Origin of the sequence: Aneurinibacillus sp. XH2, from assembly GCF_001439585.2 — a bacterium.
Lineage (GTDB): Bacteria > Bacillota > Bacilli > Aneurinibacillales > Aneurinibacillaceae > Aneurinibacillus > Aneurinibacillus thermoaerophilus.
Genome location: NZ_CP014140.1, coordinates 518529 through 576199, shown reverse-complemented (window position 1 = coordinate 576199; position 57671 = coordinate 518529). Strand labels below are relative to the sequence as shown.

Sequence of the window (57671 nt, the reverse complement as noted above, 5' to 3'; positions counted from 1 at the left end):
CGGAAAGATTTACGCACGGGGAGCTACCGATGATAAAGGTCAGGTATTTATGCACATTAAAGCAGTGGAAGCGCTGCTAAAAACGGAAGGAAAGCTACCGGTCAATGTTAAATTCTGCATTGAAGGAGAGGAAGAAGTCGGCAGCCCAAATTTGGAACCGTTTGTGGAAAAACATAAGGACATGCTTGCGGCGGATGTACTTGTCATCTCCGATACCCCTATGCTGGAGAAAGGCAAACCGGCGATTTGCTACGGATTGCGCGGCTTATGCGCCATGCAAATTGATGTAAAAGGCGCGAATGGTGACCTGCACTCCGGTATATATGGTGGCGGTATAGCCAATCCGCTTCACGCACTGTCCGAAATTCTCGCTTCGTTCCATGATAAAAACGGCAAAGTTGCTATCGAAGGATTCTATGATAAAGTAAAACCTCTAACGAAAGAAGAGAGACAGGCGTTTCGCGATTTGAAGTACGATGAGGAAGCGCTCAAAAAGGAACTGGGCGTAAACGAGCTATATGGTGAGGAGGGATTCAATTTTCTTGAGCGAACATGGGCGCGCCCAACGCTCGAGATCAACGGTATGTATGGCGGCTTTCAGGGCGAAGGTATTAAAACGGTGCTCCCGTCCGAGGCACACGCCAAAATCTCCTGCCGACTGGTGGCGGATCAAGATCCAGCAGAAATCCAAGACTTAATTGAACGGCACGTACATAAACATACGCCGCCGGGCGTGCAAGTTTCGCTCACCCGAATGGATAGCGGCCGTCCGTTCCAGATGCCATATAATCATCCTGTTATTCAGGCGGCAATGCGCGCCTATGAAAAAGCGTACAACGCCACACCCGCTCTAACCCGAATGGGCGGTTCCATCCCAATTGTTGAAGGGTTCAGCCGACTTCTCAACATTCCGGTTGTACTGATGGGCTTCGGATTGCCCGGTGAGAATTTCCATGCACCAAACGAACACTTCCATCTGGAGAATTTCGACAAGGGCATGATCACCATCTGCGAATACTGGGGCGAGCTTTCGCAAATAAAACAATAAGAAAAAAGGGGCTGGCTCATGATTTTTGAGCCAGCCTCTTTCGGTAATATGATTTAGAGGAAGTATATATCGCTTTTCCACTTTATAGCAACATATCTTTTCTGAATCTTTATGATCATTATTTTGCCCGCACGCGCGACAAGCCCATGGCTTCTTCCACCTTGTTAAGCGTCTCGTCGGCTACGCGCTTCGCTTTTTCCGCGCCTTCATCCAGCACGCGATCCAATTCCGGGGAGTCGATTAACTCCGCATAGCGGGCCTGAATCGGCCGCAGCGTTTCAACTACGACTTCGGCAAGATCCGTTTTGAATGCTCCATACCCCTTGCCTTTATATAACGCTTCGATTTCCTCCATCGTCTTGCCAGAACATGCCGAATAAATCGTCATCAAGTTGGAAATGGCCGGTTTATTGGCTTTATCAAAATGCACGCTATTATCGGAGTCGGTTTGCGCCCGTTTAATTTTCTTAACAATGGCACTTTCATCGTCCAGCATCGAAATAAATGCGTTTTGATTCGGGTCGGATTTACTCATTTTTCTGGTCGCATCCTGCAACGACATAATTCTAGCCCCAAATTCCGGAACCCGAATGTCAGGGATTTTAAATAATTCACCGTAACGCTGATTAAAACGTTCGGCCAAATCTCTGGTGAGTTCGATATGCTGTTTCTGATCCTCGCCGACAGGGACGAAATCCGTGCGATAAAGCAAAATGTCGGCAGCCATCAGCGGCGGGTACGCCAGCAATCCTCCGGGGATCGCTTCACCGCGGTCACGCGCTTTATCTTTATATTGTGTCATCCGTTCTAATTCACCCACATATGCGGTACACTGCATAATCCATCCCAGCTTCGCATGGGCAGGCACTTCCGACTGGATAAATAGCGTTACTTTCTCCGGCTCCAATCCGACGGCAAGATATAGCGCGGCAAGAGTCCGAATGTTTTTCCGTAATTGTTCAGGGTCCTGCGGCACGGTAATTGCATGCTGGTTAACGATACAAAAATAACAATTGTAGTCATGCTGAAGTTCAACGAATTGGCGCATGGCGCCAAGGTAATTTCCGAGCGTAATGACGCCGCTCGGCTGAATCCCGGAAAAGATGGTTTGCATCTTTACCACTCCTTTACAACATTTTATAAATAAAAAAGGCCCATCCGTCCGCTAAAGGGACGAATAGACCGTGGTGCCACCCTTATTATTTCGACATTTGTCGAAATCACTCATACCCGTACGACAGTTCAAGCTGTGATACGGTGTCCATTGTATCGTACGGACATACGCCAAAGCCTACTTGAGCCGTTCGTTCGGTTTGGTGCTCGGAAGTCCATTCAGCATTCGTCCGGCGCTGATTCACACCACCCATCAGCTCTCTGCAACCCTTCGATATGCCTACTCTTCTTCCTCATCGCATTTGCATATTAATTTTCTTCATTATTTTACACTTCACTGAACTATATGTAAAGACTCCGTATCCGTTTAATCCGTGCCTGTTCCAATCAATCTGTACATGCGTATATAAATAAATCATATTTGAAGTCACATTTTTGCGTGAGTGGTTTCAATTCCTCATAGGTAAGCTATAAACCCATTTTACATGAAAACATACATAGGGAAAACCCTTGCGGCATAACACTTTTTTCAGCTTTCACAACAAAGCACAAAAACACGCTATATTATATGTCATTATTTACATAATATCGCCAACCTCAATGTTTCTGCGTATTTAAACCAAAACAAAATGTCGTCGATCCCCTACCATTTTTGCAAGATTAGAGGTCGACGACATAGACGATGACAGTGATTCATTTGAACACTCTCACCACTTAAAAGCTTACGATTTTTGAAGCGGGGAATAAATCCAAAATAGGCGTTTAGTTTTGTCGTGAGCGTGAGAGAATACATTTTGTTCCACTAATTATTACGACGAATAACGGAAGAAAAAAATAAGTATAACCATTAAAAAACCAATTGTTTATAAATGGACCAAGTGGGGTAATTCTGCTAACCCTTGTATTAGGATAATACGGATTTCCTAACTCAACTCGTTTTTCCTAAACATAGCAATACTCACCAATCATTGCACAGACAAGAGCAAACAGAGAAAACAAAGTGTAAATTACGATCTTATTTTTACTATTTTTACTAAAAAATAGGAAAAAGTAGTATACAGTAGAATGGAGAAGTAAACATACAAGGGAACTGTAGGTATCATAAATAGCAAGGCAGGATTACCATTTCCACCAGTCATATGCGGTTCAAATGTAGAAATATTAATTATATAAAAGAATCCACCTATTATAATTCCCAGAATAAGTAAAATCATGATTTGTTTTTTCTTCATCAAAAACAACTCCTCCTACATCCTGTCTTCCTTCCAACGATCAAATCGATAAACTCCTCCACCTCCGCTTTGCTTAGAGGTGAGGCTTCTAAAAATTTTAAAAGTCAAACAATTCTCTCAGTAGAGCGATATATTTTTCTTATTTTTTTCGTGATAGACTAAGTTAATAAGCTCATCACTTAAAGTGCATATCGTCTGGATTTTATGTGAGGGTAGAGGGACAAAACCGATTTTACGTAAATCTTGTTGCAAAGATTCGGGCAGTTCATAAAAATAGTCTTCAAACCAATCGTTTTCGGACGTTTCTGCATATAGACAAAACGCTTCCCCATAACATTGCCATAACAAACTCATATATTCTTTTGACTCTAACAAACGGGCTGCTTTTTTTTCGTATAATAGGTCTTGAATAGGAGAGAGCCCGAACTCAAACGAAAATCCCTGTTTTCGCAAATAACTCCGAAAACGCTTTAAAATAGCGGGAATCTCTGACCATTGTCCATTCAAAGTAAAAGGACAAGCAGTTTTAAATGCCGCAAAATGGCGCTCTAATTTTTGAATAGAAGGAATGAGATCAATGAGATCATTGGTTGAAAGTGAGCCTTGCGTCAAAAATAAATATAAAAAAGCTGCTTCTGTCCATGCTCCCAGCGCGGCATGCGTAGCAGAATACATATTGCCTTGATTCATACAGTGTAGAGCCCAATTTTTTCTTTCCTCTACAATGCCCAAAACTTGTTCGCTTATTCGTTTTGTCCCTTTTGCGGAAGAAAAATACTGTATCGCCCAATTCTTAATTTTTTTAAACTCCCCATCACTATCGTAAATAATGCAAATTTCTTGTAAAAACCTGTAATCCCACGGATTGTCTATGATATTTTTTTGTTTCGGGAATTCGCTGCAATGTTCAATTTCTAATTGGATAATTTCATCTTTGTACATAACATTTTTTGCGTCGGTCAACGAAATATCATCCGTATAAATAACAAGGTCCAAATCGCTGTATTGATCCGCTTCCCCTCTGCCCGTTGAGCCGCCTACACTAGCATACACCACATTGAATGGTACTTCGCTTACAAATTCTTGCGCCAAACGAATGAGTTGCTGACTTCGGCTGGTCAATTTTATTCCTCCTCATATAAAAGATAGCTACATAAAGTCTTTTTAGTTTATGACTTATATACATCGTCTTTGATGTTTCGACATTTGGATGGTGGGAGAAGGATAGGAAGAGGAGAGAGAGGAAGCGTTGATGGGCCCTGCCCACAGTCCAGAAGAAAGGGAATGGCAAACATCTGCCCTTATTCTTTTACACAGGGGGCTTCTCCTTTCTTTTCTCTGGATGTTCTTTCCTCTTCCTTCCAACTACACAAGGATGTCCATGTATCAAGTGTGATTTATATAGAGTAAAATTCGCAGATATGTCCCCCATCAATAACAAAAAAGTCTATCCCGCTATTATTTTAAGGGGATAGACCTACATTTTCTATTTTATTGTCCGAAAAAATTTTTTATTGAGCTTTATTTTTACGCCAGAAATGCTTTTCCCACTTGCTTTTGCATTGCGGAGTCGCAAAAGGAAGGATGTATTGCTCCACCAATTCCTTTATGGCCCTCTCTGAGATTAGGTTATAGTAGCAAAAGTAATATCGCTTATTATGGATCGTTTGAACCGCCAAATCGGGAAATATGATCCCGCCGAGCCGTCCTTGATTCCAGCCGAATGAGACTTCATTGATTTCCGATATCGGCACCTTCTTCTTACGGTCCATCAGGTATCCATCGCGGACTTCGATCAGAACCGGATTTTTTCTCCTTATAATCATCAGAATCCTCAAAAGTATACCGCCAAAGAGAAGAAAGGCCATAATCCCGATAATGAGCCCGATCAGTCCTTTAATAATGCCAAGCTCAGGAAGAAAATAAAAGATAAGGAGACTTACAGCAACCATAATTCCCGGCAAGACGGTCATGCAACCGGCATCCATATTGGTGTACACAACCTGAACCCCATGGTCTGTCTTCTTTAAATATTTCATAATAGAAAACTCCTCTGCTACGTGTAAATTCCTAGATGTCACTATACCGACTTCAATGCTGCGGTAACGGCATGGCTTGTTTTTTTCATGAGGACGGCCAAACTGGACAGATTACACTTCCTGACTTCATACCGCCCTTTCTCCGGTCTGGTTATGATCCAAGTATCCCTCTCTCCGTTCACTACGAAGATAATATCCAACAATACCGGCTCTCGATTCTTGTCATACTCCAAAAACAGAATATTGTCCATCATCCCTTTATTCTTTACCATATCACTCGCAAATGCCTGGATGTTTTCAGTGTCTCCCCCCATGGTTCGGACATAATCGGCTACACGATCCGAATTTTCATCGATGAGTGTTAGCATCGATTCGAATTCCGATTGGTTTAATGGCAGCACAACCCCTTCATCCTTCCCTTGGATTGATACCCCCAAATAGCTGCCGATGGTGGCATAGGATTCTTCCGGAGAAATCGTACGAAAAACATGCACCTGTCCTTCATAGCGGAGCGAATGCTCGTACGTTCCTTCCTCAGAGAAATGTACAGACATTGTATCCTGATATCCATCATCCAAGAACTTGGAAGCTTTCAATGTAAACGATGAACCGTTTAAGCAGGAAATAATACGGGCAATTTCCTTTTTCAGGGTAAAGCGCCGCTGTTCATATATAAGGTAATCTTTGGACAGGAGAGAGCGGCAGGCAGCCTGAAAGATAAGGTTCATCTGTTCATCCGACAAATCCTGGAAATAGACTTGCTTCAGTCCCAATCCCTGTTCAAACAGTCCCTCACTGTAAAAGCAATAGATAAGTTCTTCAACGCTCAATGTTACTGTCATGTGCTATCCCTCCTTATGTGAAAGAGAATTTTTTAGAGAAGAATTCTCCCGCATTTTTCAGCAATTGGTCGGCTGTATCCTTTACTTCCTTGAATCCCGCCTTGATGCCTTCTTCCGCTTTCTTCATTCCTTTTCCGACCGCTCTCAGGCCGTCCCCGACCTTTTCAATGCCGGCATGTATCTCATCTTTTAAATGGAGCGCCGCTTCGTCTACCCAGGCCGGTGTATGCTTCGCGATTTTATCGCCGACTATACTGCCGATAAATCCGCCGGCAGCGGCGCCGACAACAGTTCCCACACCCGGTAGGATCATAGAACCAATCGCGCCTCCAATAACACCACCGACCCCTGCGGTAGCCGTTTTTACTCCCGTATTATATACGGCCCGACCCACTGCTTTTGCGTTCTCACGTTTTAATACCGCTTCGTTGTTTCCATATTCTTTGTAATTATTCAGGATGTTCATGCCCAATCCGATTGATTCCTCAACCCCTGACGCTATGAAGGCGGTCACAAAGTTGGTTTTCAAAAACCCTTTGCTTGCTTTGAGCAAATCGCCGGCATGGCTTTTCACCGCACCGAATGCACCTTTGAACGTATCGGCATTTCTGGCTGCCTCCCGTAATCTAGCCAAACCGCTATCGAACGAAGCAACATGGCCTGGGAAGAAACCCACTCCGGCCCTGTACATAACTTGTCTGAGTGGCTTATCCATATATCGCACAAGGTATTTCGGCCCAAGCAGATATCTGGCCACCGTGCGCAACTTCGAGTTATCGATAGCCCTCGTCAAGTGTGCATACCTAGAAAGATAGCGAACCCGCCATGCCCCATTTGCGAACTCAAACCTCGTCAGACCGGTTAGAGCAAAAGCAACGCCAAAGAGCGAATGCCCGGCCGCTTGTAACACCCCATTCCAATAGCCGTGCAATTCAAACAAGTTTCCAATGACATTATCCTCCTCCTCGAGGCGGTCAACGGTGGAGCGAATGTAAATCTCGTTCTCAGAGAGCTGATTTATCAGACGCTCGCCTGACCCTTTCGTAAAATCATTTGCGACTACGCCTGTTATGCAATTTATATAGCGCGGGTCCCCGTACGATATATCGGACAATAACTGTTGCATCTGTTCGTTCAATTCATTGGTGAGATTCTCCAGGACAGAAATTTCCCGGACAAAATCGTCTGCCATCGTGCGCCCTTTATTTATATCCATTGAAATCTCGTTTGCCATTGCACTGCTCCTTTCTTTTGCAAACTACAGATTATCCCTTTTGTTGCTGTTTCGCCAATTCCTTTTTGAGCTCTTCAATCCGGACTGCGGCCTTTTCCAATTCATCACTTGTGATTTGCAAGTCCCGTACATAACGCTGAAATGCCTGGATCGTCTCCTGGTAATCAGAATTAAATCGTTCCCTTCGCTTGCCTTTCCACTCCGCTCCGTTCCACTCGACTGTACCTTTTATTCTTCCTTGAATTTCCATAACCTGATTAGCGGCCTGACGATAACGATTGGCTAATGCCAATACTCGGTGAGAGTCCATTGTTATCCTCCAATCTTCATGTTTTTTGGTTGCTTTCATCTAGCATGCTTTTCGCGCGTTCCTTTATCTCAACATCGACTCCAGGTGTCTGTGCCAGTGTTCTAAAATAACGGGCGGCTTGTTTAGGATTCTCATTTCGTATCGCGTTGGCCTGCTCAAACAGCGTGCGACTTTTTTCTTTTAATAGAGGTTCTACCAATTTCTGCAAATTTGAATGTTGCCAGGCAGAACTTAAATCTTGAACAGCCTGTTCAAGATTTGACTGATTCATCGCTTTTCTATAGTCGTCGATCGCTTTTTGCAGGAAAGTCGCTTGCTGTGCATACTCATAAGGTACGCCGTTTGCGCTGGTAATACTTCTATATATCGCCAGCTGAGTATCCAGATCTTTTTCTTTTGCTTCTTTTAACATCTGTTCGACCGCCCGCTTTATCACCCTGTCGTTCAAATCACTTTTATCGTATAAACGTTTGGATTCACTAGCATAATACAGAGCTTCTGCATACTTTTCAGCGCTTAACAAACCTTCTGCTTTTTTCGCATATGCGAAGGCTTTTTTTCGATTGGTAGCGGTATGAGCAATCGTCTTATCAATACTCGCTCTTGTACTTAAAATTTCATAAGCCTGCTCTTCCGCATCTGGCTCAAATTCCTCCGCGGCTTCGAGCAATTTCTCCGCTAATCTGTGCAATTCTTCCCTCGCTTCCGGAGCATGATTACCGTTTTCAACAGCTTCAGCAGCCAGAATGACAGCCTTACTTATATCCGTTTGTGAAACTTCCTTCACCTGCAATAGCAAATCCTTTTTTTGTGTGCGTAATTCCTCGGCAACATCTGGCGCATACTGGCTTGCAATCTGATATTTGTTCAGTGCCTCCACCACGCTGCTAGAATTTCGGGCATCTTGATCAGCGGACTTCATTAAATTACGGTCAGCATTCCCATATTCACTCGGGTTCAGCGACTTATTCGCCTGTTCATTGTACTTACCAATAAAATAAACAATATGTTTGGCATCCTTAGAATGGCGTTCCTTATCAGCTGCATATGCATTGATTTCCTCATCCACATACTTCATGAACATATTTTTTTGGATTTCTTCTTGCAAGCTCTGAATTTCCGGCTGATTTATCTTTAGTGAATGAATGAGCTGTAAATTTGCCTGCCCCTGGTAAGAAAGTGAGGGACTTGCATAGGCCTCCCCTTTAAGACGATCCGCTGATTCTACAAGCCATTTCATGATGGTATTATAGCGTTTATCATCCGTTCTAACATTTTGTCCATAATAAACAACATTGTAGGAATCATTCATTATGACATAGTCATAAATGCTATTATATAAAGAGCCAGGTACTAACACAGGGCCACTATCAATAGCGTCGTCTTTACTATTATTGTCTGTCTTCTGATCGCCTACATTTTCCGACCGATTTTGCTCATTGTTTAAATCCCCGTCTGTTGTTTCTTCCTCACCTGATAGCAAGTCATCAACTGGTAAAAGGGGAATATCTTCAATGAGTAACGGCGGCTCTGGCAAAATGATATCACTCTGATCCACTGCCAGGCCTGCAATCGGAGCTCCCTTATTAGAGCTATCTACTAGATAAACCGCATCGTCATAAACTTCCCAATCCACATCATTTTTTAGGGAAAAAGCAAGCAAAGCTTCCTCCTTTTCCAACGATGAGCGAATCTTTTTCCCAGACTCTTCCGCACTGTGCTTGACAGGTACTTCTATCCGTTTGCCCCTATTTTCCTTAAACTGGTTAATAGCTGTATTCTTCACCTGATTGTCGTCAGTATTGAGACGAATCGCTTCCCCTGGCTTTTTTTCCTTACTTTTCGTGTTTGCATGTTCAGCCCGCTTGCCGCTTACAGGTGCGTCATGCTGACTCCACTGATAAGTAGCGACTCCGCCAGCAGCGACCAGCAAACTAAGTGAAACAGGCAGGACGACCTGCCGAGCTTTTGCACTATTTTTGTCTTGCTGATTTTCAGGTGCCAACTGTACTCCCCCTCACTTCATCCTACTTATATCAACTTTTTGGCTTTCATCTCTTTCATACGCTCTTTTGCAATCGCTGCTTCCGACGGATTTTGGTTCAATTGCACCACTTTTTGCAGCATAGTCAACGCTTCTTTATACTTCTTCTCCTTCAATTTAAACAGGCCATAAACGAAATAGGCATGCCCGCTATTCGGGTACTCTTTTAACACTTGCTTGTAGATACTTTCGGCCTTAACCTTTTGATTAAGCTTGTCATATAAAATGCCTATGTTGAGGAGAATCTCCTCATTCCGGATGCCCAAATCTATAATCTGGTTATAAGAGATTAACGATTGCTGAAAAAGATTGATATATCTCCGATTTCCTTTAGCCTCATAGTAAAGCCCATAATCATAATATGCCTGTCCTAATCGGTTTAAATAGTCAATGTTAGTAAAATCCTCTTTTAATAATTCATTCATTAAAGAAATAGCTTCTTCATACGTCCTTGCCTTCGTTGTGTCATCGACCTGGTTCGTTTTATTTTTTTTAATATAGAGATCGACTAGGTTTTTGATGTACCGCTCATTGCCTTTATGTAAAGCCACAGCATTCTTAAACTCTTCGATTGCTTCGCTATCTTTCCCCTGCAATTCAAAGAGCTCTCCCTTCAAATTAGCAATAAAAGCTTTAGAAACTGAATCACCAGCTTTCAGCTGATGTACCATATTGTTCGCCTTTGCATACTGATTGGTGCGGGCGTAAGAGACAACCAGATCGCGGATTACATCTTGCTCATAAATGCTTTTCTCCCCTTTTCTTGCTTTCTCAAAATATGGAATAGCATTCGAGAAGTCATTCAGCAAAAAATAGGCGCGACCTATTAAATAGTGAGCTTCTTGATTTTTTTCGGACAGCTTCTTCTCATAGAATAAATCTTCCAAATACCGGATCGCCTGTTCATGATAACCTCTGCTGATATAAATCGTTGCCATTTTGGTATATAAATCTTCGGTTGGCTTCTGATCCATCGCTTTTCGGATGAATCCTTCCGCTTCAATATAGTTCTGTCTGGTAAAAGCTTCCGTTCCCTTCTGGATCAGTTCCCGCCATTTCTTTTCTGCTGTATAGTTATAAAGCCAGATGAGCAGGCCACCAATTAGGAAGGCACAGCTAAGAGATAACAACAGCTTCCATCTTTTCACCGAGAACTGCCACACACGTTCCATAAGGAAAGGCCCTTGTTTTTTTGTTTTACCGGAAAAATTCGGAACACAGGCCGGGGCTTCTGGCTTTTTTTGTTTTTCATCAAGTATTTTTTGCAAGGCGGCTTCAGTGGTTATCACTTGCTGCCTGGCCCGGATTTTCTCTCTCAGTTCTTCTACGATAATTTCTAACTCTTCTTTTGTAGCAAAATCAATGGAAGGAAGCCGGGCTCCTCTTGCATAGAACAATAGCGCCTTCTCCCATTCTTCCAGCTTCTCCATCTGGTTGGCCGCTTCAAGATAATCCGCCAGATCCCACCTCTGTGGTTCCATGTTTACTTTTCCCTCAGAGAGCAGCAATTTAATTTCTTCCACGACCGCTTTCTTCTCAGGGAAGTGCGAAACAATATAACGATACTCTCTTTGAGCGGCAACTTTGTTGCCAAGTCCTTCAAACGTTGAAGCAATGTCTAACAGGGACTCTACGCTCAAGAGAGAGGAGGTAGGCTGTTTTTTTGCCTGAAAAAATGCCTGCTTTCGATTGATAACCACTTCTTTTATCGACCGGGGAAAAACAGAAAACCATTCAGCAAACGAAGGACATTCCTTTAAGTTTCGGCTTTCCCACGCCCGTGTAAAAAACTCCGCCGCCGCTTCTCCAAGCGTGTCTTGAACAACTCCCTTTATTTTCCGGTAACGTTCCGATTTTTTTTGCATTTCTTCAGCTGCAAAATAGCTCATATCATCGGCTTTTTCTATCCGGATGCTGTCATGATGCCACGCTATCATTTCTGCCAGCAGCACAGCGCCTGCAAAGCGGTCGGCATTCGCCGTCCACACTCCATCCCGCACATAATCCGCAGCATAACCAGGCGATCCTCCCGGCAGAACAGGCGGCTTCCTTACATCAGGTGCATATAGCTCTTCAATATCTACCAGTTCAATATCAGCAAAAGAATGATCTACTTTCTCTTTGCTCAAGTAGGGAATAAGAACGTTGCTTGATGAAAGATCACAGTGAGCAAGACCTGCTTCTTCCATCTCCTTCATGATATAAGCAAACGTGCACGCGATTTGTAAGCATTCTTCACGAGTAAGAGCCCTTTCCTCCAGTAGGATATCTGCCCAGGTTGGTCCTTCGATCCAAGGCATAAGAACAGAGTACTGCAAATCTTCATATTGACTGACGAGCTTCTCATGACTCTGCTGTTCAATAACGGAGCGCAAGCAAGCGGAAAGACCATATCCTCCTGCATATTTTTGGAATTTTTTCGCCAACTCTATCTGACGCTCACTTTTGAATCGTTCCCTAAACACTTTAAAAGCCACATAGCGGTGGAGAGTTCTCGCCTGTTCATCAACCAGTTGATAAACAGTCCCCTGTCTCCCCTCTTGCCCGTATGGGATATCAATCCCCTCTACCGCTGGATGTTTGGAGAAGGTATATTTTCTGCCAAACAAACGAATCGTTTCTCCAACTTCCGGCTGAAAATTCATACTTATGAACCCCTGTTCTAAAACTTTCACAATGTACAAAAGACCAGTCAGCTGTTATGACTAGTCTTTTTTCTACTCTTTTATACTTCATACTAAAATATGATTATTGAGCATCTGCCTGACGGAAACGCGTAGCAATAGCACGAAGTTCCTGATCAATAGAATCAAGAAGTTGAACGTAAGCTTCCATATGACGGCGAGATTGTTCGAACTGATCGAAGAAACGCTTCTTCGTTGCACCATCCCACTTGCCTTCTAAAGATTGAAGTGCTTGATAGAGCTGGTTGGTTTGCTGGCGGCTTGCATCTGATCCGTTTCTAAACTGCTGGGCAATTCCTTCTAACTCTTCCGGCGTAACAAGAATTCTCATTGACATTGGCTTACACTTCCTTTCTTTTCTTTGGACAAAGTCAATATATTACAAATTTTCCGTATCGTACAGTCCTGTAATCATTATCATTCCCAGGAACTACTATATTTGTATAATGAAAAGTTAATCGCTACTTTCTCACCATGTATTTTTATCTATTATTTACCTTTTCATAAGGCCTAGCAATTTTTACTTTCATATGTTTCCCCTTAATCACAAAGCCGTCACCGGCCGGCAGCTCTTTATCTGTTTCCGCATGAGGAAGCCTCATATTAAAAAAGTATAAATCACTGTTTAAAGTTGAACCCAGCAAAAATCCAACAAACTTCTTCTTAATGTTAATAAACCATGCTTCATGCAAATAGCTGTTCATGCTTGCCAGTAATCCAGCCATGATAAAATGAATATTTTTTTGCCGTGCTTCTTTTGTCAGCTTTTCAAGATCGTTCTTTATTTCAAAATCCATGTTCATTTGCTGCATGAAGTTTTCTACATCGTCAATAATAATGACGATCGGATTGTACATGCCCTCTTCCTCATTATTTCCCCAGCCAAAGATTGAACTTGTTTGCTTTCTTTCCTCGGTAATAGCTACTACTTCTTGCAGGAGCTTTTTCGCTTCTAGGAGGTTTGTGGCGTATCCTTTGACCTGAGGCAAATGAGCAAGGTTCATAATTCCTGTACGCTTCGGCTCTAATTCAATAAAGAAGATATCAATTTCATCAGCAGCGTATTGGTGCTCCATAGACAATATCAAAGTCTGTAAAAGGGACGTTTTACCCGATTCTACACGCCCTGTTACCAGAACATGATCGACTTCCTCCAGACGAATGGATTGCAGAGCCAGCTCTTCAGTATCAATCCCGTATGGAAGCTCCCTCGTTGCCTGCGGCGGAAATTGATCCATCAGTTGTTCTAATCTGATTTCCTTCGGTAACATCGCAATTTCTTTCGCTGGTTTCCCCTTCCATTCCTCCTGCATTTTGCTGGCCCAGTGCCGGAGGAAGGCAGTCCTTTCCCATTCATTCGATCCATCGTATGGCAGCATACACTGAAACACATACGGCGGGTTATGCCCTTTTACAAAACCGCGTCCCTCCGGAAGGTTTGACACAGTAAAGCCGGGTCTTCCTACTGCAAAGTAGTAATCGGTCTGATCCGCAAGTTCGAAGGAAACGGCCGAAGCAAAAGTATTGCGGTATCGATCATACATATCACTTGTCTGGTGGGCTGTCGCCATCACAATAATGCCGTATGCTGCCCCCTCCCGCAACAGTACCTCAAGCTGTTCATTTTCATTTATAAAATTTGTCCGAAACTGCTGGTATCCGTCAATAATCAGCATAAGGGCCGGTAAACGTTGATTAGTAACGGTACGGTAATTTTGGAGCGAGCTTACCCCTTCATTGGAAAACAACTCTTTACGCAATGCCAGTTCTTTTAGCAAAAAGCGGAAGAGCCTCCGCATCTTTTCTGTCTCTTCTTCATGCACCACTCCGCCTACATGAGGGAATCTGGCCAACTCTTTCATCTGACGGCTAAAATCAATAATATATACATGCAAATCAGCAGGTGCAAGATCGAAAAACAATGAAAGCAGCGTAGACTGAATAAACGTGGTCTTCCCGGAGCCTGGCATACCATAAGCAATAAGATGCCCTTCGCTCAAATCGAGCCGCAGAGGATACTGGGCTTGATTGCTTATATCATCAACGATTCCTACTGTCGGCTGGAGCCATTTCTCCACGCTGCTCCAGTCTGCCGGTGTCCAGTTATCAATGTCAATCATCTGCGAAATTGGCAACTGTTCAGGAAGAGGCTCCAGCCATGGTCCTGGAAGCGGATGAATCGCATGCTTTTGCGCTTCTTCTTTTATATAATCAATGAGCACTTGGATTTCCTTGCGCTTATTGTTCTCATCCGCTTTTACGGCTTTTTTCCGCACTATGGAGCCGTCTAGCTTAACCTCCGCAATTTCAATGTGCTCTGCCTCTGTTTCTTCTTTAGGACAATAATCCGCGCCGCTCCAGGCAGATTGGAAGTATTCGAGCACTTCATTGTTACCAACTTGGAAATAGGCCCGTCCAGGGACATTGATGGTAGAAGCATTTGGGATTTGAATCATTTCACGACTATCGCTGTCATCCTGAACACGCAGGCAAATGCGAAAACGGGAGTTACTCCATATTTTTTCATCCACAACTCCCGCCGGCTTTTGTGTGGCCAGCAGCAAATGAACTCCCAGCGTACGACCAATCGCCGCTATGCTGATTAATTCATCCATAAATTCGGGCTGATCCTTTTTTAATTGTGCAAATTCATCAATAATGATAAAAAGATGCGGCAGCGGCTCTTTAAAACGCCATTCCGAGCGGAAATATTCATCAATATGCTGTATGTTGCCCGCCATGTTAAATATCTTCTGCCTTCTTTCCAGCTCTGCCCGCAAAGAGACTTTGGCACGATTAATCAGATTCGGGTTCTCCAGATTAGTAATGGTCGCCACTACATGCGGTAGGCCCTGAAAAGTATTTGACATTCCTCCACCCTTATAGTCAATAAGCATAAAAACCAGTTCATGCGGATGATAGGTAACCGCCAGCGACAAAATAATAGATTGAATCACTTCACTCTTACCGGATCCAGTAGTACCAGCCATCAATCCGTGCGGCCCATGGCCGTTTCTTTCGATTTTGTCATGAATGTTTAACTCAACGACCTTTCCCCCTTCACGTACGCCTATCGGAACAGGAAGCGTAAGCGGGTAGCGGTTTTGTTCCCATCTGGAGATCACATCCAGTTCTTCTACCCGATTCACCCCATACATCTCAAGAAAGGTAAGAACCCGGGGAATGACTCCAGCAGTTGACTGCTTTACCCGCAGCGGAGCGAGAGCACGGGCCATCTCCTTCGCTTCCGGTAAAGTAAACCGATCGAGTGCAACTTTTTCCTGACCAGTAAACGATCGAGTCTGATCATCGGCTGAAAAAGTTTCATAAAGACGAGCGATACCGTCCTTTACCTCGATAATAACTTCACATTCCATCGGCAGGCTTTCTTTCCTGGATGACATAAGAAATGCGCAGGCTCCCACCGTATCGCCTTCCTTGAGAATTAAGGGCAATAGGGCATCATTCTCAAACAGGGAAAGGCTGGGCAAAAAGAATACATATTCAGGAACATCATACTCTTTGTTCTTTTCTCCCCCTTTTTTGAGTTTTCGAAAGTTTAATGTGCTATAAAGTTTTTCGGACAACGCCCGCGCCATATGTTGTCCTTCCGCTATATACCGGGATTCACGTTCGTTGTCCCATATATGCGGAAGCCATCTCATCCAGTTCCATTCCTCTTTTTCCTGCTCAGAGTAAACGCAGACAAGCTTGACTTCTTCAGGAGAATGGTGAGTAACAAGCTGCAGGGTCAGCACGCGTGCCAGTTCTAAAATATCCTTTCGCTCCCCTACCAAACCAACCACTCTTTTTTCCCGCAGCGAAATCGAAACAGGTACGTTCGTCAGCTCACTATAATCGGCGCCCAGCTTCTGCGCCTTTGCAATTAAAGGATGGATGTCATAACCATCCTGTGTCGGAAGCTGAATCGTAATGACGAAAGGACGCATGCCGAGTCCAATTCGCAAATGAAGAAAATCCTCCGAATCTGTCGCACGCTCCCACAATGAGCTTTGCCGTTCGTAAATTCTACGGACGCATTCTTCCGGATTCGGATCTTTTTCTCGTAAAAATTTAGTTTGCTGCTCACGAATTTTTTCTATCTCTTTTCTATGATTCTCTAACTGTGCGAGATATTCTTCATGAAGTTGCACTACCTCTTCGCGATGCTTTTTCTTTCTTCTAAAGTACAAAATGATAGTGGCAATGTAAGAACCTAACATCGGGATGCTCATGGCCAGCATGAAGATGGCATAGGCAGCACTGTTATACATCGTTTTAGACAGATAATACATAATCCCTACCGTGGCAATGGTTAGGAAAATAGGAATAATCATCGTTTCAAAAGAAAACCTCGGCTCCATCGGCTCCGACTTTGGCCGATGAACCATAATTTTTCCTGTCGGTAGCGCAAGCTTTACCCGCGGTGATCGTGTAAAGTATGGTGATTTCCTCATATCTTCTCCTCTTCTGTTTCCCTTCTTTACTCAATAATCTTCCATACGTAATCAAGCTGCTCTACTTCATCAGCTTCGGTAGTTGTTTCCTGATTGCTAGGATACATCTTTTCGTATGCACTCTCCGTTGGTAGGGTGGAAGCTGGCTCTTTGCTGAAACGCAAAAACGCGCCGTCCCAAATCCCGGCGCGTTCCAGCGATTGCTGTTTTTCGAGCCGGAACCAATGCTTTTGGTCAAACGAATATTCCAGATCGTGTATTCCTTGTGTCCAATCATATTCATATCCGAGCCATTCATTTAAGGCGATAACCAGCTTCTCGCTCTCCACCTGATTTGGCAGGCGTAAATCGCTCTCCTGATGATGATGAATAAAGGTAACAATAATTTCTTCCACGTTTTTCACTCCTTTTTCTACCAGGCAACATCCAAAAAGGAAATATCGTCACTTGTAGGGGAAGAAAAACTTTGGCACATCATCTCCTGAAGACGGTCAGTAGATGGAAGAACATCAAGAGAATCGAGTACAAAAAAGCCGTCAGAGTACAGCGTCAAACGATCTAATGGCCGGTTTACTTCTCTTGATGTCATGACATTCACCCCACCATGAATCAACCCGTTCTTCGTTGACCAGCGCTGCTGTGTATTCACGGAAAAGCCAGAACAATGGGTGATTTCCGTCCATCCGTCCCACAGTCGGATACGCAAATCACCCGACCAGGCCAAAAAGACATGGGCTTGATTGGACCATTCCTCCAAAATATCGACTCTGCCGCAGACAAACATCGTTTCACTTCCATTTCTCCTTTTTTCTTCCAGCACATCTCTCAGTAGCGGAGAAAGCGGACGAGGCAGCTCATGCTTTTCTACAACTTCTGTCGCTTCGTTAATTAACTGCTCCAAATATCTATCCAGCGCTGCTGTCATATCGTTTTTTTGCTGAATCTCTTCTTTTGGGATTCCACAAAGCCACTCTATTAGCTTGGTGGCTAAAAACTGTGCTGCTATATTTCCGCAAAAGGATAAGCTTACCCCGTCACAAAGCACAAAAGTAAACTTTTTGTTCTCTACACGAAAAACCAAATAATCCTGGCCCAGGTCATTAGCCTCCTGTGTCTCGCCGGCACGAGCATAACCATAACGAAACGAAAATGGCTCCTGATAAATATGGGTAATGGGTGTTTCCAGCTTTTGATCACTTGTAAATGAAAACATGTGACACCTCTCTTTATTACCGAACCGGGGTCGCAGCGGACATTTGAAAGCCCAGCGACACAAGGTCAGCATTCGTACCCGGAAGCAGCATTAATGCCCCAGGCTCAATTCTATATCCTGTTTCCATCATCATCTCCCGATAACTTTCAGGCAGCGGGCTGGAAAGCCTTTTCAGCTTCTCTCCATACTCATCATCGAGCAGGGTATCCGGCATGATTCCTGCCCACTTTTTTGAATTTTCAATAGGGGTTTTCAGGATTTCATCGGAAATGAAAATGTTTTCGACTAATACATTTCCGTCCGGGATTTTGATATCCATAATTCGCTTTACAATCGGCTCAGGGTCTTCCCCGGTAAAAGCGCCATCCGTCATGTGACAGATAAGGGGAGCCGGACAGTCCCTGAGGTTCGGCAATTCCTGATGAAGCATCTTCTCAGCTACAGCAAACGCTTTGGCTGTGTTCGTCAACCGCTGGGTCTGTACGTTTTCCAGCGGTCTCATTCGTGCCACTTCATCAATCCCTTTCACTCCTCCCAAAACGTCAAACACGTTATCACTATACGCGAGAATTGATAGCTTATAACGCGGACTAAGCCGACTCCCCTTTGTGGAACGAAAAACCATTTGTCGGATTGCAGCGTTCAACGCTGTCGTTACAACATCCATCCTCCTCTTTTTTTCTCCCCCGGCATCCATCAACAGATTCATCGATGCACTAATATCCAGCAGGTAAATAATATATGCCGGGGTTTGTTGTGTTGCTTGAATTTGATAGCTCATTCTACGCAACTCCTATTAATCTGAATCTATCGCCAAAAACGCTATACATGTTTTAGTAAATCTTGTATATTGTGCTTTCTCCATTTTAAGTAAGAACTTATAAGAAGTGTAGGGACTGGATGTCCATTCCTATACTCGTTTTGACCTATTATTAAGAATGAATTCAGCTTGATACCGTCTCAATATCATCATCATAAACCAAAATAAAAAGCCGGCCATCCTGAACATACAGGAAACCGGCTTTTCAAAACGGTTGTTAAAGTAATGCACAAATTACTTCTGCAACACAACCCGTGATCTGTCCCGTATATACCGGGTTAACTCCACTGTCATCTCATAGTAGAAAAACGGTGTAATCAGATAAATGCCTTTAAAGTACTCCATTGCGATATCTACCAGCTCACGGGCGATCGCTACCCCTTCACGGCGCGCTTCTTCCCCCGGTTCATACCGGCGCATGCGGGTGCGCGCCTCGTCTGATAGCCTAATACCCGGTACTTCGTTATGCAAAAATTCGGCATTGCGCGAACTGGTCAGCGGCATAATACCGATAAAAATCGGGATATCGAGATGCCTGGTTCCTTCATAAATCCGCTCAATGCTCTCCCGGTCATACAACGGCTGGGTCATAATAAAATCCGCGCCCGCTTCCACTTTCTTTTCCAGCCGGCGCAGCGCGGCGTCAAACTGGCGCACATGCGGATTAAATGCAGCACCGACCACGAAATTCGCCCGCTGCTTCAACGGCTTCCCTGAGAAAGAATATCCCTCGTTCAACTGTTTAATCATCCGAATTAAATCAAATGATGAAACATCGAACACGGAGCTTGCTCCCGGCAGATCGCCGAAACGGGCCGGATCTCCTGTAACAACAAGCACCTGGTTAATACCGAGCGCATGCAAACCCATTAGATGCGATTGCTGGCCGATCAGGTTGCGGTCGCGACAGGCAATGTGCAACAGTGGCTCAGCGCCGAATTTCGCCTTCATAATCGAACCAAGAGCCATATTGCTCATCCGCGTCGTCGCCAGCGAATTGTCAGCGAGCGTAATCGCGTCCGCCCCAGCGTCCTGCAATGCCGCCGTGCCCCGTAAAAACTTTTCTGTATCTAAATCGCGTGGCGGGTCTAACTCAACAATCACCGTATGCCGATGCGCCACCGTTTCCACAATTCCCTGTTTCCGGGCCGGAGGATCGATGCGAATCAGCGGCTCCGCTTCTTCTTGCGTGTCTACAACAGGATTCACGCGCGGCAACGGCTCTCGTTCCGCCAGCACCTGCGCCATTACCCGGATATGTTCCGGTGTTGTTCCACAACAGCCCCCAATCAAGCGTGCGCCCTGAGCACGGAAACGAAGCGCGTTTTCCCCGAAATATTGTGGCACAGACGCGTATGAATACTGGCCATCTGACATAGCCAACCGCCCGGCGTTCGGAAAGACGGACAGCGGCGTGTCCTCCGGAACCACTGCATTTTCAATCGAACGTAAGATTTCCGCCGGTCCAAGCCGGCAGTTTAACCCGACAACATCCGCGCCCGCTTTTTTCAACTCGGCAAACGCCCGAGTTAGCGTGTGACCATCTCGCGTCCGTCCGACCTCAATCGTGGCCAGTTGAGCCACGATCGGCACATCGGTTAACGGACGAATCACATCCAGCGCCAGCAGCAATTCATCCAGATCAAGAAATGTTTCCAGCAAAATCGCATCCACACCGCCCATTAAAAGCGCCGCTGCCTGCTCCTCAAATTGTTCGCGATAATTTTGCATACGCACATCTCGCACACGTCCTGCGTTAATAGAGCCGATACCCCCGACCACATACGCGTCATCTTTAACCGCTTCTCGCGCCACCTGCACTGCCACCCGATTGATCCGTGTCACTTTGTCCTGCAAACCATGGCGCGCCAGCGCGTCCCGGTGCGCTCCGTATGTGTTAGTTTGAATAAATCGTGCGCCCGCCTCATAATACGAGCGGTGAACCGCGCGAATAAGCTCTGGATTGGATAAATTCAATTCCTCATAACACACGCCAATCGGAATGCCCAATTGGTACAGCCAGGTCGCCATCGCGCCGTCCCCGATAAGCAAATGATCCTTAAGGTATGTTTTCAAGCTTTCTTTTGGCATGGTCATCCTCTCCCCTTTCCTTTGTTTATTCATCAGCATTAAAATAACGGGCTTCCGGGTGAGAGAACACCATGGCCGAGACGGAAGCTTCCGGTTCCATCATGCAACCGTCCGTCAATTGAACACCGATGTCTTCCGGACGTAACAAATCAAACAGCAACTTTTGATCTTCCAAATCCGGGCATGCCGGATAGCCGAAGGAAACGCGGAGCCCCTGATAACGGGCACCGAAACGCTCCTGCATCGTCATATTAGCCGGGTCCGGAAAGCCCCACACGTCGCGCAAAATATGATGCAAACGTTCCGCGAACGCTTCCGCCAGCTCCAGCGCCAGTGCCTGTAAAACATGAGAGCGGAGATAATCGCCTTTCTCTTTCCACTCTTCCGCCTTCTCGCGAATCCCTTCGCCGGCGGTGACTACAAGAAATGCCACATAATCCATGACGCCGCTCTCTGTCGGTTTAACGAAATCAGCCAAACAAAGGTACGGTGCCTTTTTCTGCCGTGGGAATCGGAATGTTTTCAGCACGTTGCTGGAATCATTCGGGTCGTAAATATGGATTTCTTCGCCTTTCGACTGCGCCGGGAAAAAACGGTATACGCCCTGCGCTTTTATGAGCCCGGTTTTTTTCGCTTCCGCCAATAATTCGTCGACAATTTGTTTTACTTCCACTGTCTTCGGGTCACCTTCCGCCAGCAGCTTCTCCACATTGCCGCGGACGCCAAGATGCTTACCAAGCAACATGCGCAAGTTTACGTACGGTTGCAGGTGCGTAAGTGGATAGTCGCGCAATACGTGGCGCTCGAAATCCGGCGGAATAAATACCGGCGCATTCACGCTGACATCCGAACGCTTGGGCGCGCTGATGTCCACCATGACTTCTTTCACTTCCGTCGTCGCAGCCACCTGCTCCTGTCCTTTCGCCTTGGCCGCTTTTTCCAGAACAGCATACTCCTTTGGATTCATGAGCTTATTGGCCAGTTCCAATCCGTTCATCGCGTCTTTAGAATACAGCACAAGACCATCGTACTCAGGCGCAATCCGAGTCTCGGTGAACTTCCGCGTCAGCGCCGCGCCACCGACAAGAATCGGAACATTGATACCGGCTGTTTTTAGGTCTTGCGCGGTTGTCACCATCTGTTGCGCTGACTTCACCAGCAGTCCGGACAGTCCGATAATATCAGGCATCTCCTGACGGCAGGCTTCAATCAGCCGTTCCGGCGGCACTTTAATTCCCAGATTGACGATTTTATAGCCATTGTTGCCGAGAATAATTTCGACCAGGTTTTTTCCAATGTCATGCACATCACCTTTTACTGTTGCGAGCAACACCGTTCCCTTGGTGGACGTCTCTGTTTTTTCCATAAACGGCTCCAAATACGCCACCGCCGCCTTCATTACTTCCGCGCTCTGCAACACTTCGGCGACAATAAGCTGGTTATCATTGAACAAGCGCCCTACTTCATCCATGCCGTTCATCAGCGGCCCATTAATAATATCCAGTGGGGCATACTTTTTCAGCGCCTCTTCCAAATCCGGAATCAATCCTTCTTTCGTTCCTTCCACTACATAACGTGCCAGTCGTTCTTCCAGCGTCAGGTTAGACTTTTCCTCGTTCTTTTCCACTTTTTTCGCGCGGTAAAAATCCGTAAACTTCGCCAGCGACTCATCTGTTGTCTCGAACAGTAACGCTTCCGCCAGCTCACGCTCTTCTTCCGGAATGGAAGCGAAGCGCTGCAATTTCTCCGTGTTGACGATAGCATAATCAAGTCCCGCTTTCGTGCAGTGATATAAATACACGGCGTTCAGTACTTCCCGACCCGCGGGCGGCAAGCCGAATGACACATTGCTTACGCCCAGAATGGTCTGGCATTCCGGATATTTTTCTTTAATCAGGCGAATACCTTCAATCGTCTCGCGCGCAGAACCGATGTATGCTTCATCGCCCGTGCCAACTGGAAACACGAGCGGATCGAAAATTAAATCCCGCGGGTTCAGGCCATATTTATTTACCAGTAGATGATACGAACGCTCGGCTACTTCCAGCTTGCGGTCACGCGACACTGCCATTCCTTTCTCATCGATCGTGCCAACGACCACCGCTCCGCCAAACTTCTTCAATAAAGGCGCTACTTCAGCGAAACGTTCTTCACCGTCTTCCAGATTGATAGAGTTAATAATTGCTTTTCCCTGGGAATACTTCAGCGCCAAAGCGACAACTTTAGGGTCTGTGGAATCGATCATGAGCGGAACCTTAACTTTACGTACAACAAATTTCAAAAAAGCCTCCATATCGGCCGCTTCATCGCGATCCGGATCGGCCAGACAGATATCAATAACATGCGCGCCCCGCTTTACCTGTGCACGAGCAATTTCTGAAGCTTCTTCATACTTCCCTTCTTTGATCAAATCGCGAAATTTCTTCGAGCCGATTACATTCGTCCGTTCTCCCACAAAAAGCGGGCGATTGTCCTGTTCCAGATATACAGGTTCAATGCCGGAAACCGCGTGCGTGCTTAGTCCCTGCGGTCTGCGCGGTTGATAATCTTTGAGCGCTTCCGCGATGGCACGAATATGATCAGGCGTCGTGCCACAACAGCCACCCGCCACGTTAATCCAACCTTGCTCGGCGAATCCGGCCAATTTGGTCGCCAACGCCTGCGGGGACTCGTGGTAATGCCCGTTCTCGTCCGGAAGGCCAGCATTTGGATAACAGCTGACCGCGCAATTCGCCATGGCGGATAACGTTCGAATATGATCACGCATAAATTCCGGGCCTGTCGCGCAATTCAATCCAATAGACACGGGTTGCAAATGCTCTAAAGAAATATAAAAAGCCTCAATATTCTGACCAGCAAGCGTAGTACCCATCGGCTCAATTGTGCCTGAAATCATAATAGGGAGCTTACGTCCCGCCGCTTCGAACGCCCGCTGTACGCCAATACCGCCCGCTTTTACATTCAACGTATCTTGAACCGTCTCCAGCAGTAGCACATCCACCCCGCCTTCAATCAAAGCCAGCGCCTGCTCATAGTATGCTTCCACCAGTTCTTCAAAGGTTACACCGCCGGTAACGGATAAGGTTTTAGTGGTCGGCCCGATCGAGCCGGCGGCATAACGAGGCCATTCCAGCGTAGAGTATTTATCTGCCGCCTCCCGTGCCAGCCGAGCTGCTGCCAGGTTAATTTCCCGGGCACAGTGCTGTAAATCGTACTCCGCAAGCACAATGGATGTGGCGCCAAATGTGTTGGTCTCAATGATGTCCGCTCCTGCTTCCAAATAAGTTTCGTGAATGTTACGAATCACGTCCGGGCGCGTTAGGTTCAGTATTTCATTGCATCCTTCATACTGCTCACCGCCAAAGTCTTCCGGCCCGAGCCCCGCCTGTTGCAGCATCGTGCCCATCGCTCCATCAATAATCAAAATTTTTTTCTGAAGTTGATTTTCAAGTGCCGGTTTCGTTTTTACTGCTGTCACTCCGCTCATCATCATCGTCCCCTTTTCTGACACAAATTCGCTCACGTACAAAATAAAAAAGACCTCCTGAAAGAAGGGAGGTCTCTGCATCTTCATCAAAACGCGAAATCCTTATCTTTCAGGAAACGAATCCTGCTGGAATTGGCACCGTGTATATAATATACCGGTTGCCGGGCGTCATTGGGCCAGTCCCTCAGCCTACTCTGGATAAGAATCGTTTTTATTTTCACTTTTCTAACTAACTTTTAACTAATTATTAATCAATATCTGAAAAGAGTCAATAGAAATTTTTATACATCTCGTGATTTCTTTCATAACGTACGTGTAATCACAATATTAGTATGGGTTTTTAGATCAATTTCATACGGAGCCTTTACTACCGTACCATCACGTTCTTGCACAATCCGAACGATTGGTCTATGCACAGCATTCGGATGAACATGAGATACGACCCCAATTTGTCCTGTATTCAATACGACGGTAGACGCTATAGGATAGGCGGCAATATGTTTTACGAACAATTTCACCAATTCTAGGTCAAACAGGGTATTTCCGGAAGCAAACAAGTATTCCAGCGCTTCATTAGGTGTATAATGCTGACGATGTGAGCGATGGGAAGTAAGCGCATCATACACATCGGCTATACCGACAATTTGCGCGTATTCATGAATTTGATCTTTCTCCAGTTTGCGCGGATAACCGGACCCGTTATACCGTTCATGATGTTGCAGCGCACAATGAGCGGAAAGAAGGGACATATCGTACTGGTAACGCAAAATATTAAATCCGTCTTCTGTATGGTTTTCAATATACGCCCGCTCTTCCTCAGTTAGCATCGTCTTCTTATTCCACAGATCCTTCGGTAACATAATCATACCTATGTCGAACAGCAACGCTCCCACGCCAAGATCCATGAGCTGCTCCCGATTGTACCCTTTGGCCAACCCAATAATTCCAGCCAGTACCGCCACATTGACCGAATGATGAAACAGGTAACCACCCAGCGAATGAAGATTTACAAGATTTACCATAATATCCTTTCTTCCGCTTAAATCTCCTAGTATGTTGCCAAAAACATTCCGGAATACCTTGCCCATATCTGGCATCGCTATCCGTCCTGTTACCTTTGGTTGATCCATAAGCCCTGTCATCATTTTGTATACAGTCTCCACCGCTTTTTTGCGCGTCGTATCACTGAGCACATCCTCCGGTACAATATCGTCCGTATGCTCATCTTCAATATATACCGTATCTATGCCTAGCGCTTTTAACCGGTCAATGTAACGTTGGCTTAATTCAAGTCCGGCGGCCAACAACACCTGTCCTGCTTCCGATAAAATTGTCTTTGCAATTTTATCCCCCGGTTTTACAGAACGAATATGCACTTTTTTCACGAACAAACCCTACTTTCTTAATTTTCATAGGTATTTATGCTTATTTTTGTTCTGATTAAATTTTATCACAGGAAAATGGTTTTAAGATAATAGATTTATGAAAACGCATAAATTTTTTTGAGCTTGATGATATTCGTTCTATACGCTCTTCCTGGAAGAAAGCAACGACGAGCAAGCCGCAAATTCTTCCTACAAACAGCTAAAAAAAGAAGGAAAAAGCATTCGTTTTTTCCTGCTTTTTCCTTCACCCGATTGTTTATCATCTTTTTCTACTTTCTCTTAATATCTCACTACATTGACTGACGCTTATGTCTATTGCTTTCATGTCAGAGTTATAACTCATAGCTATGTGGTTTTCTATTTATCCACCCTCATATTACTCTGTGATGATTGCAGTAAATCTTTAACCGCTCCTACACTTCCCATAAGGCCGGTAGCCTCATATGGAATAAACACTTTATTGTCGCTTTCAGCCAATTTTTCTAAGGCTTCAATATAGCGTAGCGCAATCACGCTATCGTCGGCCTTCACTTCTTTCAAAGCAGAGAACACTTCATAAATTTGCTTTTTCTGGGCTGCAGCAACCAATTCAATCGCTTTCGCTTCCCCTTCTGCACGGCGAATGCGGGATTCCATTTCCCCTTCTGCTTCAAGGATTTGTTTTTGCTTATTTCCTTCCGCGTTCTTGATGGCGGATTCGCGATCCCCTTCCGCTTTCAGGATTTTTGCCCGTTTCTCACGTTCTGCTGTCATTTCTTGCTTCATCGCTTCTTCAATATCGTGAGGAGGAATAATTTCTTTCATTTCTACGCGCTCGACTTTTACTCCCCAGTTATTCGTTGCTTCATCCATTTTGATTTGCAGCGCTGCATTAATTTTATCCCGGGAGTTTAGCGTCTCATCAAGGTTCATATTTCCGATCTCATTACGCAGCGCAGTCACTGCAAGGTTAGCAATTCCTTCTTTTAATCCGTTAATTTCATATGTTGCTGCTTTCGCATCAGTAATTCGGTAATAAATGAGTGTATCAATCTTCATTGTTACATTATCTTTTGTAATTACCGGTTGCGGCATGGAGTTAATGATTTGTGTTCTCATATCCCAACGGGCTACTACACGATCTAAAATCGGCACGATAAAATACAGGCCGGATCCCAATTCCCGCTGAAATTTACCAAGACGCTCAACAATACGCACTTCTGACTGACGAACAAGTTGAACGGATGAAAAAGCAAGGGAAACGACAACACCAATAATAATGATAGCAAACAATACCGGAAACAAATTCTCTACTATCATTTTTCTCCCTCTCCTTCCTTTTATTTATTGTTTATCTACAAACAAAGTAACTCCTTGAACCTCATAAATAACGACCGTTTCCCCTTCAGTAAACGTTTGGTTTCCGACGCTGGCCGCTGTCCATGATTGTCCTCCATACTTAACGATTCCTTTTTCAGTTGGAGAAATTGTCTTTGTAACGATCGCCTTATTTCCGATCATCGCATCCACATTAGTACGAATAACATCGTCATTCACTCCAAACCTGTCTATAAGAACTTCCCTTCCTAATATAATGCCAATGATAGAAGCGATGAGCATAACGGTCACTTGTATCACTAAGTTCGGGGTAAAAATGGCGACGATCCCTGCTAGACCTGCCCCTAATGCAAAGAAAAGGGCCACAAATCCTGATAAAGTAAATTCAGCAATAAGGAGTCCAAATGCAAGAAGAAACCACATCATCCATACTGATAATTGACTTACCAGCCACTCCATTTCCCACCCTCCTTCCAGCTCCGTTACTTACATGTACGTAATTTTTTTACAAAAGTTTCATTAATTCAAAAAATAAGGACCTGGAATGTTGCCGTTCGCATTTCGTACACCGATCCAGCTACCCAAAAGCAACGAAATCAAATGAATATTCAAAACCTGCGCTGTTATACCATAGCTACACGTAAGAAAAAAAACTGAATATTGACCTTTGATAATCCGCGCAATAATATTCTATTGTTCATCAAATTCAGCAAGATTGACATCATAAGCCAATGTCTTTTGCTGTGACGAATATGTAATGGTCACGGCTGTGTTTTTTACATCTGCCGAGCACAGCGTGACAAGCACTTCTCCTTTCTCTTCATTTGCCTCACGATATCGATCAAGCAGCCAGCTCAGTGCCGCTTCCGTCAGCGGTAGGCCGGCCAATTCTCCATTCGCCGTCGGTACATGCAATAACTTCTTGTTATCCACAAAACCGCGCGTCGTATCCAGCAGCACTTCCACCTGCAATGGAGTCAGGTTCAACCGATACGTCTGTTCCATGTTTGCCTCCTCGTTTCTGTTTGAGTGTGCTTTCCGTTTTCATTTTAGCATAGACCCCATTCGTTTGGCCGCCACCATAACATAGGGCAAATTTTCCATCATCCGCTCAAGCGTCAGGCGATTCGAAGGTCCTGATACAGATAGTGCCGCTACCAGTTCACCTCTTCTGTTAAACAACGGCACCGCCACCGCTGCCGCTCCTTTCTCCCGTTCCTCATAGCTTGTGGCATATCCTCTCTTCCTGATCTCCTCCAATTGCTCCATATAAGCTTTTTTATCAATCGAAGAAGGCCAGGATGGATCCGCCAGGACTTTCTGTTGAACTTCAGGGGAAGAATAGGCAACCAACACTTTGCTAGAAGCGCCGACCGAAAGTGGCAAATGTGCCCCAATAGGAGCCACCCGACGGATCGTTTCGTTGCTTTCTACCGCCTGCACGCGGATTCGTTCATTCTCGTTGCGAACATATAGGCTGATCGTCTCACCAACCTGATCACGCAACCTAATCATTTCAGGCAACAAAATCTTGGCCGGATCATCTTCCTGCGGCAAATTAGCCGACAGCTGCCAGATGCGGAATCCCAGTTGATATTTTTCCGTATCAAGGTTACGCGTCAAAAACCCTTTATTCTCCAATGAACCTAATAGGCGGTATACCGTACTTTTGTTAAGTTCGACTTTGCGGGCAATTTCCGTAAGCGTCAGTTCTTTTTCATCAATAAAACAAAGCAATATATCAAGGGCGCGGTCAGCCGCCCGCACCGTCATCTTATTTTCGGAAGCATCCATCCTGTTCACCTTCCTGCTAAAGTTTCATTTGACGAAACCGTGTTGCAATATATGACATTATACCTTATTGCCCGTTCCCTCGTAAACTATGAGCCCGTTTCAAAAAAAAATCGAAAAATATAGTGTACGTTTACGAAAAAAAGAAGTATAATGTTATCGGAAACAGAAACTCAGTTTCATTCAGTGAAACACAAGACAAATCTTATGAAGGAGGTTATTAACTTGGCAAAGAAAGATGCTTACTCTGTGCGTTCGACTTTGCAAGTAGGCAACAAGAAATACGCCTACTATTCCCTTAAAGCGTTAGAAGACCAAGGGCTTGGTCCGATTTCAAAACTTCCTTTTTCTATAAAGGTTCTTCTTGAAGCGGCTGTCCGCCAATTCGACGGCGTAGCCATTACGGAAGAACACGTAAAAAAACTGGCAACTTGGACAGAAGAGCGCGACCCAAATCAGGAAGTTCCGTTCACTCCTGCGCGTATTGTTTTGCAGGACTTCACCGGCGTACCGGCAGTGGTTGACCTCGCTGCAATGCGTCTGGCAATGAAAGAAATGGGTGGCGATCCTGAACGCATTAATCCGCTCGTTCCGGTTGATCTCGTTATCGACCACTCCGTAATGGTAGACGACTTCGGAAACCCGGAAGCGCTGGAAAACAACATGAAACTTGAATTCGAACGCAACGCTGAGCGTTACCGCTTCTTGCGCTGGGCACAAACCGCATTCAACAACTTCCGTGCGGTTCCTCCGGCAACCGGTATCGTTCACCAAGTAAACCTTGAATATCTTGCGTCTGTAGCTGCTACAAAAGAAGTGGACGGCGAAGTAGAAGTCTTCCCGGATTCTCTCGTAGGTACAGACTCCCATACAACCATGATCAATGGTCTCGGCGTAGTAGGCTGGGGCGTCGGTGGTATCGAAGCAGAAGCGGGCATGCTTGGTCAGCCGCTGTACTTCGTAACACCTGAAGTTGTCGGTTTCAAGCTGACAGGAAGCCTAGCTGAAGGCGCAACAGCTACCGACCTGGCGCTGACTATTGTTAACATTCTGCGCAAAAAAGGAGTAGTCGGCAAATTTGTTGAGTTCTACGGCCCTGGCTTAAGCAACATCAGCCTGGCAGACCGGGCAACCGTTGCGAACATGGCCCCTGAGTACGGCGCAACAATGGGCTTCTTCCCAGTGGATGAAGAAACGCTTAATTTCCTGCGTTCCACTGGCCGCAGCGAAGAGCAAGTCGCGCTGGTTGAAGCGTATTACAAAGAGCAAGGGCTTTTCCGTACGGATGACACTCCGGATCCGGTATTCTCTGAAACGCTTGAACTCGACCTCGGCTCTATCGTCCCGACCCTTGCCGGCCCGAAACGTCCACAAGACCGCATTGAACTGACAGCAATGAAAGAAGCGTTCAACAATGCGCTGCGTACACCAATTGACAAAGGCGGCTTCGGTCTGGACGACAAACAAATCGAAAAGAAAGTTACGATTACACATAAAAACGGCAAAACTTCTGAACTCAGTACAGGCGCGGTTGTGATTGCGGCTATTACAAGCTGTACGAACACATCCAACCCGAGCGTAATGCTGGGTGCAGGTCTTGTAGCAAAGAAAGCTGTTGAGAAAGGGCTTGTAAAACCTGAATACGTAAAAACAAGCTTAACACCTGGTTCCCGTGTTGTTACGAAGTATCTTGAAAAAGCAGGGCTCCTGCCATACCTTGAAAAAGTTGGTTTCTACATCGCAGGTTACGGTTGTGCAACCTGTATCGGTAACAGCGGCCCGCTGCCGGAAGAAGTTAGCAACGCCATCGCGGAAAATGACCTAACAGTAGCCGCTGTGCTTTCCGGTAACCGTAACTTCGAAGGCCGGGTGCATGCCCAAGTAAAAGCGAACTACCTCGCTTCTCCGCCGCTTGTTGTGGCATACGCGCTCGCAGGTACGGTTGACATCGATTTGTCTGCTGAACCGATCGGAACGGGCAAAGACGGTCAGCCGGTATATCTGAAGGATATTTGGCCGACAAATGACGAAATCAAGGAAGCGATTCATTCCGCTGTTCAACCGGAAATGTTTGAAGAAGAATACAGCAACGTATTTAAAGCAAATCCGCGTTGGAACGAAATCGAATATCCGGAAGGACAACTGTATGAGTGGGATGAAAACTCCACGTACATCGCGCATCCGCCGTTCTTCTCCGGCTTGAGTTCCGAAGCGGGCGAAATCAAAGAAATCGTGGGCGCACGAGCGCTTGCCTTCCTTGGCGACTCCGTAACGACGGACCATATCTCGCCTGCCGGTAACATCGCTCCAACAAGCCCGGCTGGTATCTATCTGTCTGAACGCGGCGTAGAGCGCAAAGATTTCAACTCTTACGGTTCCCGTCGCGGTAACCATGAAGTAATGATGCGCGGTACATTCGCAAACATCCGTATCCGCAACAAAATGGCACCGGGCACCGAAGGCGGCGTAACAACGTACCTGCCGACCGGTGAAGTTATGCCGATCTACGATGCCGCTATGAAATATAAGGAATCCGGCACTCCGCTGGTTGTTATCGCGGGCAAAGAGTACGGTACCGGAAGCTCCCGTGACTGGGCTGCCAAAGGAACATTCTTGCTTGGCGTAAAAGCGGTAATCGCGGAAAGCTTCGAGCGTATACACCGCAGCAACCTGGTAGGCATGGGCGTACTGCCGCTGCAATTCGCGGAAGGCACAAACGCGGAAACACTAGGTATCACAGGTACGGAAACATTCGATATTACTGATCTGAATGATAACATTAAACCGGGTCAGATCATTAAAGTAACAGCAACCCGCCAAGACGGCTCAACATTCGAGTTTGATGTACGCGTACGTCTGGACAGTGCGGTTGACATCGAATACTACCGCAACGGTGGTATCCTGCAAACCGTTCTGCGTCAAATCGCAAAAGAAGCAAAAGCTGAAGTATAATTCCGTCCATCTACAAAAGAGGAGGGTTCTTCCCCTCTTCTTTTTTTTATGGAAAACCCATCAGTTCAAAAAAATTGTATAAAAAATATGTTACTGGATATATATTGTGATTAAAATCATTTATATAATCCTTTTATCAATTCTGATGAAAAAAGGAGGGAAAATATGCTTACAGTCTCAGACTTCTATCGTATAACAGAGCAGCAGTTACTCTACAATCAAAACAAGAGTCTTTTTTACACGTTAACAAATGGCAGAACGGGATTGAACGCTTCCGAAGAAACGACCAGGTTATTCAAAAGAAACCTGAAAGAAGTCGCGCAATTTATAAGAGCGACAAAGTCAGAGGGTACATATCAACAATTGCTAGAGGATATTGCAGACAAAGTTATCAGATTATTTATACAAGCGAATCAATATTTGGATTTTAATCATGAAGATCACCGTAAGCTTCAAAAAATCTATGGGGATTTATTTGAACAAATTTATGTTATAGGTAATCAAAAAGAGCAAATGTCTAATAAAGAAGTGGAGTGTTTGTTTCATTTACATTACCAAAATTTGAAAATTTTCTTATTAGAATCGAACGGGACTGAAATCTTTAAAAAGTATAAAGAAAGTCCCTATTTGTTCACAATAAAATGCGCTGAATATACTCCTGAGTTCCAAATGAAATTATTAAACATTCATTTAGATACAATTAAGCAACCCGTCTTAGATATCGGTTGCGGTTCACAAGCAAATTTAGTCCGTTTCCTCAGAAAGAACGGGATTGAAGCGTTTGGAATAGATAGAAATGTACATACAATGAATTACTTATATAAAGCGAACTGGCTTGAATACACTTTTACACCAAATACTTGGGGGACTGTTATTTCTCATATGGCTTTTTCAAACCAGTTTATGCATCATCATTTAAGAGTCCACGGAAAGTTTGAATTATACGCAAAAAAGTATATGGAAATTCTAGAATCGCTAAAAATTGAAGGAAGTTTTATTTACGCGCCAGGTCTTCCGTTTATGGAAGAATTATTAGTATCATTAAACAAAGCATACGTTGTAGCGACTCAAGAAATAGACACCCAAAATTTGTCGAATAACAAAACATCATTTTCTAATGTAAACAGAAAACATGTTACTAAAGTCATTCGAGTAACATGAGGCAACGGATGCACCATGAAAATTTGGGATGCCAGAAGTAGCCGTTTGATTGCAGCTTGATGACGATGTGGGGTTCCCCCTTTATGATAGGCAACCCCATCTTTTTACTTTTTATCTTTATTCTCAAGCATGTCATCAATTTGTTTGAACAGCTTTGCAATCGCTTGATCATCGAAATTTTTCTTTGCTTTAAATGTCTCAAGCATCCCGTAAATCTCTTTGCCAAGCGAATCGTCGTTCGGATCCGCCGGGAGATCGGTCGGATCAAACCATACGTACGGATCTACATTGCTGCCGCGGAGATATTTTTGCTTCCATTCTGTAGGATACGTATAATCCTGCTCTCCGAAAACAATCGCCAGCACATCGTCCGTGCTTACGGGCAACAAATGATCGAATACATCTTCAACTCCGCCCTCCATGATGTTCAAATGACGCTGCGTATAACGGACATAATGTTCTCCCGTCGTACGATCCTTCACCAAAACATATGTTTCGTATTCCTCTTTCCTAAGCTCCTGTACATTTTCCAGTCGCTCTTCAAGTTCTTCCGACATAATGACTTTCTTAGCGCGCAAAGACGTGCTCATCTTTCCCTGTCCTTTCCTTTATCTTCTTTAATACGATATCATAAAATAGTGGTTAGCTTCTAGTTTGAACGATATGTACATAAGGAGGAAGTCACATGAAAGCAGTGCTTGTTGAAGAAAAAACGCGGCGTCTTTATATCGGGGAAGCTGAAGATCCTGTTCCGAAAGAAGACGAACTGCTCGTCAGCGTATATGCCACCGCACTGAACCGTGCCGATCTCGTACAAAAACGTGGTCTCTATCCCCCGCCTCCAGGTACAACGGACATCCTGGGACTGGAAATGGCCGGAGTTGTTGAAAAAGTGGGAAAACATGTAACTGGCTGGAAGCCGGGAGATCGTGTGTGTTCGCTTTTGCCTGGCGGCGGTTATGCGGAAAAAGTGGTCATTCCCGCCGAAATGGCCATCCGTATTCCGGATTCTTTCTCTTTTGAAGAGGCGGCCGCCATTCCGGAAGTATTTTTAACCGCCTATCTTAACTTATTCTGGCTGGGTGGCCTTAAGGCGGGGCATACCGTGCTGATTCACGCGGGTGCAAGTGGCGTTGGCACAGCCGCCATCCAGCTTGTACGGGAAGCAGGAGCAATTTCTATTGTCACTGCTGGGACAGAAACAAAGCGAACAACATGCCTGGAGCTAGGGGCCAGTCTCGCGCTCGATTATAAAGCCGGCCCTTTCGCACCAGCAGTGAAAGAAGCGACAAATGGCAAAGGCGTCAATATTATTCTTGACTTTATCGGTGCGCCGTACTGGGAACAAAACCTTTCCTCTCTCGCCATAGACGGGCGCCTCATTATCATTGGTATCATGGGCGGTAGCAAAGTGCCAGCACTCGATCTCGGACAACTCCTGCGCCGGCGCCTGCAAGTCATCGGAACCGCGCTCCGCTCCCGTTCAGTCGCGGATAAAATCGCGCTCACAAAAGAATTCACATCGTTCGCTATGCCGCGCTTCCAAGACGGCCGCTTAAAACCGATCATCGATTCTGTCTGGGATTGGGAGCAGGCGCAAGAAGCGCACGAGTATATGGAAAGCAACAAAAACACCGGAAAAATCGTTTTACAAATCAAAAAGTAGTGGAATACCACATACAAGGTACAAACAAAAGCGCTTCGGTTATTGTGCCGAAACGCTTTTGCCTGCTGTCGTTGTCGACCTCGATTATACTGTTTCTTTCGTGCGCTTGTCCCGTGGAATTTTGCGGGCGACACCTGTCTTAATGGCCGCATCCACTACGGCATCCCGCACTTTCTTTACAACTTTTTCATTAAATACGCTTGGGATAATGTATTGCTCGTTCAATTCTTCATCGCTGATAATCGATGCAATAGCGTGCGCCGCCGCGACTTTCATCTCTTCGTTAATGTCTGTCGCGCGGCAATCAAAAGCACCACGGAAAACGCCCGGGAAGCAAAGCACGTTATTAATTTGGTTCGGATAATCAGAACGCCCGGTCGCAAGTACACGTACGACGCCTGCTGCTTCTTCCGGATCAATCTCCGGCTGCGGGTTGGCCATAGCAAACACAATCGGATCTTTTGCCATTGTCTGTACCATCTCTTTGGTAAGAATGTTACCACGCGATACCCCAATAAATACATCCGCACCTACGAGCGCATCCGCCAATTGTCCCTGCATATTATCAGGATTTGTCATTTGCGCGATCTCTTCCCACACAGGGTTCTCATAAGAAACGGAGCGGGACAAAATACCATCGCGGTCTACGCCAATAACCTGCTTGGCGCCAGCGTTGAGCAAAATCTTCGTGCACGCTACACCTGCTGCTCCCATGCCTGTTACAACAATTTTTACGTTTTCAATATCTTTGCCAACGATTTTCAGCGCGTTTAATAGGCCGGCCAGAATGACAACCGCCGTACCATGCTGGTCATCATGAAATACCGGAATATCCAGGCGCTCGCGCAGCGCTTTTTCGATTTCAAAGCAACGCGGCGCGGAGATATCTTCCAGATTAATTCCGCCAAATGCTGGTGCCATGCGGGCGATCGTTTCGATAATTTCATTCGTGTCTTTCGTATCAAGGCAAATCGGGAATCCATCCACGTTTGCCAATTGTTTAAACAGCATCGCTTTTCCTTCCATTACCGGCATCGCCGCATAAGGGCCAATGTCACCAAGACCGAGAACGGCGGTACCGTCGCTTACAATCGCTACCGTATTGCGCTTAATGGTCAGCTTGTACGCTTTATACGGATCTTCTGCAATCGCTTCACACACGTTCGCCACACCCGGCGTATATACGCGGGACAGATCTTCCCGGTTTTGAATGGGGATCTTCGGTTTTATTTCGATTTTACCACCGATATGGCTCAAAAACGTCCGATCCGATACGCTTACAATTTTCACGCCAGGCAACATCTCGATACTTTTGATGACTTCGCTCACCTGAGCTCTGCTTTTCGTATTAATTGTATAGTCACGCACCGTATCTTCATTGGACGAGTGAACAACGTCCATTGCCACAATGTCGCCGTTCGCTTTGCTTACCGCTGTCGCAATATCCACGAAGTTTACCTTGCGCGCATCCATTTCCAGGCGCAAAATAATACTCGTTCCTAAAGATGTAAATGGCTTCATAGTCTCCTCCTTTTCCCGCCAATGCTGAAAAATGACGAGATTGTGAACAATAATACAACAGTTTATTTTAACCTTAAATCTCGGAAAAAGAAAAGACCGGAAGCATTTTTGCAAAATTCGTACCGTACTTTATCTTATGTCTCCACGGTTATAAATCGGATTCATACCCGCTTCCTCCGCTCCGTTTGCCAGTGAATGCAAACTATTTATAATGGAAGTAAGCCGGACAAGATGCTGCTGTACTTGCTCCGGTGACTGTGTCTTTTCTTTTAGGCTTGTCGCACATTCGATCAACTGATCGGCAAGCCTATGCGCCAGCGTAATATCAAATGGCTGATACATACTTTTCACCTCACGTTACGGTTCTCTCTTTTAGTATGAAGGAAAAAAACAAAAGCATACCCTTTCCTTAAGCGGAAAAGCTAACAATAGTGCTGTTACTTCTCGCTTGGCTGCGACAAAAACGGTACAATATATAGCACAATAGCGGGGCAATCCTACGTGATGTAATCATAAAAGGCGATCCATCCAGATGCAGAACTTTTCGTCTTTAGTCGTTTAACTTCTTAAACCAAGATGGTATAATGCAATGAGAAACAAACAGCTCATTGCATTTTTATTCTTTGAAACAGGCAAGAAGGGAGAGAAAGCATTCATGAAAGAAATGAACGCTCAGCAAATTATCGAATTTATCCAAAAAAGTGAAAAGAAAACTCCGGTTAAAGTACATATTAAAGGTAATATTGATGGAATCGACTTCGGGGCAAATACTAAATCTTTCATTACAGGCAATGTAGGCGTACTGTTCGGTGACTGGAAAGACATCCAGCCGGCACTTGAAGCTAACAAAGACAAAATCGAGGACTACGTAGTGGAAAACGACCGCCGCAATTCCGCCATTCCTCTACTTGATATGAAAAACATCCAAGCGCGCATTGAACCGGGCGCGATTATTCGTGATCAAGTAGAAATCGGCAACAACGCCGTAATCATGATGGGCGCCATGATTAACATCGGCGCGGTTATCGGCGAAGGAACAATGATTGACATGAACGCTGTTGTCGGCGGCCGCGGCACCATCGGAAAGAATTGCCATATCGGTGCCGGCGCAGTCATCGCAGGTGTGATCGAGCCGCCATCCGCAACACCAGTTGTTATTGAAGATGATGTCGTTGTCGGTGCGAATGCTGTAATTCTTGAAGGTGTACGTGTCGGAAAAGGCGCAGTTGTTGCGGCTGGCGCAGTCGTCATTGAAGACGTGCCGCCATACACGGTGGTAGGCGGCACACCGGCGCGCGTCATCAAACAGATTGATGAAAAAACAAAGGCAAAAACAGAGATCAAACAAGAACTTCGCCAGCTGTAATGTACCCATGAGGTAGCAGTAGGAGGTGAGAGGAACATCACCATGAACGCGCAGCCCTTCATTGCGATTCGCCGTGAACTTCACAAGATCCCGGAACCGGGATTTGCGGAGTTTAAAACCCAACGCTTTTTGCTAGACTATTTGGCCACACTTCCACAGGAACGAATGGAAATTAAAACATGGCGCACTGGCATTCTCATCAAGGTAAAAGGGGCAAATCCTACTAAACGACTTGGATACAGGGCCGATATGGACGGGTTGCCCATCCCAGAAGAAACATCCTATGCATTCAAGTCTACACATCCGGGCTATATGCACGCCTGCGGCCACGATATGCACATGGCTATTGCGCTTGGTGTACTGACATACTTTGTGGAAAATCAGGTGAAAGACGATTTAATTTTTATTTTTCAACCTGCGGAAGAAGGCCCGGGAGGCGCGCAGCCGATGCTCGCAAGCGAAGAATTCAATGAATGGCGCCCGGATGCTATTTTTGCCCTGCACATCGCGCCAGAATATCCGGTGGGTACGATAGCGCTAAAACCGGGCATCCTGTTCGCCAATACATCCGAGCTGTTCATCGATTTATACGGCAAGGGCGGTCATGCGGCGTTCCCGCATACAGCCAACGATATGGTCATTGCGGCGGCCCATCTGGCAACCCAACTGCAAAGCATCGTCTCCCGCAATATTGATCCGCTCGACTCCGCAGTTGTTACAATCGGAAAAATCGAAGGTGGCACAAAACAAAACATTATCGCTGAGAAAGCCCGCCTTGAAGGAACGATCCGCACCCTTTCAATGGAATCAATGCAAAAAGTAAAGTCGCGCATCGAAGCGCTCGTCCGCGGTACAGAAGCTGGCTTTGAATGCCAAGCTGCGATTGACTATGGAGCGAACTACTGCCAGGTATACAATGATGAAACGCTGACCCACGAGTTTATGAACTGGGTAAAAGATACGGATGTCGCCGCCCTTATCGAATGTAAAACTGCGATGACCGGTGAGGACTTCGGCTACTTCCTCGCCGAAATTCCAGGTTTTCTCTTCTGGCTCGGTGTCGATACGCCATACGGACTGCACCACGCGAAAATCGAGCCGAATGAAAGTGCGATTGAAGTCGCCATTCGCGTGCTTACACAATATCTTTCGTGGAAAGCTTCGTAAAAGTCATCAAATCCAATAAAAATAGAGCGGCACTTTTTGTCCGCTCTATTTTCGCGTTAATATTTATTATCAGGTGTCAATACTTTATGATATAATAATACTGCTTGTTTGAGATAAGAAAAAAAGCGGGTGAAACCAAACAATGGAATACAATGAATTTAAAGAGATTGTGCTGGGACGGCGAAGCGTCCGGAAGTTTACAGAACAGCCCGTTAGCGCGGAGCAAGTGAAAGAACTGATTGACTGCGCCAGATACGCGCCAAGCGATACCAACTCACAAACATGGGAATTTATCGCGATTTTAGATAAACAAAAGATTCAAGAAATTTCCGATATGACATGGGAAGAATTGCATAAAATTGCGAATGAAGCACAAAAACGAGGGCTGCAGAAGGAAGGTCGCTTGCTGACAAGATCGTTCGGGCCATACGCCACCGCATTTACCGGTGCGCCTGCGCTCATTGTTTGCTTGGCTACGCCTTATACTTCCAAGTTCCGAGACAAAATTTTTGAGCCGCTTGGAATGATCTCATCCTCCGTATGGGAAGAAGAAGGAATTAAAAGCAGTTGCCTTGCGGCGCAGAATCTCATGCTTGCCGCTCACGCGATGGGAATGGCAACTTGCCCAATGACAGGCCCTGTATTGCTAGCTCAAGAGCGGTTGCGTGACTATTTACAAATCGGGTCAGAAAAACAAATTAACATGGTTATCGCGCTTGGATATCCGGCCGAAACTCCGGCGAAATTGCCGCGCAAACCAGTGGAAGAGATTTTACATATTATATGAACAAGCAACGGCAGAAAAGCCGCTTCGCGGCTTCCTGTCGTTTTTCTGTTTTTAGTGTTCGCCCTTGCTCTATACAATAAAACAGGAGGCTTTTTCTCATGGGCGTTTCTTCCCATAATACCATTCTGCTTTTTGACGGAGTATGCAATCTCTGCAATCAGGCGGTAAAGTTTATCATTCCACGCGATCCGCAGAGAAACTTTCGTTTCGCTTCCTTACAATCGAATACAGGCCAGCGCTTACTGCAACAATACGGTCTGCCTAGCGATACACTCAACAGTGTCATACTGCTAGACAATGGCAAAGCATATACCAAATCATCCGCAGCGCTCCGTGTGGCACGTAAACTAGGCGGAATTTGGTCCCTGTTGTATGTATTCATCATGGTTCCCCGTCCGCTTCGAGATATAATATATAATTGGGTTGCTCGCAATCGCTATCGCTGGTTTGGAAAGCTAGAAACATGTATGCTACCGCCCCCGGACATAGGCGAGCGCTTTCTGAAATAAAAGTTAAAGCATGAGAAGAAGCCCCGAATTTGTTCCGGGGCTTCCGTTTTCCATGTATGATTATTCGTCTCCACCGTCAAACATATCACCGAAGAAGTCACCGAAACCGCCTCCGTCGTCCCCGCCGTCAAACGCGCTTTCGATTGCGTCTCCCCCTCCTACACCGTCCATCACTTCATCCATAATCTCAGACAAAATCATACCGCCAAGCAAACCGGCAGCAAAGCCGCCCATCGCCCCGGCAAAGCCACCATGACGGTGGTGATGATGGTCATGTTCCATCATTGAGCGTTGATGGAGATACGCGTGCGGATTGTCTACCATTTCTTCCATCACACCGCGCAAATAGTCTGCCACACTTGCAGGATCAGCAAGCAGCTCGTTGGAAAGCGCAACTTCGTGTTTGATTTCCACCTCATGTCCAAAGGAAGGCAGATCCAATTCAAGCAACAGGCGGATTTGCTCCTCTTCGATAGCAGCGATAAACTCTACTTCTTTTACCCTGTCCCGCAAAAATGTGGTCGGGAAAAACTCAAACTCCTGTGCGTAGCCGTTGAACTTGCGGGAATCATGTTTTTCGCGAAAGCCTAACTGCTCAAAAGCAGCAATAATGTTTTGGAAGCGCTGCGGCGGATTAACGCGAATGTAGTCGCGGTCCTGATTGTCTACCCCCGCTGCAATATCGAGATTGGTCACAAAATAATATGCTACCGTATGGCTTGAAATCAGCAGATCTTTCGGCAATTCATACCGAAACGGAAACACCTTTCTTTCTTCCGCCCCAATATTAAAATTGCAGGCAAACGGAATGGTAGCGATAGCCTGCCTGTATTCGTTTTGCTTCGTGCGAATGGCCATCATAAACTGAACGTCGATTTTTTTTATGTATTGTTCGACGGCACCACCCTGAATCACAAGCTCTCCTTCGACTGTATCGCCAAGTATAAACTCGCTATTGCGAAGTACCAGATCTACTCTGGCCGACCCGAATCCCAGCTTCGCCATCATCTTTTTGAACATCTCAACGACTCCCTTCCTTACCGAATGATTCTAACTATCCTGAGATTTTATGCAAAAAATACCTGGCTATAATTGTTATCCGTTATACAGCATAACCTTATTCTTCTATCCGTGTATGCTATACGTGGCAACATTATAAAAGTTTCAGCTATTTTTCCACTTTGCGATCCGGAAATGCTTCCTTAATGTTCTTCCATACGCCGCGCTCCGCTTCCCGCGCTTCCGTTTGCCATTCGCGGATCTGGTCGACGTATTTTACATTCGGCGGAAACGTCGCCAGGCGCGCCAGACCACTTCTAACAAGCGTACCATTGAAAAATTCCCCTTTACCGTCTTTCACATCAAGATATACATAACGCAGCCACCGTCCGTACCGATCCGTGGACTGGACATCTTTTTCAAGCCAAACTTCCTTGCCTTCTAGACGCCTCGTCGTATATTGCTTTGCTTCTTCTCCGAGATATCCTTTCGGCCGGTTTGGTGCTTTCGATTCCGGCGTATCAACAAGAATCAACCGTATCTTCCGTTCTTTTCCCTTCACATTTACCACAAATGTGTCCCCATCCACGACTCTAACCACTTTTGCCTTCTGCAGTTGCTGCTCGTTAACATTTACGACTGCCTTTGTTTCTTGAAAACTGTCCTGGGAACCTGTGCTACAGGCAGCAAGTATCCATACGCAAATAAACCATATGATAGACAAGCTCGCCTTTCTTCCCATGTCTCATCCACTCCACTTCATTTTTGTTCTAGATATGTTTTCCAGATAGAAAAAACTCGCGGACAAATGCTTCGCAAGTTTTTCCTAATCATCAAGATAAAAACCAGCCTATCGACATAGACTGGTTTTTATCTTAGTCATATTTTCTATTTTACAACACGACGGGCAGTTACATAATACTTTTTATACCAAGAACTGTTCAAACTGCTGATCGTAACATTATATTTCGTGTTGGCCATATGCAGAATTTTTCCACTCCCGATATATATACCAACATGAGTAATATCCCATTTGTTTTTCTTAGTGCTAAAAAATACTAAATCTCCTTTTTTTAGCTGGTTTTTTGGAACGTATGAGCCAAGCTTTACCTGTTTGTCATCATCCAGCGTATTTATGTTAATTCCGTTCTTTTTGAATATATAATAAATAAAACCGGAACAATCCATATATTTTCCAGGCACATAGGCATGTCTGTACTTTGCTTTGCCAATCAGGCCTTTGCCAGTATTGATAATATTGTCAATCACACGACTTTCGTTACTGATATTCAAAGTACTTCCGTATTTTGCAGAAATATCTGCAGCTTCTGCCTGCATGGGTGCAGCCATTCCCCCAAGCAAAATTCCTGCTGTTAATAGACTTGCTGTTACTGCTTTGAAATTTTTTTTCATGATTCCCTCTCTTATCTGCCGACGAGGTTAGCTGACGGGTTCGGTCGAAAGACGCCCGACCGCGCATGCGCGGTTTCACCCCAAATCATTGGTTCCCCCGTTCCAACGTGTATCAAAATTGGATTAGGCATATGTTTTGTTTCATGTATACCATAACGTACATAGAATACGATTTCATTATAATAAATGTGGATATGAAGCCTCTTTTTGTAATTAATTTCATATACTTACATCATATATAGACGGTCAGATAAGCCTTTCAATAGGCGAACTCAAACCAATAAAAAAACAAATAGACGGCCCGATTCTGAGCCGTCTGTTCGCTTTCTTTATTTGATTTTATGTTGAGTGACTACAGAAGGAGAGTCTGTAATGGTGTTTCTAACTGCCTATCCAGTATAATTGCAATAATAAGAATAACAAAAAAAAATACTGGCTAATTTCATGTAGTTTTTCGGATCTCTGTTTCGCATAACGGAAACAATTGCTAACGTCCCAAATAAAATGAGTCCCGCAAACCCTATAAGTTCCATTAACGCCCACATAAAAATGAAGCCTCCTTTATATGTTCAACCACTTCATCCTGAGAAGCTCCGCATATTCATTAAGATAAGAGTAACATAAGTTCCTGAAAAGACAAAAAGAAAGAAGCATCAAGTATATCATGGCAAAAACAAAAGAAGGTTATCCAGTCTAAAACAGTAGGAACAACCCTATTGTTTATATCTTACTGCTAAATGTCAGCCATACGAAAAACCCCTGCACAGGGGTTTTTCGCTAACCAAATTATCCATTCAAATCATCTGCTCAGACAATTGCTGCTCTCCCTCTTTTTCTTCCCCAAAATGCACAGTCCAGGTAATCACTTTTCCGGCAACAATAACCGCCAGAATCGTATAAAAAAGTTTATCTAAAGGCAAAAAGAATGAAGATAAACCTAATACGATTAAGTCTAAAATGAGAAACACGGTTCCTATCGATATACCGGTACCTTTACTGATAAAAAGACAGAGCAAATCCTCTCCACCCGTTGTTCCGCCATAGCGCAGGACAAGTCCGGCACCATAACCGGTGATAATCCCCGAAAGAACGGAAGCCAGCACCATCATATGGCTAAAATCAAAAATCAACGGTGAATACAATTCGCACAACTCATAAAATAAGGAAAAAGCAAACGTGCCTAGAGCCGTCTTTAAGATAAACTGCGGACTTTTTTTGAAAAGAATCAGGATGAAAAACGGGAGATCAAATAGAAGTATTGTGATTGCAGGTGAAAAGTCAAATACGTACTTAAGCAGAAGAGAAAGACCGACAAAACCACCTTCTAATAAATTGTTTTGGAAATTAATGTGGTAATAGCCAAAAGCCAAAATAAACGTTCCTAACAAAATCATCAAAACCGAGCGAATACTTTGTTTCCTCATATAAGAAGCCTCTTTCCGTAGTAGTGTAATAACAACTAACTACGGCAGAGGTTCTATACGATTGTTTTGTTCGCATAATCTCCCATCCGTAGTTAGTTGTTTTGACCTATGTTCATAACAACCTGACTACGGCGCTAAATATATGAGAGATCAAACCGCTTCCATATCTGCCTGGCAGGCAACATGGTTTCGAACCCTTTCTTTATAAATTTATTTTGATAATTTGATTATATCATATTTATACAAATCATGGCTAATAAAAATAACCAGGTTCTGTTACCAAGATACAAATCATAAAAAGTGTTAAAAAGAGCTGTACCATCTATTCGGTACAGCTTTTTTATCGTATTTTCCCTTGCTTAAGGAATAACACCCGATTTCCAAGCTTCTTCGCCTCTTCTTCATCGTGTGTAACAAGCAGCACGGGAATCCTCCACATACGATGTAATTCCAGAAGCTCATTCTGACATTGCAAACGCGTGTCCTTATCCAGCGCGGAAAAAGGTTCATCCAGAAGCAACAACTCTGGCTCTGTCGCCAGCGCCCGTGCCAGCGCTGTCCGTTGTTTTTCTCCACCGGAAATTTGATGAGGATATTTGGGCAAAAGATGTGAAATCTTAAGGACATCCAACAATTTCTCGATTAAAGCGCGCTTCTTATGATCACGTTTATTTCTTACTCCATACAAAATATTTTTCTCCACGGTCATATGCGGAAAAAGGGCATAATCCTGGAACAAATACCCGATCCGTCGCGCTCTTGTAGGTAACGGCTTGGCCTTTCTGTCAAAAAACACCAAACCATTGAGCTGAATCAGCCCGGCATCAGGCTGAACAATTCCAGCGATGCTATTTAAAATCGTGGTTTTTCCAGAGCCGGAAGGACCGAATAAAATAATAATTTCATCTTCAGCTTCAAATTGAACATCCAGAAGAAAGTGCGGTAACTTTTTGCATATCTCAACGCTTAACATCTTTCATTCACCCTCTTTGCTTTCGGCGAAACGGCGCAGATTCCTGCGGCTCCACCAATTGAGCCACATCATCGTACTAAATCCGAGCGCCACAATCACGATCACCCAATACGTAGCTTTCTCTATTTGCCCTGCTTCTACCGCAAAATAGATCGCCAGCGGAATGGTGTCCGTTTTTCCCGGAATATATCCGGCAAGCATGAGCGTCGCTCCAAATTCTCCAAGCCCGCGAGCAAAAGCAAGCACCAATCCTGCCAATATTCCGGGCCATGCCAGAGGAAACGAAACCGTCCAAAACACTCGCCATTCCGATGCCCCCATCGTGCGCGCGGCTTGTTCCAGTTTTTTATCCAAAGATTGAAAAGCGGCGGCAGAAGACTGATACATCAAAGGGAAAGAAACGACCACAGAAGCAATCACCGCCCCGATCCATGTAAACACAATTTGTACATCGAACCATTCCAACAGCCAGCGACCTACCCATCCGTTCTTTCCAAATAAGATAAGAAGCCCGAATCCGACAACGGTGGGCGGCAGGACAAGCGGTAACAGGAATAGTGATTCGATCACACTTTTTCCTGGAAAATTCTTACGAGCAAGCACAAACGCAATCAATACTCCGGTTATAAAGACGATAAGCGTAGATATCCCGGCCACTTTTAAAGACAAAAACAGCGGCCCCATTGTCATGTCAGCCATAAAGTATCAACCTTGTTTATTTAAATCCATATTTTTCTAATATTTCTTTGCCTTTTTTACTCGCCAGATATTTCAAAAATGCCTTAGCCTGGTCAGCATGTTGCGTGTTCGCCGTTACCGCGCCAGGATAGACAATCGGCTTGTGCCATTCCGATTTGGCGATAGCCAGCACTTTCACTTTTTTGGAAATTCTAGCATCGCTTGCATACACCACTCCAACATCTGCATTACCCGATTCTACATACGTAAGCACTTGACGTACATCTTTTCCTAATACAAGCTTGTCCTGTAACTTGTTCCACAATCCAATATTTTCCAATGTTTCTTTTGTATATCTTCCCGCCGGAACACTCTCTGGCTCCCCAACAGCCAGTTGTTTTATGTGTTCAGGTGACAATTTGTCAAATGAATCAATATGTAAAGAACTGTCCTTTGGTGCCACTAACACAAGCTCATTTGCGGCAAAATCGACACGCGTATCTGCTGCAATCAAGTTTTTATCCTGTAATGTATCCATATCTTTTTTGCTGGCGGATAAAAAAGCATCGATCGGGGCTCCCTGTTCAATTTGCTTGGCAAGCCTGCCTGAGCTTCCAAACGTATATGTTACAATAGTATTGGGATTTTCCTTCTCAAAAGCGGCTTTTATTTCCTTTAGGGCATCTGTCAAACTCGCCGCCGCAGAAATAGTAAGTTCAACTTTTTCAGCAGGTGCGGACAACTCTTCGCTCTTGGAAGATGAGCCACTGTTCGTGCACCCTGCTAAAACAAACAATAATAATACTAACAACAACGATAAAACCTGCTTCAATATACGCCTCTCCTTTATTTTATTTTTATATAAATCACGTTTGATCTATCGACATTCTCTCGTGATTGAAGGAGAGAGAAAATAAGTCGAAATATCAAAAGCGATATATCCAATTATATCTAATTATAAATAAATATAAATAGTTATAAATAATAGGGTTGAATTTAAGTTACAAAATTGGATGGTGGAAACATGAGTAATATCTCTTATACAACCGAAGAAATCGCTAATATCCTAAAAGTATCCAAATTAACTGTATACGATCTGATTAAAAAGGGGGAAATTCGGGCCTATCGCGTCGGAAGGCAAATGCGTGTCGATGCTCAAGATCTGGAAACCTATAAAGCAAAGGCAAAAGGCGAAATCTATCCCCCGCCCCATTCGTCCCAACCGACTTCTTCTCTCGTTTCCGAAAAAAATACTGCTTTGCACTCTCCATCGCCTAGTCGCCCGATCATCATTAGCGGTCAGGATTTAAGCCTTGATATACTCGTAAAGCATTTAGAAAAACGTTCTTCCCTGTATCGTCCCTTGCGTTCGTACACAGGTAGCCTGAACGGTCTTATTTCCATGTATAAGGGAGAGGCGGATATTGTCAGCACCCACCTGTGGGACGGAGATACGGGAGAGTATAATATTCCGTACATCAAAAAACTTCTGGTCGGCCACCGCTTTCTCGTAGTAAACCTCGTGTCACGTTGGGCTGGATTTTACGTAAAAAAGGGGAATCCGAAACAAATTCAAACCTGGGAAGATTTAACCAGGCCGACAATAAAAATTGTCAACCGTGAAAAAGGGTCAGGTATTCGCGTGCTGCTTGACGAACAATTGCGGCTCCGTCAAATCATCGGCCAGAACATTAAGGGGTATACAGTGGAAGAATCTAGCCATTTAGGGGTTGCAGGAGCTATCGCCAACGGCGACGCCGACGTGGGAATCGGCAGTGAAAAAGCGGCTTCTATTGTAGGGGTGGACTTCGTTCCGCTAATTAAAGAACGTTATGACCTTGTCATTTTAAAAACTCCAGAAAACGAACCGTTCATCGAAATACTATGTGATACTTTACATTCTCCTTCGTTTAAAAATGACATGAAAGCAATCGGAGGGTATGAGCTATCGGAAACAGGAAAAATCATATACGAAACAATATAAATACACAGTTATGAAATAAAGGAGAGAGAAAAGCAGCGTATCTTTTTTCGGACTGAACTCTTTTCTTCTCTCCTATCCAAAGATATTTCATTAAACACTTAATAGAGCTTGTTTATAACTACTTCGCAAGATTAGCAAACAAATCATCTACCACGCGGTTAGCTGCCTGATAGCCCAGACCACTTAACCATGTCTCATCGGACACCCGGTATACTTTATTTTCTTTTACTGCTTTGAATTGTTTCCATGTAGGATTGGACATAATTTTGCTTGTTAAAAGATTTTCTTCGTCACGTGTAAACCAGAAGATAGCATCCCCCTCCATGTCCGCAACGCGTTCTTCGTTAAGCTTTACGCTGAATTCATTTTTATCCTGTGCGGCAGGGCGCGGAAGACCGGCATCTTGAATAATGCTGCCGCTAAAATTATCTCTTAAATAAACAGTGACATTATCTTTGCGTGGGCGCAAAATAGAGACATGAGTTTTTGTGAGACGATCACCCATCTTTACTTTGAACTCTTCAATACGGTTATTGTAATCATTCAACAATTTTTCTGCCTCTTTCGTTTTACCTAACGCTTCCGCCTGCAACTTAAGATTTTCTTTCCATGTAGCCCCCAATGTCTCAACAAACACAGTTGGAGCAATTTGACTTAGCTTCTCATAAATCGCTTCGTGCGTATCTTTTGAACCTAGAATCAAATCAGGTTGCAAAGCAGCGATCGTCTCCAAGTTCGGCTGATTAATGGTTCCCACCTTTTCGATTCCTTCTACTCCTTTGAGATACGACGGGAACGGATGATCCGCGAACACCGTAGCCGCCCCCACAGGCTTTACTCCCAATGCCAACACATTGTCCAACGCGCCATTATCAAGCGTAACGACCCGTTCTGGTTTCTTCGTCAATTTGGTTTCTCCCATAGCATGCTTAATCACCTGCTCAGAAGAGCCGGAAGATTCAGCTTTTTCTGGAGCTGATGCTGTCTGACCGCCGCATGCCGTCATCAATAGTACAATGGCTATCAGCCAAATACATAAAAAATAATATGAACGCTTTTTCCTTGCCATTTACAGGTTCCTCCCTTAAAATAAGAATTGTCAAATTTATAATTGATATAAATTATCATTTTCAGTTAAAGGGTATACTATTTTGTCTTTTTCTGTCAATCCAAATTTTACATGGAGGGTATTGTGAGCTTGTTTGCCCGTATATTTCCCGGTTTTCGGTTTACCTTTTTTCTTCTTCTGCTGCTTGTTTGCTTTTTCGCAAGCATCGTATACGGAACAAAGCCGATTTCCTATCCGACTATTTATTCGTCCTTTGTTGCCTTCAACAATGACTCCGAAGATCATGTAATTATTCAAGCTGTGCGCTTACCCCGCGCGCTCATCGCTCTGGCGGTCGGCGCCTGTCTGGGCGTAAGCGGAGCGATCATGCAAGCATTAACAAGAAATCCGCTGGCTTCTCCCGAACTGCTAGGCATGAATCACGGCGCAGCGTTGGGAGTGGTGAGCAGCCTTCTTTTTTTTCCTGCTTCTTCAACACTAAACCATATTTGGTTTGCTTTTCTAGGGGCAGGCCTTGCAGCATGCCTGGTCTATATCTTCAGCACCATCGGCAAAAATGGTATGACACCGGTAAAGCTTACACTTGCTGGCGCATCTTTAACCACTCTGCTTGTCTCGATCACACAGGCTCTTTTAATTTTAAGCGAGCGCTCCTTTGACGAGATGCGTTTCTGGCTGGCAGGTTCGGTGTCCGGGCGCAGTATCGAGCTATTTTTAGATATTCTTCCTTTTATGCTTTTCGGGCTTATTATTGCTTTATTTATCGCAAAAAAAATCGAAGTGCTCGTTTTTGGCGAAGAGATCGCTACCGGCCTGGGCCAGAGAACGGCATGGGTTAAAGTCACAGCTATGTTTGCTGTCGTGTTGCTGGCTGGCAGCGCTGTTTCCATCGCGGGCCCGATTAGCTTTATCGGCTTGGCGGTTCCTCACCTAGCGCGTTCGTTGGCAGGGGCGAATTTCCGCTGGATTTTCATCTATTCGGCAGTATTGGGCGCGACATTGCTGCTGCTGGCTGACACCGCCGCGCGATTCGTTATTTATCCGCAGGATCTCCCTGTCGGAATTATGACAGCTATACTCGGAGCACCCTTTTTTATTTATATCGTCCGAAAAAAGGATTGGAAGCTATGAACCGTACGACAAATTTTCATTTTTTAAGAACCGCATTCTTCCCCATAATAAGCAGTCGGTATTTGCTTGTTTTGCTCGTTCTGCTTCTATGCAACCTGGTGGTTGCTTGGATTACGATTGGGATCGGCGAGTTCCGTATCCCGTTTGCGGATGTGATAAAAACGCTGGCAGGATACGGCGAAAAAAAATATGAATTTGTCATCTACACACTGCGCCTGCCCCGTACGCTGGTTGCTTTTCTTGTGGGAATAGGACTTGCTGTTTCTGGAACCATTCTTCAGGCATTAACCCGGAATCCGCTGGCTTCTCCCAGCGTGATCGGACTTAATGCTGGAGCTGGCCTAGGAGCGTCCATTATGATTATCCTCTTTCCTGCTGTGTCTATCTTTTTCGTCCCATTCGCTGCCTTTGCCGGCGCTTTCATTGCCGGAGCGCTTGTCTACCTTCTCGCTTGGAAAAATGGAGACTCACCGCTGCGTCTTGTACTTATCGGGATCGGAATTGCCGCCATCGCCCAAGCATTTATCTTGCTGATCCAGACCCACGGCAAGATTCAATTGGTAACGAAAGCAACCATCTGGCTGGTCGGCAGCGTGTACGCGCGGGGATGGGAACATGTTTGGTCCTTATTCCCTTGGATTTTCCTTCTCTTCTGTGTGACGTTTGGCCTCGCGCGCCACTTGGATATCCTTCAGCTCGGCGACGACATTGCCCGTGGGGTGGGAAGCAGAGTGGAGTGGCAGCGGGGATGGCTATTGCTTATAAGCATTGCTCTTGCAGGGGCATCTGTTGCCGCTGCCGGTGTTATTAGCTTCGTTGGGCTTATGGCGCCCCATATTTCCCGTCGTCTCGTTGGCTCATCACATAGGGTTCTCCTAATTACAGCAGCGTTAGTTGGCGGACTGCTCGTTATGCTATCCGATTTGATCGGCAAAACTCTGTTCGCGCCGATTGAAATTCCTTGCGGGATTGTCACTGCCATCATCGGCGTCCCCTACTTAATATACTTGTTGATTCGGGAGCAAAAATAGCATTCTGCTCTAGATATTGGAAAATGTTCCTCTTCTTCCTAGGCTTTCGTTCATTTTCTACAAAGAAGCATGATCTGTCTGCATCGCTTCGACAAAAGCAGCGGCCGCAAAACATCTGGCAACTCAAAGATAGAGATGATTGCGGCCGCTTTCTTGCTTTTGCCTTCAGCGCTACGTAGAAGAAAATCAAAAGGCATATGTTTATCCTACGTGAACCTCTCTCCAATAAATTGGAGAGCTTCTCGCTTCATCGAGCCGACTATTGTCGCACTCTCCACGAAGGCTAGTTCCTAGCCTAGCGTGTCTTACGACACGTTTTGTAGTTGTTGTACTGCCCGTTTGAGAATGTTTTTGGCGGCATTTACATCACGGTCACATTCAAATCCACAAGAAGGGCAATGATGTGTCCGTACAGCCAATGTTTTCTTTACGATTTCATCACAGCTTGAGCATTGTTGACTTGTGTTTCGTGGATCAACCAGAACAACACGCTTACCAGCACTTTCAGCCTTGTAAGTGGTGAACTGTACAAGTTGATTCCACCCTGCATCTGCAATACTCTTTGCAAGATGATGATTTTTCACCATGTTTGTGATTTTCAAGTCTTCAAAGGCGATCAAATCATAGCGATTGACCAATTGACGCGAAATCTGATGAGCATTATTTCTGCGCTGATTCGCAATGTACTCATGCTTCTTGGCGAGGAGTGCCACAGCCTTTTTACGGCGGTTTGACCCTTTCTTTCGCCTTGATACGATACGCTGTAACTTTTTGAGTTGTCGCTCGCTTTTACGCAAATACTTGGGGACATGATAAAAATCACCATCCGATGTGATCGCCAGATGCTGTAAGCCCAAATCTACACCGATCTTTTTCCCTGTTGATTGCGTTTTTGTTTCCATTTCACAGGACAAACAAACATAATATCGTCCATTTTTAGCGATGACTGTGCACGTTTTGATTATACCTTGCACTTGACGATGTAGTTTGATTCGAACGGTTCCAACTTTGGACAGCGTGATGTACTTTCCTTCGAGTGAAAATCCTGATTGCGGATACGTGAAACTGTGATAGCGATTCATCCCTTTGAAGCGAGGAACTCCTGCTTTTTCGCCACGCTTCAACCGTCTGAAAAAGGCTTGATACGCTTTATCCAGACGTTCGACTACGTTTTGTAAGACTTGCGAATGAACATCCTTATACTCTTCACACACCTTTTTCAGCGCAGGTAACTCTTTCTTTTGGGAATAGAACGTCAGGGATACACCACACTTTTTATACGCCGTAATTCGCTGTTCAAGCAAGGCGTTATAGAGCCATCGGCAATACATGAGCGTTTCGTTTATTCTTTCTCGCTGTTCTTTGGTTGGCTCAATACGAAACTTATACGTTCGTAGCATTACGAATCTCCTTTTTTCTGATTTTCGATATAATTGCGAATTACATCTTCTGAGATCGAACCAATGGTTTCGATGTAAAAGCTACTGTTCCAAAGATGACCGCCCCATAATCTTTTTTTCAGTTGTGGAAATTTCAAAAACAGTTTACGGGCAGAAATTCCTTTCAGCATTTTCACAATATACGAGGGGGGGATCTTTGGATGAGCAGAAGCAAAAACGTGAATGTGGTCTTGTTCGCCGACTTCCATCATGACGACTTCAAACTCTTTTTCCTGTGCGATTTCTTGAAAAAGGTCTTTCAAGTAGCCTTCTATCTCGGAAGTGAGTACTTTTCTTCGGTATTTTACAGACCAAACGATGTGATAATTAACATTGTAGACACAGGTTCGAGCATGTTTTATGGTAGATTTTTTCATACATATAGTATAGCACAAAAAGCTGTTTAACATGTATTATATTGAGCGTTTTCAATTACATATAGTCAGTGAAAATAACAAAAAATTTGCCCTTGTAATCCCCGCAAGGGGGATTCGGGCAAAGCGGACTCTCATCTCTTCTCTAAAGAGGCAGAGGATTCCCGTCCGCAATCCTAAATCCTGATTAATCAACATCTTTACGGTACAAAGGGTTCCTGGCCTGCTGAATGCGCAATTCCGTATCAGGAAAGAGCCTTCTCTTAGTTAACTGCTCGACTCCAATCGTTGGGGCAAAAAAATTAAAGAGGGAAAAACGTTCTTTATGCTCCAAAAAACGTCGTTGATATGTTTCAATGATTCCGCGCACAAGCAACCAGAATTTCGTTTCATTGAATGCAAAATACTCCTCCATAAACAAAGCAAGTTCACCTATATTAATGAAGAAAAAGGCATCATGAACAAAATCACGCACAGTCTCCGGATCGTCCGTCTCAATGAAAGAGTTCCGGTTCACTCTGGCATGATATTCAGGGGGATGCAATAAAGCCGGGCACGTTTTTGCATCGACTACATGCGTCCTCGAAAAACGAATACCGTCATGAAAGTCTTTCAGAACCACGCGAGTCGGCATTCCCTGTTTGTGTAAGAGCACCATGTTTTGTGCATGAGACTCAAGAGCAATCCCATGAACATAAAGAAAATGAATAATTGGCAGAATGCTTGTAGTAAGCAATCGCGTTAACCATTGCTCTGCTCCGTATCTGTCTATCCATGAAGAAATGAATGGCCGATTGTCCAGATCAACAGAACACAACGCGTTAAACGGAATCGCTTCTTCATCACTATCCATAAAGTTCTGTAAACTTTCGCGCCAAATACAACTGAGAACCCCGTACGTTTTCTCCTGGAGATAATCCGCGAGCGGCACCGGATCATAGGAGATACCCATTACTTCGCCAAGCAGCACAAGACGCAATTCATCTTGTAAAAAGGGATCATTCTTTACGATATGCTTTAGCCAATCAGAAATAACAGGAGCGTTCTCTACTGTATGCGGAGCAAGAACACGACTTGTCGACGTATTGATAATACTTAATGAAAGTTTAAGATATGCCTTCTGCCGTGAAGTACAATTGGCTAAAGTACGAATGGACTGCTGCGGAATATATTCCTCTTTCGAGCATCCGAGAAGAAGAATATCATTTCGTCGTATATCTTCAAGAAAAACGGACACAATGATGGTTTTCCACTGCCACGGATGAACAGGCAAAAATAAATACTCTCTCGGATCATTGCCGGTTGCCTTTACCTTTTCAGTAAAAGCATAAACTTGTTCCTCCCCAAGCTCATCATCTAAAAAACGCTTATATTGCAGATGCTTGGCGATGGAGAACCGAGCCTTCCCTCTTCGTACAGCTAGCCAAAGAGGGCGAAACGGCTTTTGAAATTCAGGGCCATACATGTAGTTGTCAACATAATTAAATCCAATCCTTGATTTATAACTTGGATGATACGGATGGCCATCCATTATGTTTCCTTCCAGCTCATCATAAGAACGTTCCCGAAGCATAACCTGAGCCTGAGAACGATAGTATTGCGCTAACGTATCCTTTAACAATGTTTGTTCCAGCTCATGAATAAAATTTGCAAGCCTCGTTTCATCGGCGCCGATTTGTCCAGAAACCTCAAGAAGAAACTGGGTAATTGATTCGGCTTCTCTCTCTTCTCCATGCGCCTGACGAAGAATCGGTTGATTGCTCAAGCGTATACGGCCAAAAGTAGAATGTTGCTTTCCACGGCACAAATAAACAGTCGGTTCCCCTGTTTGACTTATCCCTCTCAAATAATAAATCTGCTCTTTTGTATCTTCTACAACCTCGGGCTGGATAATCCCTTCAAAGAATAAGGATTCTACTAACTGGCGAAAAATTCGCCGGCGCACATTTACATATTGCGGTGATGAGAGCGCCTCTTGCACCACAAGCGCCTGCTCTTCCAGCAAAACATCTACATCAAATGTTTCATTCTTTGTCTCGATCATGCTTTCACCTCCTTACGAATTTCTGTTAGCTTTGTTTGAAACATATAAAGAGGATTTTTTACGGCATGTACTCGAACCCCTGTATCGTCAAATAGACGACGTTTCGTCAACTGTTCTACTTCAATCGTTTTCGTAAACAAATCAAACAGGTAAAATCGTTCTCGCAAATGTGAAAAACGCTGTTGATACCCCGCGATGACGTCAGCTACCATCTCCCAAAAATCTTGTTCCGATAAACGATAGTGCTTTTTTAAAAACAAAGCAAACTCAGACAAATTAATGAAAAAGAAGGCATCATGCAGAAAATCTTTAATTTCTGACGGATCCTCTTTCTCGATAAAAGAATTACGATTGATTCGCGGATGGTTTGCAGATGGATACTCGATTTGTGGATAACCAATTGATGTAGACATAACAGCAGGCGAGTAGCGAATGCCATCATGAAAATCTTTGAGCGCAATTCTCTCAGGTATACCCTCCCGCATAATTAAAATCATATTTTGAGCATGTGATTCCATCGCTACACCATGTGCATATAAGAGATGAATAAGAGGTAAAACCGATATCTCAAACATCCGCTTTAGCCACTTACGAAGCCCTGCCTGTTGAATCCAGGAGTCGATGAACGGCCGCTTGTCCGCATTCAAATGGCAGAGAGCGTTGAATGGAATTGCAGTTTCACCTGGCTCCAAGTATTTATATAAACTTTCGCGCCAGATCGCCCCCAGGACGCCATAAACCTTTTGCTCCATGACATCGACAAGCCCTTGATGATGATAAGAAACGCCCATCACTTCTTTGAGCAAAACCAGTCGCAATTCCTCACGCAAATACGAATCACTTTCCATAATCTTCCCTAACCAATCAGAAATCCTCGCGGCATTGATAATCGTATGCTGACCCAGGATACGACTGGTCGAAGTATTCGTAATGCTTAACGGTAGCTTCACATATGACTTGGTACGCGAAGAAGCATTCGCTAATGTACGGATAGACTGTTGCGGGCGATATTCGTCCGTTCCTTCCCCTAAGCAGATCATCCGTTTACTCTGAATTTGCTCGAAAAATTCGTGCATAATTACGTGTCTCCACTGCCATGGGTGAACAGGTACAATCACATAATCTTCCGGCCTTTTTCCATGGCCTTGAATCACTTTCATAAACTTTTCATAATCCGCACCTAATTCCTGCTGGATAAAAGAAGCATAATCCAACGTATGAGAAACAGAAAGCCTCGCTTCCTCTCGCTGGATGGCTACCCATACGAGTGTTAGACGCGGTTTAAACTCCGGTCCAAATTCTGTATGATCCTTCAATGTAAAGCCAATCCTGGATTTATAGCACGGATGATATAGATGCCCATCCATAATATCTCCTTCCAGCTCATCGTAATCTACCACTTGTTCAGCTGGCTGTTCCCGTTTATAGCATTGCGCTATCGTATCCTTAAGCAAGGTTTGATTAATTTCATCTATAAATAAAGAAAGCTTGGCTTCTGACGCATGAATAAACGGAGCAATCTCATATAAAAAAGTAGTCAAAGACTCTGCCTCTTTTTCTTCTCCATGTATGACCCGTTTTACCGGATCAGATGATAAACAAATCCGCTCAAAACTAAATGTACGGGTAGCACGAAAATGATACTCTACTCTATTGTCCTCCCTGTCACGACCGGGCAGTATCAGTACATCTCCCCCTTTCCCTGACCGTTGTTCCGGGTGAATCATCCCTTCATAAATCAGGGATTGTATTAATTGCCGAAAAATTCTTCGTCTTACCATAACAAATGGTTCTGAATCTAAAAAGGAAAGCAGGATATCATTCATTCTTTTCACCTCAAGTGAATATTGCGCCATAATCCTGTCTTATACTTCGCAAAGATAAACGGCTTCCGCATACAATCGCAACGCGCGCGCCCACTGTTCTTTCTTTTGCTCCCACTCCGCTTGATTCAATGAACCAGCCATCAAATAAGAAAGCGGAATATTTAGATTCAATAACCTGCCATTCACGACGACGCGGGTAACTCCCGCCGGCATGACGGCTCCAGAAAGAACAATGCTTTCAATCTCTTGCAGAGTGTAAGCGGGATAACAAAGCCGTACCATTCCCTTTTCTACATGGTACTCATGACCGGATATAATACGTTTGATGCTATAATCTTTTCTATATGCGTTTACAATAAGGTGCCAAATCGCCAGCCTCGTCAATGGACTCGATTCCGCTGCGCCCTCATACACATAATATTTGTTTGTATCTGTCACAACCTGAACAATAGGAGCGCTTTTTACCCGTTCCGTTTGCCAGCGGATAGAAGGATGGTTTTTCAACTGTTCTAGCCATTCTCCCATAGGAATGACGTGATCCCACGACCCAATTTGAATTTCCTCACGCTCTATAATCTGTACGGCGATCCGCTTGCAGCCGAGATTTTGCAACGCATTTGTGCGATGCGCGCCGTCCAAGATCAAGTAGCGCCCATCTGACATTTGCATGGCCAGCGGTGGATGTCGGAGTACGCCATCAGTGGAAATAGCGGCACATGTTTGAGCAAGACGGGTATGTTCATGCTCCTCATGCAGGCAAATTTTCTTTATATCAATTAACCGCAACGATGATAAAATATCATCCACGATCGCTCCTTCCTCCTTCATACAAATAAATATGCTCCGGATGAGGGTGGCTCAGAAAATCATGATGGGAAATGGCCCAACCGTAAGCACCCGTATATTTAAACAAAACGACATCTCCAATTCTCACTTGTTCTATTTTCACATCTTTCGCCATCACATCTTTCGGCGTACATAGCTGACCGACAATTGTAATATCACTTTGCTGTAATCCATACCGCTCAAAAGGATAGTTCCAGATATCAA

The 57671-nt window shown here is 44.7% G+C and carries 49 protein-coding genes, 2 riboswitches and 1 other annotated feature (2 of these 52 cut by a window edge); of the genes, 11 read left to right on the top strand and 38 right to left on the bottom strand.

All coding sequences use genetic code 11. The features are described from left to right. Positions 1 to 1048, top strand: the 3' portion of a protein-coding gene (locus ACH33_RS02760) for a dipeptidase (RefSeq protein ID WP_057897634.1). The gene continues 329 nt to the left of window position 1, outside the view; the window shows 1048 of its 1377 coding nt (coding positions 330–1377); the start codon falls outside the window, past its left edge; its stop codon occupies positions 1046 to 1048. Positions 1049 to 1166: 118 nt separating this feature from the next. On the opposite strand, the gene trpS is transcribed toward ACH33_RS02760, so the two are convergent. The 21 genes from trpS to ACH33_RS02655 form a co-directional block, all read right to left on the bottom strand. Beyond that, positions 1167 to 2162 carry a tryptophan--tRNA ligase gene (gene trpS / locus ACH33_RS02755; RefSeq protein ID WP_057897633.1) on the bottom strand — a complete coding sequence of 332 codons (996 nt, stop codon included), beginning with the start codon at positions 2160 to 2162 and terminating at the stop codon, positions 1167 to 1169. 52 nt (positions 2163 to 2214) lie between these two features. Continuing rightward, positions 2215 to 2467: a binding site (T-box leader), on the bottom strand. Between the two features lie 701 nt (positions 2468 to 3168). Next, positions 3169 to 3396 carry a hypothetical protein gene (locus ACH33_RS02750; protein WP_156423991.1) on the bottom strand — a complete coding sequence of 76 codons (228 nt, stop codon included), beginning with the start codon at positions 3394 to 3396 and terminating at the stop codon, positions 3169 to 3171. Between the two features lie 114 nt (positions 3397 to 3510). Next, the gene (locus tag ACH33_RS02745) at positions 3511 to 4485 is read right to left on the bottom strand and encodes a nucleotidyltransferase domain-containing protein (protein ID WP_162264990.1); all 975 of its coding nucleotides are present in this window, start codon (positions 4483 to 4485) and stop codon (positions 3511 to 3513) included. 419 nt (positions 4486 to 4904) lie between these two features. Next, entirely contained in the window at positions 4905 to 5432 is a 528-nt protein-coding gene (locus ACH33_RS02740) for a DUF5381 family protein (RefSeq protein ID WP_057897630.1), read from the bottom strand. A gap of 41 nt (positions 5433 to 5473) precedes the next feature. After that, entirely contained in the window at positions 5474 to 6274 is an 801-nt protein-coding gene (locus ACH33_RS02735) for a hypothetical protein (RefSeq protein WP_057897629.1), read from the bottom strand. A gap of 13 nt (positions 6275 to 6287) precedes the next feature. Further along, positions 6288 to 7508: a glycine zipper domain-containing protein gene (locus ACH33_RS02730; RefSeq protein ID WP_057897628.1), complete on the bottom strand. Its 1221-nt coding sequence runs from the start codon at positions 7506 to 7508 to the stop codon at positions 6288 to 6290. Between the two features lie 31 nt (positions 7509 to 7539). Continuing rightward, positions 7540 to 7818, bottom strand: coding sequence for a WXG100 family type VII secretion target (locus tag ACH33_RS02725; RefSeq protein ID WP_057897627.1), 279 nt, complete (start codon positions 7816 to 7818; stop codon positions 7540 to 7542). A 16-nt stretch (positions 7819 to 7834) separates the two neighbouring features. Then, entirely contained in the window at positions 7835 to 9823 is a 1989-nt protein-coding gene (locus tag ACH33_RS02720) for a hypothetical protein (protein WP_057897626.1), read from the bottom strand. A gap of 26 nt (positions 9824 to 9849) precedes the next feature. Beyond that, a complete protein-coding gene (locus ACH33_RS02715) occupies positions 9850 to 12507 on the bottom strand; it encodes a tetratricopeptide repeat protein (protein WP_057897625.1) in 2658 nt (885 codons plus the stop codon). A 103-nt stretch (positions 12508 to 12610) separates the two neighbouring features. Continuing rightward, on the bottom strand, positions 12611 to 12883 hold the full coding sequence (locus ACH33_RS02710) for a WXG100 family type VII secretion target (protein WP_057897624.1): 273 nt from the start codon (positions 12881 to 12883) through the stop codon (positions 12611 to 12613). Between the two features lie 145 nt (positions 12884 to 13028). Next, positions 13029 to 17003, bottom strand: a complete 3975-nt coding sequence (essC, locus tag ACH33_RS02705) for a type VII secretion protein EssC (protein WP_057897623.1) — start codon at positions 17001 to 17003, stop codon at positions 13029 to 13031. Between the two features lie 26 nt (positions 17004 to 17029). Continuing rightward, complete coding sequence (locus tag ACH33_RS02700) at positions 17030 to 17398, bottom strand: ubiquitin family protein (protein ID WP_057897622.1); 369 nt, start codon at positions 17396 to 17398, stop codon at positions 17030 to 17032. A gap of 17 nt (positions 17399 to 17415) precedes the next feature. Next, a complete protein-coding gene (locus tag ACH33_RS02695; protein WP_057897621.1) occupies positions 17416 to 18216 on the bottom strand; it encodes a hypothetical protein in 801 nt (266 codons plus the stop codon). A gap of 16 nt (positions 18217 to 18232) precedes the next feature. Beyond that, complete coding sequence (locus ACH33_RS02690) at positions 18233 to 18997, bottom strand: vWA domain-containing protein (RefSeq protein WP_057897620.1); 765 nt, start codon at positions 18995 to 18997, stop codon at positions 18233 to 18235. A 273-nt stretch (positions 18998 to 19270) separates the two neighbouring features. After that, positions 19271 to 21133 carry a bifunctional homocysteine S-methyltransferase/methylenetetrahydrofolate reductase gene (locus ACH33_RS02685; RefSeq protein ID WP_057897619.1) on the bottom strand — a complete coding sequence of 621 codons (1863 nt, stop codon included), beginning with the start codon at positions 21131 to 21133 and terminating at the stop codon, positions 19271 to 19273. Between the two features lie 19 nt (positions 21134 to 21152). Next, positions 21153 to 24614 carry a methionine synthase gene (gene metH / locus ACH33_RS02680; protein ID WP_156424117.1) on the bottom strand — a complete coding sequence of 1154 codons (3462 nt, stop codon included), beginning with the start codon at positions 24612 to 24614 and terminating at the stop codon, positions 21153 to 21155. Between the two features lie 99 nt (positions 24615 to 24713). Next, a riboswitch (SAM riboswitch) is annotated at positions 24714 to 24819 on the bottom strand. Between the two features lie 97 nt (positions 24820 to 24916). Continuing rightward, on the bottom strand, positions 24917 to 25999 hold the full coding sequence (locus tag ACH33_RS02675; protein ID WP_057897618.1) for a cyclic di-GMP phosphodiesterase: 1083 nt from the start codon (positions 25997 to 25999) through the stop codon (positions 24917 to 24919). A gap of 357 nt (positions 26000 to 26356) precedes the next feature. Beyond that, positions 26357 to 27298, bottom strand: a complete 942-nt coding sequence (locus ACH33_RS02670; RefSeq protein ID WP_057897617.1) for an SPFH domain-containing protein — start codon at positions 27296 to 27298, stop codon at positions 26357 to 26359. Between the two features lie 24 nt (positions 27299 to 27322). Continuing rightward, positions 27323 to 27775, bottom strand: coding sequence for an NfeD family protein (locus ACH33_RS02665; protein WP_057897616.1), 453 nt, complete (start codon positions 27773 to 27775; stop codon positions 27323 to 27325). 231 nt (positions 27776 to 28006) lie between these two features. Further along, positions 28007 to 28321, bottom strand: a complete 315-nt coding sequence (locus tag ACH33_RS02660; RefSeq protein WP_057897615.1) for a hypothetical protein — start codon at positions 28319 to 28321, stop codon at positions 28007 to 28009. A 39-nt stretch (positions 28322 to 28360) separates the two neighbouring features. Further along, entirely contained in the window at positions 28361 to 29110 is a 750-nt protein-coding gene (locus ACH33_RS02655) for an IclR family transcriptional regulator (RefSeq protein WP_057897614.1), read from the bottom strand. Between the two features lie 222 nt (positions 29111 to 29332). On the opposite strand from ACH33_RS02655, the gene acnA reads away from it, so the two are divergent. Continuing rightward, the gene (gene acnA / locus ACH33_RS02650) at positions 29333 to 32059 is read left to right on the top strand and encodes an aconitate hydratase AcnA (RefSeq protein WP_057897613.1); all 2727 of its coding nucleotides are present in this window, start codon (positions 29333 to 29335) and stop codon (positions 32057 to 32059) included. Positions 32060 to 32224: 165 nt separating this feature from the next. Then, positions 32225 to 33220, top strand: a complete 996-nt coding sequence (locus ACH33_RS02645; protein ID WP_175493626.1) for a class I SAM-dependent methyltransferase — start codon at positions 32225 to 32227, stop codon at positions 33218 to 33220. A 104-nt stretch (positions 33221 to 33324) separates the two neighbouring features. Here the strand turns inward: ACH33_RS02645 and ACH33_RS02640 are convergent, their stop codons facing one another. Continuing rightward, the gene (locus tag ACH33_RS02640) at positions 33325 to 33810 is read right to left on the bottom strand and encodes a hypothetical protein (protein ID WP_057897612.1); all 486 of its coding nucleotides are present in this window, start codon (positions 33808 to 33810) and stop codon (positions 33325 to 33327) included. Between the two features lie 95 nt (positions 33811 to 33905). On the opposite strand from ACH33_RS02640, the gene ACH33_RS02635 reads away from it, so the two are divergent. After that, positions 33906 to 34886, top strand: coding sequence for an NAD(P)H-quinone oxidoreductase (locus ACH33_RS02635; RefSeq protein ID WP_057897611.1), 981 nt, complete (start codon positions 33906 to 33908; stop codon positions 34884 to 34886). Positions 34887 to 34970: 84 nt separating this feature from the next. Here the strand turns inward: ACH33_RS02635 and ACH33_RS02630 are convergent, their stop codons facing one another. Continuing rightward, positions 34971 to 36407: an NAD-dependent malic enzyme gene (locus tag ACH33_RS02630; RefSeq protein ID WP_057897610.1), complete on the bottom strand. Its 1437-nt coding sequence runs from the start codon at positions 36405 to 36407 to the stop codon at positions 34971 to 34973. Positions 36408 to 36536: 129 nt separating this feature from the next. Further along, positions 36537 to 36749, bottom strand: coding sequence for a hypothetical protein (locus tag ACH33_RS02625; RefSeq protein ID WP_057897609.1), 213 nt, complete (start codon positions 36747 to 36749; stop codon positions 36537 to 36539). Positions 36750 to 37062: 313 nt separating this feature from the next. On the opposite strand from ACH33_RS02625, the gene dapD reads away from it, so the two are divergent. The 4 genes from dapD to ACH33_RS02605 all read left to right on the top strand — a co-directional run bounded on the left by dapD (position 37063) and on the right by ACH33_RS02605 (position 40236). Continuing rightward, a complete protein-coding gene (gene dapD / locus ACH33_RS02620) occupies positions 37063 to 37773 on the top strand; it encodes a 2,3,4,5-tetrahydropyridine-2,6-dicarboxylate N-acetyltransferase (RefSeq protein WP_057900219.1) in 711 nt (236 codons plus the stop codon). A 42-nt stretch (positions 37774 to 37815) separates the two neighbouring features. Beyond that, a complete protein-coding gene (locus ACH33_RS02615) occupies positions 37816 to 38940 on the top strand; it encodes an N-acetyldiaminopimelate deacetylase (protein ID WP_057897608.1) in 1125 nt (374 codons plus the stop codon). A gap of 142 nt (positions 38941 to 39082) precedes the next feature. Next, the gene (locus tag ACH33_RS02610; RefSeq protein WP_057897607.1) at positions 39083 to 39727 is read left to right on the top strand and encodes a nitroreductase family protein; all 645 of its coding nucleotides are present in this window, start codon (positions 39083 to 39085) and stop codon (positions 39725 to 39727) included. Between the two features lie 98 nt (positions 39728 to 39825). Continuing rightward, complete coding sequence (locus tag ACH33_RS02605; protein ID WP_057897606.1) at positions 39826 to 40236, top strand: thiol-disulfide oxidoreductase DCC family protein; 411 nt, start codon at positions 39826 to 39828, stop codon at positions 40234 to 40236. 60 nt (positions 40237 to 40296) lie between these two features. On the opposite strand, the gene ACH33_RS02600 is transcribed toward ACH33_RS02605, so the two are convergent. The 7 genes from ACH33_RS02600 to modA form a co-directional block, all read right to left on the bottom strand. After that, positions 40297 to 41244 (bottom strand): sporulation protein, encoded by a 948-nt coding sequence (locus ACH33_RS02600; RefSeq protein WP_162264989.1) that lies wholly within the window; start codon positions 41242 to 41244, stop codon positions 40297 to 40299. A gap of 160 nt (positions 41245 to 41404) precedes the next feature. Beyond that, complete coding sequence (locus ACH33_RS02595) at positions 41405 to 41977, bottom strand: thermonuclease family protein (protein WP_057897604.1); 573 nt, start codon at positions 41975 to 41977, stop codon at positions 41405 to 41407. Between the two features lie 146 nt (positions 41978 to 42123). Continuing rightward, positions 42124 to 42648 carry a C40 family peptidase gene (locus tag ACH33_RS02590; protein ID WP_057897603.1) on the bottom strand — a complete coding sequence of 175 codons (525 nt, stop codon included), beginning with the start codon at positions 42646 to 42648 and terminating at the stop codon, positions 42124 to 42126. A 1-nt stretch (position 42649) separates the two neighbouring features. Next, positions 42650 to 42788, bottom strand: a riboswitch (cyclic di-AMP (ydaO/yuaA leader). A 654-nt stretch (positions 42789 to 43442) separates the two neighbouring features. Beyond that, positions 43443 to 44072: a YitT family protein gene (locus ACH33_RS02585; protein ID WP_057897602.1), complete on the bottom strand. Its 630-nt coding sequence runs from the start codon at positions 44070 to 44072 to the stop codon at positions 43443 to 43445. Positions 44073 to 44412: 340 nt separating this feature from the next. Next, positions 44413 to 45045, bottom strand: coding sequence for an ATP-binding cassette domain-containing protein (locus tag ACH33_RS02580; RefSeq protein ID WP_057897601.1), 633 nt, complete (start codon positions 45043 to 45045; stop codon positions 44413 to 44415). Between the two features lie 3 nt (positions 45046 to 45048). Further along, positions 45049 to 45744, bottom strand: a complete 696-nt coding sequence (modB, locus tag ACH33_RS02575) for a molybdate ABC transporter permease subunit (RefSeq protein WP_057897600.1) — start codon at positions 45742 to 45744, stop codon at positions 45049 to 45051. Between the two features lie 16 nt (positions 45745 to 45760). Next, on the bottom strand, positions 45761 to 46558 hold the full coding sequence (gene modA, locus ACH33_RS02570) for a molybdate ABC transporter substrate-binding protein (RefSeq protein WP_082705856.1): 798 nt from the start codon (positions 46556 to 46558) through the stop codon (positions 45761 to 45763). Between the two features lie 189 nt (positions 46559 to 46747). On the opposite strand from modA, the gene ACH33_RS02565 reads away from it, so the two are divergent. Then, the gene (locus ACH33_RS02565; protein WP_057897598.1) at positions 46748 to 47707 is read left to right on the top strand and encodes a substrate-binding domain-containing protein; all 960 of its coding nucleotides are present in this window, start codon (positions 46748 to 46750) and stop codon (positions 47705 to 47707) included. A gap of 118 nt (positions 47708 to 47825) precedes the next feature. Here ACH33_RS02565 and ACH33_RS02560 read toward each other — a convergent pair whose 3' ends face one another. Further along, on the bottom strand, positions 47826 to 48776 hold the full coding sequence (locus ACH33_RS02560; RefSeq protein WP_057897597.1) for an ABC transporter substrate-binding protein: 951 nt from the start codon (positions 48774 to 48776) through the stop codon (positions 47826 to 47828). 123 nt (positions 48777 to 48899) lie between these two features. Here ACH33_RS02560 and ACH33_RS02555 point away from each other — a divergent pair, with 123 nt between their 5' ends. Then, entirely contained in the window at positions 48900 to 49907 is a 1008-nt protein-coding gene (locus ACH33_RS02555; RefSeq protein ID WP_236781952.1) for a FecCD family ABC transporter permease, read from the top strand. Then, positions 49904 to 50938 carry a FecCD family ABC transporter permease gene (locus ACH33_RS02550; RefSeq protein WP_057897595.1) on the top strand — a complete coding sequence of 345 codons (1035 nt, stop codon included), beginning with the start codon at positions 49904 to 49906 and terminating at the stop codon, positions 50936 to 50938. The genes ACH33_RS02555 and ACH33_RS02550 overlap by 4 nt, the downstream gene beginning before the upstream one ends. A gap of 305 nt (positions 50939 to 51243) precedes the next feature. On the opposite strand, the gene ACH33_RS02545 is transcribed toward ACH33_RS02550, so the two are convergent. The 6 genes from ACH33_RS02545 to ACH33_RS02520 all read right to left on the bottom strand — a co-directional run. Next, a complete protein-coding gene (locus ACH33_RS02545; protein WP_057897594.1) occupies positions 51244 to 52338 on the bottom strand; it encodes an RNA-guided endonuclease InsQ/TnpB family protein in 1095 nt (364 codons plus the stop codon). Further along, complete coding sequence (gene tnpA / locus ACH33_RS02540) at positions 52338 to 52754, bottom strand: IS200/IS605 family transposase (protein ID WP_082705853.1); 417 nt, start codon at positions 52752 to 52754, stop codon at positions 52338 to 52340. The genes ACH33_RS02545 and tnpA overlap by 1 nt, the downstream gene beginning before the upstream one ends. Before the next feature lie 184 nt (positions 52755 to 52938). Next, positions 52939 to 54795, bottom strand: coding sequence for an IucA/IucC family protein (locus ACH33_RS02535; RefSeq protein WP_057897593.1), 1857 nt, complete (start codon positions 54793 to 54795; stop codon positions 52939 to 52941). Further along, on the bottom strand, positions 54792 to 56651 hold the full coding sequence (locus ACH33_RS02530; protein ID WP_236781951.1) for an IucA/IucC family protein: 1860 nt from the start codon (positions 56649 to 56651) through the stop codon (positions 54792 to 54794). Before ACH33_RS02530 ends, ACH33_RS02535 begins: the two co-directional genes overlap by 4 nt. A 9-nt stretch (positions 56652 to 56660) precedes the next feature. Then, positions 56661 to 57428, bottom strand: coding sequence for a ParB N-terminal domain-containing protein (locus tag ACH33_RS02525; RefSeq protein ID WP_057897591.1), 768 nt, complete (start codon positions 57426 to 57428; stop codon positions 56661 to 56663). Beyond that, positions 57421 to 57671, bottom strand: the 3' portion of a protein-coding gene (locus tag ACH33_RS02520) for a type III PLP-dependent enzyme (protein WP_057897590.1). 961 nt of this gene lie beyond the right edge of the window; 251 of the gene's 1212 nt are visible here — the last part of the coding sequence; its start codon lies off the right edge, out of view — the gene reads right to left on this strand; its stop codon occupies positions 57421 to 57423. Before ACH33_RS02520 ends, ACH33_RS02525 begins: the two co-directional genes overlap by 8 nt.

Excerpts from the sequence above, each read along its gene's own strand:
- ACH33_RS02640 (WP_057897612.1), bottom strand. The coding sequence starts at position 33,810 with ATGAGCACGTCTTTGCGCGCTAAGAAAGTCATTATGTCGGAAGAACTT.
- ACH33_RS02630 (WP_057897610.1), bottom strand. The coding sequence starts at position 36,407 with ATGAAGCCATTTACATCTTTAGGAACGAGTATTATTTTGCGCCTGGAA.
- ACH33_RS02695 (WP_057897621.1), bottom strand. The coding sequence starts at position 18,216 with ATGTTTTCATTTACAAGTGATCAAAAGCTGGAAACACCCATTACCCAT.
- ACH33_RS02690 (WP_057897620.1), bottom strand. The coding sequence starts at position 18,997 with ATGAGCTATCAAATTCAAGCAACACAACAAACCCCGGCATATATTATT.
- ACH33_RS02605 (WP_057897606.1), top strand. The coding sequence starts at position 39,826 with ATGGGCGTTTCTTCCCATAATACCATTCTGCTTTTTGACGGAGTATGC.
- ACH33_RS02625 (WP_057897609.1), bottom strand. The coding sequence starts at position 36,749 with ATGTATCAGCCATTTGATATTACGCTGGCGCATAGGCTTGCCGATCAG.
- essC (WP_057897623.1), bottom strand. The coding sequence starts at position 17,003 with ATGAGGAAATCACCATACTTTACACGATCACCGCGGGTAAAGCTTGCG.
- ACH33_RS02715 (WP_057897625.1), bottom strand. The coding sequence starts at position 12,507 with ATGAATTTTCAGCCGGAAGTTGGAGAAACGATTCGTTTGTTTGGCAGA.
- ACH33_RS02560 (WP_057897597.1), bottom strand. The coding sequence starts at position 48,776 with ATGGCAAGGAAAAAGCGTTCATATTATTTTTTATGTATTTGGCTGATA.
- ACH33_RS02615 (WP_057897608.1), top strand. The coding sequence starts at position 37,816 with ATGAACGCGCAGCCCTTCATTGCGATTCGCCGTGAACTTCACAAGATC.
- ACH33_RS02725 (WP_057897627.1), bottom strand. The coding sequence starts at position 7,818 with ATGGACTCTCACCGAGTATTGGCATTAGCCAATCGTTATCGTCAGGCC.
- ACH33_RS02550 (WP_057897595.1), top strand. The coding sequence starts at position 49,904 with ATGAACCGTACGACAAATTTTCATTTTTTAAGAACCGCATTCTTCCCC.
- ACH33_RS02580 (WP_057897601.1), bottom strand. The coding sequence starts at position 45,045 with ATGTTAAGCGTTGAGATATGCAAAAAGTTACCGCACTTTCTTCTGGAT.
- ACH33_RS02710 (WP_057897624.1), bottom strand. The coding sequence starts at position 12,883 with ATGTCAATGAGAATTCTTGTTACGCCGGAAGAGTTAGAAGGAATTGCC.
- ACH33_RS02635 (WP_057897611.1), top strand. The coding sequence starts at position 33,906 with ATGAAAGCAGTGCTTGTTGAAGAAAAAACGCGGCGTCTTTATATCGGG.
- ACH33_RS02735 (WP_057897629.1), bottom strand. The coding sequence starts at position 6,274 with ATGACAGTAACATTGAGCGTTGAAGAACTTATCTATTGCTTTTACAGT.
- ACH33_RS02535 (WP_057897593.1), bottom strand. The coding sequence starts at position 54,795 with ATGATCGAGACAAAGAATGAAACATTTGATGTAGATGTTTTGCTGGAA.
- ACH33_RS02600 (WP_162264989.1), bottom strand. The coding sequence starts at position 41,244 with ATGATGGCGAAGCTGGGATTCGGGTCGGCCAGAGTAGATCTGGTACTT.
- ACH33_RS02655 (WP_057897614.1), bottom strand. The coding sequence starts at position 29,110 with ATGGATGCTTCCGAAAATAAGATGACGGTGCGGGCGGCTGACCGCGCC.
- metH (WP_156424117.1), bottom strand. The coding sequence starts at position 24,614 with ATGAGCGGAGTGACAGCAGTAAAAACGAAACCGGCACTTGAAAATCAA.
- ACH33_RS02740 (WP_057897630.1), bottom strand. The coding sequence starts at position 5,432 with ATGAAATATTTAAAGAAGACAGACCATGGGGTTCAGGTTGTGTACACC.
- ACH33_RS02565 (WP_057897598.1), top strand. The coding sequence starts at position 46,748 with ATGAGTAATATCTCTTATACAACCGAAGAAATCGCTAATATCCTAAAA.
- ACH33_RS02595 (WP_057897604.1), bottom strand. The coding sequence starts at position 41,977 with ATGGGAAGAAAGGCGAGCTTGTCTATCATATGGTTTATTTGCGTATGG.
- trpS (WP_057897633.1), bottom strand. The coding sequence starts at position 2,162 with ATGCAAACCATCTTTTCCGGGATTCAGCCGAGCGGCGTCATTACGCTC.
- ACH33_RS02585 (WP_057897602.1), bottom strand. The coding sequence starts at position 44,072 with ATGAGGAAACAAAGTATTCGCTCGGTTTTGATGATTTTGTTAGGAACG.
- ACH33_RS02645 (WP_175493626.1), top strand. The coding sequence starts at position 32,225 with ATGCTTACAGTCTCAGACTTCTATCGTATAACAGAGCAGCAGTTACTC.
- ACH33_RS02670 (WP_057897617.1), bottom strand. The coding sequence starts at position 27,298 with ATGATAGTAGAGAATTTGTTTCCGGTATTGTTTGCTATCATTATTATT.
- tnpA (WP_082705853.1), bottom strand. The coding sequence starts at position 52,754 with ATGAAAAAATCTACCATAAAACATGCTCGAACCTGTGTCTACAATGTT.
- dapD (WP_057900219.1), top strand. The coding sequence starts at position 37,063 with ATGAAAGAAATGAACGCTCAGCAAATTATCGAATTTATCCAAAAAAGT.
- ACH33_RS02545 (WP_057897594.1), bottom strand. The coding sequence starts at position 52,338 with ATGCTACGAACGTATAAGTTTCGTATTGAGCCAACCAAAGAACAGCGA.
- ACH33_RS02610 (WP_057897607.1), top strand. The coding sequence starts at position 39,083 with ATGGAATACAATGAATTTAAAGAGATTGTGCTGGGACGGCGAAGCGTC.
- ACH33_RS02685 (WP_057897619.1), bottom strand. The coding sequence starts at position 21,133 with ATGACCATGCCAAAAGAAAGCTTGAAAACATACCTTAAGGATCATTTG.
- modB (WP_057897600.1), bottom strand. The coding sequence starts at position 45,744 with ATGGCTGACATGACAATGGGGCCGCTGTTTTTGTCTTTAAAAGTGGCC.
- ACH33_RS02660 (WP_057897615.1), bottom strand. The coding sequence starts at position 28,321 with ATGGAACAGACGTATCGGTTGAACCTGACTCCATTGCAGGTGGAAGTG.
- ACH33_RS02590 (WP_057897603.1), bottom strand. The coding sequence starts at position 42,648 with ATGAAAAAAAATTTCAAAGCAGTAACAGCAAGTCTATTAACAGCAGGA.
- ACH33_RS02530 (WP_236781951.1), bottom strand. The coding sequence starts at position 56,651 with ATGGCGCAATATTCACTTGAGGTGAAAAGAATGAATGATATCCTGCTT.
- ACH33_RS02730 (WP_057897628.1), bottom strand. The coding sequence starts at position 7,508 with ATGGCAAACGAGATTTCAATGGATATAAATAAAGGGCGCACGATGGCA.
- ACH33_RS02665 (WP_057897616.1), bottom strand. The coding sequence starts at position 27,775 with ATGGAGTGGCTGGTAAGTCAATTATCAGTATGGATGATGTGGTTTCTT.